The organism is Micromonospora sp. NPDC023869 (assembly GCF_055559695.1).
This window is the reverse complement of the sequence record NZ_JBVHKD010000004.1, coordinates 57,672-112,045: the sequence shown is the minus strand read 5'-3', so window position 1 is coordinate 112,045 and position 54,374 is coordinate 57,672. Positions and strand designations below refer to the sequence as shown.

The window sequence follows — 54,374 nt, the reverse complement described above, 5'->3', positions numbered from 1 at the left end:
GACAACCGGCGGATCTGCTTGTCGTCGTCGTAGAGGGCGACGTCGACCAGGACACCGAGGTGGGCGAGGCCGATGCTGGTCACCCGCTTCTTGTCCTGCAGCACCGCACACACCCCGCCCAGCAGGGTGCTGGCGTCGGAGGTGCGGTGCCCGGGCGGGCAACGCAGCGTCAGGTCCACCTCGATCGGGCCGGACAGCGGGGTCCAGCCGGTCTTCTGTGCCGCCTCGCAGGCGGCATGGAGCAGGGCGCGGACCCTCGTCGCCTGCCGGTGGCCGGCGGCGAAGATGGACAGCGCCTCGGTCTTGACCGGTGGCAGGCCGCTCACCTCGAACGTCAGGGCGAGAGCGCGGGTGTCCTGCACCACGACGGCACCTCCTCGTTGGGGACGATCCTGCCCAACCGGTGGACCGGTGACGGGGTGTTCCCGCGAGAACCCACCGATCGGCGGATCGGGGTGGGCCGGTGGCGTAACGGCGGCGACGGCGTACGCGCGGACGGCACGGCAGGTGTCACGCTAGTCGACCCGACGGCCGCCCGGTATCACTCACGTGGTGGGATGCGGCGCGAACGCACAGAATTCGTTGCCCTCCGGGTCGGCCAGCACCCACCAGCTGACCGTGTCGTCCGGCTCCCGCAGCAGGCTCGCTCCGGCGGCGATCAGCGCGGTCGGCTCGGGGTCGACGAGATCGACGTCCCAGTGCATGCGGTTCTTGACCGTCTTGCGTTCCGGCACGGTGTCGAAGATCCAGAAGTCCCACGGGAACCCGCTCGCGCCGACGATCTTGGCGTACCCCTCGTCGCTGGGGTGGACCTCGCCGCCGACGACGCCGGACCACCAGGCGGCCTGCGCGGCCGCGTCGGCGGAGTCGACCACCAGCTCGAACGGCCCGGGAGCGGCATCCTCGCCGGGCGGAACGGCACAGAACAGGTTGCCCTCCGGGTCGGCCAGCACCCACCAGTCGATTTCCGAGTCGGGCTCGCGGACGATCCGCGCCCCGGCCGCCAGCAGCGCCGTCGGCTGCGGCTCGGCCAGCCACAGATCAAGGTGTACGCGGGTCTTGACGCTTCGTGGCTTTGGCACCCGGTTGATCCAGATCGCCTCGGCCGAGGACCGCCCCGTCGGCGGGTCGACCCTGCCGTCACCGTCCCCGGTGTCGACCAGGCTTCCGCTGAGGATGCCGGCCCAGAACCCACCCAGGGCACGAGCGTCGGCGGCGTCGAGACAGAGGTCCTTGAAACGCGCGAGCATGCCACCGATCCTGCCCCCAACCCCGCCCCACCGCACCCCGCCCTGCCGCACCCGCCCCACCGTGTCCGCCGCGGCCTGCCCTGGCCCGCCGATCATGGAGCTGAGGTCGCCGTCGATGCGGAGTGTCCGGACATCTCGGGAGCCACAAGTCCATGATCGACGTGGCGGGGGCGACCAGGGCGGGGTGGGCGGGTTCCGCACAACGGCCGCGCCGCCCGGGGTGACCGAGCGGCGCGGGGCGGCGAGGTGGGTGTGCGGCGGGGGAGAGGTCAGCGGCGGCCGCGCTTGACCTCGTGGAAGGCCGACATGCGGAACAGGGGGAGCAGGCTGTCCCAGAGCAGCAGGGTGTCGTCGAGGTCGGGTACCTCGGTGAGGATCGGGCCGTGCAGACCCCGGTCGGCGCCGGGGACCATCAGCACCGGCGAGCCGATGTCCGGCCCGGCCGAGCCGAACGCCAGCGCGTGCGAGGCGTGCACCTCGGCGTCCCAGCGGTCGTCGTCCAGCGCGGAGGCCATGTCGTCGAGACCGGCCGCCGTCAACGCCTCCGCCACCAGCTTGTCGCTGGGCGGGCTGCCGGCGTCATGGGTACGGGTGCCCAACTCGGTGTAGAACCGGCCGGCGTCCTCGTGGCGGCCCTCCGCGCGTAGCGCCTCCACCAGCCGCAGCGCCCGGCTCGACGCCGCCATCGCCTCGGCGTACTCCGGTGGGGCCTGGCCCCCGCTGAGGATGCTCAGGCTGAACGCCCGCCACTCGATGCGCAGGTCACGGGCTTCGGCGGCGGCGACCAGCCAGCGCGACGTGCGCCAGGTCCACGGGCAGGCGGGATCGAAGAAGAAGGTGGCGTCCACCGCCCGAGACTAACGCCCACCGTCCGGGTCGGCCTCCGGTGTGACCTGGACCACGCAAAGTGACGTTTAAGTCGTGTCACGCGGTGGGTTTCGCGGCTTCCCGGCTCGGGCAGTGTTGCAGCCACGAGGCGCCAGGGCGGCGAACCGGCAGGTCAGAAGCCCTGGCCGCGTCGTCGTGCGCCGGGGCACGAGACCTCTTTCCCGGGTTGTTGGTCGAGACCGAGGGAGGGGTCATGGATCAGCCGTACAGCAGGCCCGGCGCCGTGGTGCCGGGCGGCGCCCCGGAGCGTGGCGGAGTACCGGTATGAGCAGACGCCGACCTCGGGCACGTGTCGCGGCGGCCGCCGCCGCGCTGACGTTGCTGGCACCGATGGCCGCCTGCGCCTCCGGCGGCGACGGCGGGGTGCCCACGATCAACCTCTACTACCCGCCGGAGGAGAACTTCCAGCAGGTGGTCGACCAGTGCAACACGCAGGCCGGTGGGCGCTACCGGATCGACTACCGGGTGCTGCCCCGGGAGGCCGACGAGCAGCGGGTGCAGATGGTGCGCCGGCTCGCGGCCGACGACGACGGCATGGACGTGCTCGGCCTCGACGTGACCTGGACGCAGGAGTTCGCCGGCGCGAAGTGGATCCTGGAATGGACCGGGCAGGACCGGGCCGAGGTCGAGGACGGCACCCTGGAGGGGCCGCTTGCGACCGCCCGGTACGAGGACAAGCTCTACGGCGCGCCGAAGAACACCAACGTCCAGCTCCTCTGGTACCGCAAGGACCTGGTGCCCGAGCCGCCGACCACCTGGAACGAGATGATCCAGATGGCGCAGCGGCTCAAGGACCAGGGCCAGCCGCACCAGGTGCTGACCATGGGCGCCCAGTACGAGGGCCTGGTGGTGCTCTACAACACGCTGGTGGCCAGCGCGGGCGGCAACATCCTCAACACCGAGGGCACCGAGGCCGCGATGGACGAGGGTGCGGTGCGGGCGCTGGAGCAGCTCCGCGACTTCGCCACGTCCGGCGTGACCTCGCCGTCGTTCAGCAACGCCATGGAGGATCCGGTACGGCTGGACTTCCAGGCCGGTAACGGCGCCTTCCAGATCAACTGGCCGTTCGTCTATCCGGCCATGCAGGAGGCCAACCCGCAGTTGGCCGAGCAGGTCGCCTGGGCGCGGGTGCCCGGCATCGACGAGGGCACGCCCGGCCGGGTCACCATCGGTGGGATCAACCTCGCGGTCAGCGCGCACTCGAAGCACCCGGCGGAGTCCTTCGAGGCGGCCAAGTGCCTGCGCAACGCGGAGAGCCAGAAGTTCTCGGCGATCAACGACGGCGTGCCGCCGACCATCGAGAGCGTGTACGACGACCCGGAGATGGACGAGGCGTACCCGATGAAGGAGACCATCCTCGAACAGCTGCGGGACCCGGCGGTCCGGCCGCTGACCCCGGCGTACCAGAGCATCTCGACGGTGATGTCGGCGATCCTGTCGCCGCCGTCGGCGATCGACCCGCCCGCGACCGCGGACGAGCTGCGCGACGCCGTCGCGGACGCGTTGGAGTCGAGGGGAGTGCTGCCGTGACCGAGCGAAGCACGACGAGCGGCACGGACACGGTCGACGAGACGACCGACGGTCCTCGGCACGCGACGGTGCCCGCGCAGCGGTCCAACCGTCGCCGCAAGGCCCCGTTGAGCGAGAACAAGCGGGCCGAACGGAAACTGGGCTGGCTGCTGTGCGCGCCGGCCGCGCTGGTCATGGTCGCGGTGACCGGCTATCCGATCCTCTATTCGGTGTGGCTGTCGTTGCAGCGCTTCGACCTGCGCTTCCCCGACGAGCGGGAGTTCGTCGGCCTGGACAACTACGTCACCGTGCTGACCAACGACTTCTGGTGGACCGCGTTCGGCGTGACGATGCTGATCACGGTGGTCACGGTCGCCGTGGAACTGGTGCTCGGCATGGGGCTCGCGCTGGTCATGCACCGGACGCTGGTCGGCCGGGGCATCGTGCGCACGGCGGCGCTGATCCCGTACGGCATCGTCACGGTCGTCGCCGCCTTCTCCTGGCGGTACGCGTGGACGCCCGGCACCGGCTATCTGGCGAACCTCTTCTCCGACGGTGCACCGCTGACCGAACGGGCCAGCTCGCTGGCGATCATCATGCTGGCGGAGATCTGGAAGACCACGCCGTTCATGGCGCTGCTGCTGATGGCGGGGCTGGCGCTGGTGCCGGAGGACCTGCTCAAGGCGGCCTCCACGGACGGGGCCACCGCGTGGCAGCGGTTCACCAAGGTGATGCTGCCGGTGATGAAGCCGGCGATCCTGGTCGCCCTGCTGTTCCGCACCCTCGACGCGTTCCGGGTCTTCGACAACATCTACGTGCTGACCAACGGGGCCAACCAGACCTCGTCGGTGTCGATGATCGCCTACAACAACCTGATCCGGGGCCTGAACCTCGGCATCGGGTCGACCATGTCGGTGCTGATCTTCATCGCCGTGGCGATCATCGCATTCATCTTCGTGAAGCTGTTCGGTACCGCTGCCCCCGGCAGTGACGACGGGGAGAGGCGCTGAGATGGCCGACACCACCAAGGTCAAGCTCCAGTGGGGCGTGATGAACACGATCGTGGTCGTCTTCGCCCTGATCCCGGTGCTGTGGATCATGTCGTTGTCGTTCAAGACGCCGGCCACGCTCACCGACGGCAACTTCATCCCGCGCGAGTGGACGCTGGAGAACTACCGCAACATCTTCGCCACCGACCAGTTCGTCCGAGCGCTGATCAACTCCATCGGCATCGCGCTGATCGCCACCACGATCGCCGTGGTGCTCGGCACCATGGCCGCGTACGCGATCGCCCGGCTGGACTTCCCCGGCAAGCGCCTGCTCGTCGGCGTCGCCCTGCTGATCGCGATGTTCCCGCAGGTGTCGCTGGTCTCGCCGCTGTTCGAGATCGAACGGCAGTTGGGGCTCTTCGACACCTGGCCGGGTCTGATCCTGCCGTACATCACCTTCGCGCTGCCGCTGGCGATCTATACGCTGTCCGCGTTCTTCAAGCAGGTCCCCTGGGATCTGGAGAAGGCCGCGAAGATGGACGGCGCCACCCAGGGCCAGGCGTTCCGGCGGGTCATCGCCCCGCTCGCCGCGCCGGGGGTCTTCACCACGGCGATCCTGGTCTTCATCTTCTGCTGGAACGACTTCCTGTTCGCCATCTCGCTGACCTCCACCGAACGCTCGCGCACGGTGCCGGTGGCGTTGTCGTTCTTCACCGGCGAGTCGCAGTTCGAGGACCCGACCGGGGCGATCTGCGCCGCCGCCGTGGTGATCACCGTACCGATCATCCTGTTCGTCCTCTTCTTCCAACGCCGCATCGTCTCCGGCCTGACCTCCGGCGCCGTCAAGGGATAGGTGATAACTCGTGGCTGACATCGTGCTCGACAAAGTGAGCAAGAAATTCCCGGACGGCACCACGGCGGTGCGGGACGTCGACCTGGAGATCGCCGACGGCGAGTTCGTGATCCTGGTCGGTCCCTCCGGCTGCGGCAAGTCCACCACCCTCAACATGATCGCCGGGCTGGAGGACATCAGCTCCGGTGACCTGCGCATCGGCGGCGAACGGGTCAACGACAAGGCACCCCGGGATCGGGACATCGCGATGGTCTTCCAGTCCTACGCGCTGTACCCGAACATGACCGTCCGGGAGAACATGGCGTTCCCGCTGCGGCTGGCCAAGCTGGACAAGGAGACGATCAACCGCAAGGTCGACGAGGCGGCCAAGGTCCTCGAACTGACGTCGCTGCTGGACCGGCGTCCGGCCAACCTCTCCGGCGGGCAGCGGCAGCGGGTCGCGATGGGCCGGGCGATCGTCCGTCAGCCCAAGGCGTTCCTGATGGACGAACCCCTGTCGAACCTGGACGCCAAGCTGCGGGTGCAGATGCGGACCGTGGTGTCCCGCCTGCAGAAGAAGCTCGGCACCACCACCGTCTACGTCACCCACGACCAGACCGAGGCGATGACCCTCGGCGACCGCGTGGTGATCATGCGAGGTGGGGCGGTCCAGCAGGTCGGCCCGCCGCAGGAGCTGTACGAGAACCCGAACAACCTCTTCGTGGCCGGGTTCATCGGCTCTCCGTCGATGAATTTCCTGCCCGCCACCCTCGAACAGGGCAGCCTGCGCACCGCCCTGGGTGACGTGCCGATCGGCGATCGGATCCGCCGTGAGCTGGAGGCCGCCGACGCCTCCCGCGACCTGATCCTCGGCATCCGGCCCGAGCACTTCGAGGACGCCGAACTGATCGACGAGGAGACCCGCCGCCGGGGCATGGAGTTCGAGGCGCCGGTGGACATCGTCGAGTCGATGGGCTCGGACAAGTACGTCTACCTGACCGTCGAGGGGGAGCGGGCCACCGCCGCCGAACTGGAGGAGTTGGCCGCCGACACCGGTGCCGCCGACTTCGCCGGTGGCGGATCGAACCTGGTCACCCGCCTGTCGGCCGAGTCGACGGTGAGCGAGGGCGAGAACCGGCGGGTCTGGTTCAACCTGGAGAAGATCCACCTGTTCGACCCGTCCAACGGCCGCAACCTCACCCTCCACGAGGGCCGCGCGGCCGGCACCCTGGACGCCTGACCGCGTACGCCTGACACACCTCGTGCCCCCGACGGACCCGTCGGGGGCACGATTCTGTCTGCCCTCGGCGCTACAGTGCCGGGCGGAGAAGGGGGGCCAGGGTGTTCGTCGAGATCATTTTTTCGGGCCTGCCGATCGACCGGGACGACCTGGAGGACGCGTTGACAGCGGAGTTCGCGCTGGACGGCGAGGTCACCGGCGCGGGCACCGGCGAGCACGGCGGCAATCTCGACCTGGAGATCGCGGAGAGCGCGGACCGCACTGCGGCCTTGGCGCGTCTCCAGAAGGTGTTCGTGGAACTCGGGATCGAGAACCGCGTACGCCCGATCGTCCGCGACTGACCAGACGACGGGATCGCTTTCGGTCGGCCCCGCGTCCGCTCGGACCGCGAACAGCTAGCGCAGAGACCGGCGGAGCAGGTCGATCAGGTATTCGGCGGCCTGTGCGGTGTCGAAGTCCGGGGCGGTCAGGTTCTTCGAGACGATCGCGTCCAGCGCGCCGTTCATGATCACCGCGGTGGCGTCCGGGTCGATGTCGGGCCGGTAGTCGCCGGCGTCGCGGGCGGCGGCGATCAACGCCGCCACGGACTGCTGTCGGCTGGGGGCGTTCGGTAGGTCGTCGACGGTCGGCGCGCTGCCGATGGCCTCGATGATCATGCGGGTGTGCGTCGGGTGCTCGGTCAGGTATCCGGTGATGGACCGGATGTACGCCTCTACGGCAGCCGCGCCGGAGGCCGCCTCGACTGCTGCTGCGACATGGGTGGTCAGATCCTCGAGCACCGAGTCGTAGGCGGCCCGCACGACCGCGTCTTTCGACGGGTAGTGATAGAGGACCGCGGCCTTGGAGATGCCAGCGCCCTCGGCTATCCGGATCAGTGACGTGCCGGTGTAGCCATGTCGAGCGATCAGGTCGATGGTCACGCCGATGAGCTGGGCACGGCGGGCTTGCTCGGTGATGGTCAGCGGCTTTCCCGGCACCCCTACACCGTAGAAGACAACCGTGCGGTTGAAAATTCTACCGGCAGGTCAGTAATCTGACCGTATGGTTAGGGTGGTGACACGGAAGATCGGAACCTGGCTGCGCCGGCGCCGCCGTCCGCTCCTCTGGGCGGGAACTGCGGTGGCGGTCCTCGTGGCCGGCGGTGCCTATGCACTGCGCGACCCCTCGCCGGTCGGCTACTTCACGTCAGCCGAGGCCCACGACCGGTTCATCGCCTCCTACCAGAAGGCGATGGCGCAACTGCCCGCTCCCGACCGCACGCTCGACGTCCGCACCGGGTATGGCGTCGTGCGCGTCTACCACTTCGAAGGCGGCGGCGTGCCCGATGCCGCACCTCTGGTGCTGCTGCCCGGGCGATCCTCGGCGTCCCCGGTATGGGCGGACAATCTGCCGTCACTGCTCACGCTGCGCGACGTGTACACGGTCGACCTGCTCGGTGAGCCAGGGCTCAGCGTGCAGCAGCGCCCGATCGTCACCGATGCGGATCATGCGCAGTGGCTGCACGAGGTACTGCAAGCCCTGCCGGAACCGCGTATCCACCTGTTCGGTCTGTCGTTCGGCGGGTGGACGGCGACGAACCTGGCTCTGCACCGGCCGGAGAAGGTGGCCGGGGTCATCCTGCTCGAGCCGGTGCTCACCTTCGCCAACCTGTCGACCGGTGTGGTGCTGCGGTCGATCCCGGTGAGTGTCCGCTGGGCGCCCAAATCGTGGCGGGACAGCTTCACCAGCTGGACCGCGAACGGTGCACCGGTCGAGGACGTACCGGTGGCCGACATGATCGAGCAAGGGCTGCAGTCGTACGCGATGAAGTTGTCCGCCCCTGCCCGGCCGGGCGAGGACCAGCTCGCCCAGCTCGGCGTGCCCGCCCTGGTCCTGTTGGCCGGTGAGTCGCGGATACACGACGCCGCCGAGGCCGCCGAGTATGCCCGGCGGGTGCTGCCCGACGCGACCGTCAAGACCTATCCCCACGCCTCCCACGCCATCAACGGCGAGCACCCGGACGAGATCGCTGCTGACGTCGCGACCTACCTCGGCGCGGGAGGCCGCTGACGCCGGCCGCTACTGGTGGACGCCCTCGAAGTTGCCGGCACTAGGTATGCCTAGGCGGCCCGCGTACTCCGCTAAACCCCGGTGAGCAGTGAAGATAGGTAAGCGTTGCCCGATGTGGCAGCACTCTTGTCAACCGACGATTGATCCATCAGCGGTTGACAAGGAGGCAAGCCATGTTGATGGACCCGGGCACGATGCTGGCTCTGGCGAACGATCGTCGCCGCGAGTTGATCGCCGAGGCCGACTGCGAGCGCCTACTCACCAACGCTCGGCGGGCTCGGCGGGCTCGCCGAGCCCGTAACACCCTGGCCGTCCGTGGACAGCCCGACGGTAACCTCACGTCGTGCGAACCATCCGCGGCGGTGCCAGCCCAGTGATGATCGGGCGGGAAAGCGAGCTGCGCCGGTTGGCGCAGCTCGCTTCGGCCCGTGAGCCGGCGGTGGCGCTCATCGCGGGCGAGCCGGGCATCGGGAAGACCCGGCTGGTGCACGAGCTGCTGACAACCGTGTCGGCGGAGACCGTGGTGCTGGTCGGCCAGGCCGAACCCGGCTCGCTGTCCCGGCCGTACGAGGTGCTCCTGGGCGCCATCGACGGCCGTCCAGGCAGCGACGAGGAGCAACTTGCGGCCCTCGCGGACCCGCGGCGCAGCCCGGTCGAGCGCCTGCACACCGGCCTCGCCATCCTGGCCGACCTGCTCGGCGACTCCCCTGCGGTCATCGTCTTCGAGGACCTGCACTGGGCCGACTCGGAGAGCGCGGCGCTGTTCGAGCGGATCGCCGACCAGCGCGGGCCGCGGCTGCTCATCGGAACGTACCGGCCGGACGAGGTGACCCGCCGCCAACCGGTGGCTGGCCTGCTGGCCCGGATGGAGCGCCGGCACACCGTCACCCACGTACGTCTGGATCGCCTCACTCCCGCACAGACCGCAGCGTTGCTGGCGGCGGCCACCGGCGCTCCGGCGCCGCTGCGCGCCGTGGCGGCACTGCACCACCGCACCGGGGGCAACCCGTTCTTCCTGGAGGAGTTGCTGCGTGCGCTGCCCGGGTACGACGTGGAGGCGCTGGTCGAGCAACCGCTGCCGTGGAGCCTCGCCGAGGTGTTACGCCGACAGGTCGACGACCTTGACCCGGTCAGCCACCGTGTCGTCGAGGCGGCTACCGTGCTCGGCCACCGCATCCCGTTCGACCTGCTCGCCGACGTGACCGGTCTGGGCGAGGACGAGCTCATCGCCGTGTTGCGAGACCTGGTCACCCAGGGCGTCCTGGTCGAGTCCGGCGACGACGAGTTCGCGTTCCGGCACGCGCTGGTGCGCGAGGCGATCGTCGACCAGATGCTCGGCCGGCAGCGCCGCCGGCTGCACGAGAGGGCACTCGACGTACTCCTGAACGGCGGTGCCTCCGACCCGGCCATGGTGGCGCACCACGCTCGCGGCGCCGGCCGGTACGACGACATGATCGCCGCGGCCCGCCGCGGCTCTGAGCTCTACCTCTCCATCGGGTCCGCCTACCAGGCCCTGCAACTGGCGGAGATGGGCCTCGACGAGATGCCCGACGACACCGACCTGCTCGCCTCCGCCGCCCGAGCGGCGTGGTTGGCCGGACTGCTGGATGACGCCCTGCGGTACGGCCGGCGCTGGCGCGACCTCGCCGACACCACGACCGACCGGGCTGAGTCGCTGTACCTCCTGGTCCGCATCGCGTGGGAGTCCCGCGAGACCGACGAGATGCGCGCGTTGACGCACGACATCGGGACCCTGATCGCGCAGCTTCCCCCCGGCGCCGACCAGGCGCGGGCGATGACCGCGATCGCGCAGTCGGCGTACCTGCAAGGCGACTGCGACGCCGTGCTGCTCTGGTCCGACCGCGCGCTGGCGCTGGCGGACGAATTCGACCTGCCAGCCGTACGCCTGGCCGCGCTGATCGAGAAGGGTGCGACGCTTGTCGAGCGCCCGCAGACCGCCGCCGACGGCCGCAGGATCCTGTCCGCTCTCGTCGACGAGGCCGAAGAGGCGGGCGAGTGGGTGCTGGCGGCCCGTGCCCTCGACTCCCTGGCGCACGGCGAGCCACCCACCTCGCCGGTCGAGCACGCCGAGACACTGGAGCGGATGCGGGTTGACGCTGAGCGGGCCGGCTTCGAGTCACTCGCGGTGGCCACCTACTTCCAGGGCCGAGCCCGGCTGGCGGTGCGGGCCGGCGACCTGCGCGCCGCGACCGGGGCGCTGGAGGAGGGGCGCGAGCAGGACCGCAGCTACCGACGCCGGGGCCGCTGGGCCGACTATCACGGCGTCTTCCTCGCCGGGCTCTATCTGGAGGCCGGCGAGCTGGACCACGTCGAGCGGCTCATCACGGACCTGGCGGCGCTGCCCGACAACTGGCCGGCGACGATTCCCAGCCTCGCGTTCCACCTCGCCTGCCGTCGCGGCGACCTCCCGCGCGCCGAAGCGAGCCTGGAGGAACTCATCGCGGCACTATCCGAGCAGCCGTGGCGCAGCAATGAGACGGCCCACGATCTGATCTCTGCCGCGCTTCATATCGGCTTGCCGCCGCACCGGCTCGACCAGATGGCCGCCGCGCTACTCGACGCCAGCGTATGGGACGCCTACCGGACCCTCGTCGATGCCCAGCTCGCGGAAGCACGCGGCCAGCACGCCGAGGCGCTGGCCGGCTACCTGTCCATCGCCGAGGCCCACATCCTGGGGCCGGCGACCCGCGGCACCGTACGCGTCGGCGCCGCCCGGTGTCTGCTCGCGAACGACCAGCGCGAGGAGGCTGCCGCGCAGGTGGAGGCAGCCGCACCCCTGCTGGCCGAATGGCGTGGCTGGCGGGTGGCCCAGCTCGCCCACGTCCGCGCCCAGCTGGGCATGACGCCGGTCGACGCGGCACCCGCGATCACCGGTCCGACCGCCCTGACCCCCCGCGAGCGGGAGGTGGCAGTACTGATCAGCGACGGGCTGACCAATGCCGAGCTGGCCCGGCGCCTCTACATCTCACCGAAAACCGCCGCCGTTCACGTCTCGAACATCCTGCGGAAGCTGGGCGTCTCGTCCCGGACCGAGGTGGGTGACCTCGTCGGGCGGCATTGACCGCCACCGTCGACCAGGGAGCCGTGCTACGACGGCTGGCAGCGACGCTGCGGGGTGCACCAAGCTGGCGGCTACTCGGCGGCCAACTGTCGCGTCAAGCGCTCTCGGTGTGAGGTGATGCGGGTGTGCCCGTGCGCGGAGTGGAAATCGCTCTGCGCACGACGCCCCGAACGGAGCCGCCGCTCATCCGGCGACACCCCGCAAGGCGTCGATCAGCGCGGCTTCCCGGGCGCTGCTCAGCCCGGCGCGGCGGTCCCGGTGCAGCCCTTCGGCACGTTCCCAGGCGAGGGTGTCGGCCAGCAGGTCGGTACGCGGGCGGTGGCGGAGACCGGCGGCCTCGGCCGCCGTGCCGCTGCGGGCCGCCCAGCCGCGTGCGGCCGGGTCGGCGATCCACATCGGCAACGACTCCGGGCCCATGTACTCGGCCACGCCCTGCGCCAGCAGCCAGGCGGGGTCGGCGTGCACGAGCGGACCGGTGTGGCCGGCCACGGCCCGGGACCGGGCGACCCATTCGGCGAAGGGTACGGCCGGGCCGACCGCGTTGAACGTGCCGACCGTGGCGGCCCGGGCGCTGTCGAGCAGCCAGGCGGCCAGGTCGCGGACGTCGACGACCTGGGTCGACAGGTCGGGGGCGAGAGGTGCCAGCAGCGGTGTGTCGGGGTCACGGGCGGCGCGGGCGACCCAGTAACCGGACCGGCCGCTGTGGTCACCCGGCCCGCCGATCAGACCGGCGCGCGCCACCAGGGCGCGGTCTCCCACCTCGGTCGTGGTGATCTGCTCACAGGCCGCCTTCGCCTCGCCGTACTCCTCGCGGTCGACCGTGTCGCGGCTGGTGGCGGGCAGCGTGGCCGCCGACTCGTCGGCGCCGGGAGTGTCGTGGTCGGCGTAGGCGCTGACCGAGGAGACGTAACTCCAGTGCCGGGCTCGGCTGCCCAGGGCACGCAGCGCCTCCCGCACGAAGCGCGGCTGCCACGACACCTCCACGACCGCGTCCCAGTCGCGGTCGCGCAGCCCGTCGTACGCACCGGGATCACCCCGGTCGGCGGCTACGAGGACCGCGCCGAGCGGTACCGTCCCGCTCTCGCCCCGGGCCAGGCAGGTGACCGCGTACCCCCGGTCGACCGCCTGCCGGGCCACCTCGTGCCCGAGCCACGCCGTCCCGCCCAACACCAGCATCTCCATGTCCGTCAGCGAAGCAGCGAGGTACGCGGTACGCCAAGGTTCTTCGCCGACGGCAGAAGCCTGCGGGCGTACGCCACCGGGCCTAGGCTGGACGTCATGTTCCGCGACGAGGATCTCGCCCTTCTCGCCCGGCCGCTGCACGCCTTCCTCACCGTGGCGCCCCGGGGCGACCGCTGGCCCGCGCCGCGCCCGGTCTGGTTCGAGGTCACCGACGACGGGGATCTGCAGATGTTCTCGCTGCCGGACGCGCCGAAGCTGGACCGGATCCGGGAGCGGCCCCGGGCCTCCGTGGTCGTGGCGGCGCCGACCGGTGAGCCCGAGCACTGGGTGTCGGTGGAGGGCCCGGTCACGCTGCACGACGACGGCGGCGTGGAGTTGGCGACCCGGCTCGCCGAGCGGTACTACGACATGAGCGATCCGATGCGTCAGAGCCTGGTCGACGAGTGGCACAGCGGGGGAGTGGTGCGCATCGTGCTGCGCCCCGAGCGGGTGAACCGCTTCTCGATGTGACGGTCCGCGCCGCCGAATTCGGTGGCTCGCACTCGGGTCGGTCGGCGACGATCGGCGGATGTCCGTACCCCTGCGTCAGATCCGCGCCCGATACTCGGCCGACACCATCACCGTCTACCAGGCGTACTCGCCGCAGATCGCGGAGCCGGCGGTGGCGGCGGGCCGCTTCGTGGCCCCGTTCAAACGAGAACGGATGACGTGGATCAAGCCGTCGTTCCTGTGGATGATGTACCGCTGTGGCTGGGCCACCAACGAGGGCCAGGAGCGGGTGCTCGCCGTGGACCTGCGCCGGGAGGGTTTCGAGTGGGCGCTGGAGCGGGCCTGTCTGAGTCACTACGTCCCGGAGCTGCACGCCGACCGGGAAACCTGGTCGCGGCAGCTCAAGTCCAGTCCGGTGCGGGTGCAGTGGGATCCGGAACGGTCCCTGCGCCTGGCGGAGCTGCCGTACCGGTCGTTGCAGGTGGGTCTCTCCGGTCCGGCCGTCGCCGGGTACGTCGACGAGTGGGTGGTGGCCATCCGCGATGTCACCGCCGACGTGCGGCAGATCCGGGACCTGGTGCGCAGCGGCGACGACCGGGCGGCCGCCGCCCGGTTGCCGGTCGAGCAGGTGTATCCGCTGCCCGCGCCGATCGCCGCCGTCGTCAACGCCACCGGCTAGCCGGATCCGCTGTTGACTCTCAGGCGGCTTGAGACGCCAGGGTGGTGGCCATGGACGAGTGGTTGTCGATCGGGGATGTGGCCCGGCGTACGGGTCTGAGTGTCAGCGCCATCCGGTTCTATGCCGACGAGGGCATCGTCGCGCCGGCCGGGTACACCGGTGCCGGGTACCGGTGCTACGACGCGCGGGGTGTGGCGGCCCTCGAACTGGTGCGTACGCTGCGGGACCTGGGCGCGGGGCTGGACGAGATCCGTCGGTTGCTGGCCGACGAGATCACGGTGCGGGATCTCGCGGCCGCCCATCTGGCGCTGGTCGAACGGCAGATGGGTCAGTTGCGTACCCGGCGGGCGGTGCTGCGGGCGGTCGTGCGGCAGGACAGCGAGGCCGGGCAGGTGAGTCTCGTGCACCGGTTGGCGTCGATGTCCGACGACGACCGTGAGCAACTCGTGGAGGAGTTCTGGACCGAGGTCACCGCCGGCCTCGACCTGCGGGAGTTCGTCGACTACCTGCGTCCGTGGCGGCCCCGGCTGCCGGAGGACCCCACCGGCGAGCAGCTCGACGCGTGGATCGAGCTGGCCGACATGGTGCGCGACGCCGGGTTCCGGCATGCGGTCCGGCAGCACTTCGGGGAGACCTTCGCCAGCGCGGTCGATCGCGAGCGGGAGGACCCGGCGACGGAGGCGGAGGTCGCGGAACAGGTCGAGATCCTCGCGCAGGCCAGGGCCGCGTCCGAGGCCGGCGTACTGGTCGACTCCCGCGAGGCCCGGCGGTTGGCGACGCGGTGGGTGGCGCTGGCCGCGAGTCGCGGCGGTGAGCAGGATCTGACCGAGGTACGGCGGCAGATCGCCGCCGCCGACCCCGGGCCGCAGGTGAGCCGACATGTCGCGCTGCTCGGCAGGTACCACTCGCTGACCGCCACCATCAACGGCACGCCGCAACCCGTCGGGAACGCCCCGGCGTCGACCTGGTTGCACGCCGCCGTCGCCGCCCTGAGCTGACCGGGCGCTCGGGCCCGGGCAGCGGTCGTCGTGCAGCCTGTCTCCGTGGTCGCCGCGACACCGCCGACACGACCAGCGGCGACGCTTCGCAATCAGCTCCAGGGCAGTCCGACGTAGTTCTCGGCGAGGCTGGTCGCCGCGGCGGGTGAGGAGACGACGTACTCCAACTGCGCGCGCTGCAACTGTTGCCCGAAGGCGTCGTGCTGTGGAAAGCGGTGCAGCATCGACGTCATCCACCAGGAGAAGTGCTGTACCCGCCAGACCCGGTTCAGGCAGGTGGTCGAGTACTCGTCGAGCCCGGTCTCGCTGCCGGTGGCGTACCAGTGCGACAGCGCGGCAGCCAGCACGTGCACGTCGTGGACCGCGAGGTTCAGGCCCTTGGCCCCGGTCGGCGGCACGATGTGCGCGGCGTCCCCCGCGAGGAACAGCCGCCCGTGTCGCATCGGTTCGCACACGAAGCTGCGCATCGGGACGATCGACTTCTCCAGGATCGGTCCCTCGTTGACAGTCCGGCCATCGTGCCCGATCCGGGTGCCGAGTTCGTCCCAGATGCGCTGGTCCGGCCACTCGGCGAGGTCCTCGGTCGGATCGACCTGGAGATAGAGCCGGCTGATCGTCGGTGACCGGAGGCTGGCCAGCGCGAAGCCCCGCTCGTGGTAGGCGTAGATGAGCTCGTCGTCGACGGGCGGAGCGGCGGCAAGGACACCGAGCCAACCGAAGGGGTACTCGCGCTCCAGGAATCGTGCCGACGCGGGCAGCAGACCACGCGTGACTCCGTGGAAGCCGTCGCAACCGGCGACGACGTCGCACTCCATTTCTGTCGACCGCCCTCCGACGGTGAACCGGACCCGCGGTGTCGCGCTCGTCACGTCCAGTACGGTCACGTCGTCGGCCTCGAAGTACATCTGGCCGCCGGTGGCGAGCCGCGCCTCGGTCAGGTCCCGGACGACGTGCTGCTGCCCGTACACGGTGATGGCCCGTCCACCGGTCAGGTCGCTCATCGGGATGCGATGCGAGACGCCGTCGAAGAGCATTGCGATGCCGTGATGCGGCAGGCCCTCGCGGTCGAGCCGGTCGGCCAGCCCGATCTCGCGCAGGAGGTCGACGGTGCTCTGCTCCAGCACGCCGGCGCGGACCCGCTGCTCGACGTACTCGCGGCTGCGGCGCTCCACCACCACCGAGTCGATGCCCTGACGATGCAGCAGGTGGGACAGCAAGAGTCCAGCGGGGCCTGCCCCCACGATCGCGACCTGGGTACGCACCTGTTCTCCCCTTTCCGAAACCGACGTCCTGACATGTCGTCACACCGGGCGTCGGGCCCGGCGCGACCTGGTCCTGCGACAGCGGCCCGGGCTAACCGGTGCCGGCCTCCTCACGCAGCACCCGCGCGGCGACGCCGAACGCCGCGTTCGCGGCCGGTACACCGCAGTAGACGGCGCACTGCAGCAACACCTCCTTGATCTCCTCGGGGGTGAGGCCGTTGCGCAGCGCCGCCCGGACGTGCATCGCCAATTCGCCGAGATGACCGTGGGCGACCAGCGCGGTCAGCGTGATGCAGCTACGGGTACGGCGGTCCAGGCCCGGACGGGTCCAGATCTCACCCCAGGCATACCGGGTGATCAGGTCCTGAAAGTCGGCGGTGAACCCGTCGGTGTCGGCGACGGCCCGGTCCACGTGCGCGTCGCCGAGCACCTCCCGCCGGACTGCCATCCCCTGCACATGGCGTTCCTCCATCACTCCTCCTCCAGAAAGTGTTCGGCCAGCAGGTCGCTCACCCGCACGGGCTGCTCCAGGTTGGCCAGGTGCGCCGCGCGGTCCAGCACCGCCAGCCGTGCTCGGGGCACGGCGTCGGCGATGACGCGGGCGTCGCGGGGCGGGGTGGCCGGGTCGTCCGCACCGGCGACCACCAGAGTGGGAGCGCTGATCGTCGGCAGCAGCGGACGCAGGTCCATCGCGGCGATGGCTTCGCAGCAGGCCGCGTACCCCTCGCTGTCACCAGCGGTCAGGTCCGCGACGAGTGGTGCCACCACCTCGGGATGACGGTCGGCGAAGCCGGCGGTGAACCACCGACCGAGCAGGACGTCGGTCAGGCTCGCGGTGCCGTGCGCCCGGACCTGGGCGGCCCGGGCCAGCCAGGTGTCGGCGGGCGGCAGATGGGCGGCCGTGCAGAGCAGGGCGAGCCGGTCGACCCGCGCCGGGCGGTGCGCGGCCAGCCACATGCCGACCATGCCGCCGAGCGAGAGACCCGCGTAGTGCACGCGGCTCAGGTCGAGGTGGTCGAGCAGGTCGACCACGTCGGCGCCCAGGTCGGCGAGGCCGGTCGGCCCGATGGCGGCGGGCGACCGTCCGTGCCCACGATGGTCGAAGGTCACCACCCGCATCCGCGGGGACAACGCGGCTACCTGGGGACGCCACATCGCTCGGGTGGTGCCGAGCGAGCCGCCCAGGACGAGCACGGGAGCGTCGGCAGGCCCGGTGACCTCATGGGCGAGCGGCACGGTACGCCCCCAACGCGTGGTCGATGAGCTGCCCGGCTGCTGCCGGTACGCCGGGCGGGTCGGTGGCCGCCGTACCGCCGGCCTGTTCGGCCACCGTGGCGCGCATCCGTGCGGCGTCGACCCGCAGCGAGTCGACGGCGGTCCGCGCGTGCCGAGCTGCCGCCGCGGTCAGCCGCAGCAGCGAGGTGACGGCCGGCCACTCGGCCTGCCAGCGTCCGGCGGAGCGTTGCAACTCGACCGGTTGGCTCGCCAGGATGGTGGCGACCATCCCCGGCGCCTGGTGCGCGCAGGCGATGACCAGCGTGCTGAGGGCGGGGTTGCGCTTGTGCGGCATCGCCGAGGAACCACCGGGCGAGCCCTCGGTCACCTCGGCCACCTCGTTCTGCGCGAGCAGGACGACGGCGGTGGCGATGGTGGCGAGCGCCCCGCAGACCGCGCCCAGCGCCGTACCGAGGTCGACCACGGGGCCGCGTCGGGTGTGCCACGGCAGGGCCGGTACCGGCAGCTCCAGGATCTCGCCGAGCGCGGTGGCCATCCGGGGGCCGTCCGCACCGAGCGCGTCGTGGGCACCGACCGCACCGCCGTATTGCAGGGGCAGCCGGTCGTGTGCCCGGGCGAGGCCGCTCGCGGCCTCCGTCACCCCGGCCAGCCAGCCCGCGCAGACCAGGCCGAAGCTGGTCGGCACGGCCTGTTGGAGCAGCGTTCGCCCGATCTGGACGGTGTCCCGGTGGTGGTCGGCGAGTGCGGCGAGCCGGTCACCCAGCGCCCACAGGTCGTCGAGGAGCGGACCGAGGCAGCGGCGGGAGACCAGCACCAAGGTGGTGTCCATGACGTCCTGGCTGGTCGCGCCGAGGTGCACCAGAGGGCGAGTGGGTTCCGGCACCCGGGCCCGTAACTGCGCCACCAGGGGTACGACCGGCGAGGCCGAGGCGACCGCCAGCCGGCTCAGGTCGGCGACGTCGTACCGTTCCGGTTGGCAGGCGGCGGTGATCTCGGCGGCGCGATCGGGTGGTATCAGCCCGACGGCCGCCCCGGCCAGCGCCAGGGCCGCCTCGACGCGGAGCATCTCCCGCAGCCACGCCTGGGAGTCGGTGGCCGAGACCGCGTCCGGCGTGGAGAACAGGGCGTCAAACATCGAAGAACACGGTCTCGGGCTCGCCCCGGAGCCGGATGTCGAAGACGTATCCGTCAGCGGCGGTGGCCGCGATCAGGGTGGCCCGGCGGGCCGGGTCGGGCAGTGCGGCGAGCACCGGATCGGTGGCGTTGGACGGCTCGTCGGGGAAGTACAAACGGGTGACGAGACGGTCGAGCAGACCCCGGCCGAAGATGGAGACGTTGATGTGTGGCGCCTCGGTGCCACCGTCCGGAGTCGGCAGCGGCCCCGGCTTGACCGTACGGATCCGGTAGACGCCGTTCTCGTCGGTGGGGCAGCGGCCGAACCCTCGGAAGCCGTACACCGGACCGCGCGGATCGTCCGGATGCGCGAACCTGCCGTCGGAGTCCGCCTGCCACGTCTCGACCAGGGCGTCCGGCACCGGCGCGCCGTCACCGTCGACGATCCGTCCGCTGATCACGATCGCTTCGGCCGCCGTTGCCGGCACCACGTCCGGCCCGTCGGGCCAGGGCAGACCGATGTGCAGGAACGGACCGACGGTCTGCGACGCGGTCAGCTCAGTCCTCATGCGGTTCCTCCATCGGGGTCGCCGAGCGGCCACGCAGCACGACGTCGAACTCGTACGCGAGAGCCCAGTGCGGCACGGTGGCGTCCAGGTCGAACCGGCATATCAACCGCTGCCGCGCCTGCTCGTCGGGGATCGAGTTGACGATCGGGTCGAGCGGGATGAGCGGGTCGTCCGGGAAGTACATCTGGGTGACGAGCCGCTGGGTGAACGCCCGGCCGAACAGCGAGAGATGGATGTGCGCCGGCCGCCACGCGTTGTGGTGGTTGCCCCAGGGGTAGGCACCTGGCCGGATAGTGACGAAACGGTAGTGGCCCGCCTCGTCGGTGAGTGTCCGCCCCACTCCGGTGAAGTGCGGATCCAGCGGCGCCGCCCAGTTGTCCCGGGCGTGGCGGTAGCGCCCGGCCGCGTTCGCCTGCCAGATCTCCACGAGCGTGTGCGGCACCGGACGGCCGTCGCCGTCGAGCACCCGGCCCTGCACGATGATCCGCTGACCCTGCGGCTCTCCTCCGGCGGCGAGGGTGAGATCGGCGTCGGCCTCGCTCACCCGTCCCTCGCCCAGCAACGGGCCGGTCACCTCGGTCAGGTGGTGCGGGAGCGGCACCAGTGGCTGGGTCGGTGCCCGCAACAGGGTGGAGCCGTAACCGGGACTGGCCAGCGGTGGGTGCAGACCGCGGGGACGCTCGTAGGAGGGCAGATCCAAAGAACTCATCAGCCGATTCCTTCCAGGACGACGGCAAGACCCTGACCGACACCGACACGGATGGCTGCTGGTGCTTTATCCGCACGATCGTTCTCAAAGGGAACGTACGAGCCTTCTCATGTTTGGTCAATGACTGACGCTCTTCGGCGTCGGTGCATCGCCCTGCTGGCGTGCTCACTACCCGGCATACAGGTTTGACGGTCGCTGTCGACGAGTCGTACGGTAGGCGCAGAGCGAACCAATGTTCATATAGCGCACAGGGGGCGTGAGTGGGGGAGATCGCGAGTCTGCGTGATGCTGTCGCGGCCTTGGTCCACGACGGCGACGTCGTGGCGTTGGAAGGGTTCACCCATCTCATCCCGGTGGCCGCCGGTCACGAGATCATCCGCCAGCGCCGCCGCGACCTCACCCTGGTGCGGATGACGCCGGACATCGTCTACGACCAGATGATCGGCGCCGGCTGTGCCCGCAAGCTGATCTTCTCCTGGGCGGGAAACCCCGGGGTGGGATCGCTGCACCGGTTCCGCGACGCGGTGCAGAGCGGCTGGCCTGCACCGTTGGAGATCGAGGAGCACAGCCACGCCGGCATGGCGAATCGCTACGTGGCCGGGGCGTCCGGGCTTCCGTTCGCGGTGCTGCGGGGCTACTCGGGCACCGATCTCGTCGGACTCACCGATACGATCAAGCCGATCACCTGCCCGTTCACCGGGGAGACCCTGACCGCGGTGCCGGCGCTGAACCCGGACATCGGCATCGTGCACGCGCAACGGGCGGACCGCTCCGGCAATGTCCAGTTCTGGGGCATCACCGGAGTGCACAAGGAGGTTGTCCTCGCCTCCACCCGCGCACTGGTCACCGTGGAGAAGATCGTCGACCGGCTCGAGGACCGCCCGGGCGCAGTCGTCCTCCCGCACTGGGCGGTCACCATGGTGGCCGAGGTGCCGGGTGGTGCACACCCCTCCTACGCCCACGGCCACAGCGACCGGGACAACGACTTCTACGTCGCCTGGGACGCCGTCAGCCGCAACCGCGAGACCTTCCAAAGTTGGCTCGACGACACCATGTACGGGACGACCAGCATGGACGGAGGTCTGCCGAGATGACCCTGGAAGCTGCCGCACAGCCCTCGTCGACGCCCCTCGCCTGGACCGGCGAGGAGATGATGATCGTCGCCGCGGCCCGGGCGCTTCACGACGGCGCCCGCTGCTTCGTCGGCATCGGCCGCCCCAGCGTCGCGGCCAACCTGGCACGCCGCGTGCACGCCCCCCACCTGGTGTTGGTCTACGAGTCCGGCGCCATCGGTGCGAAGCCCACCCACCTGCCGCTGTCGATCGGCGACGGCGTGCTGGCCGAGACCGCGGACACGGTGGTCTCGGTGCCGGAGATGTTCAACTACTGGCTCCAGCCCGGCCGCATCGACGTCGGTTTCCTCGGTGCGGCCCAGATCGACCGGTACGGCAACATCAACACGACGGTGATCGGCACCGACTACCACCGCCCGAAGGTGCGACTGCCGGGCGCCGGCGGCGCGCCCGAGATCGCTGCCTCGTGCCGCGAGGTGTTCGTCGTCGCGCGCCACCACCGGCGTGCCTTCGTCGAACGCGTCGACTTCGTCACCTCGGTCGGGCACGGTCGGGGGCCCGGTGACCGGGAGCGGCTCAACCTGCGCGGGCGCGGACCCGTACGCGTGATCACCGACCTCGGTGTGCTGGAACCCGATCCGGTCACCCGCGAGCTGACCCTCACTCAACTGCACCAGGGGGTCGCCGTCGAGCAGGTACGCGCCGAGACGGGGTGGGAGCTGCGCGTGGCCGACTCCCTGGAGACCGTGCCGACGCCGACGCCGGTCGAACTCGCGACGCTGCGCGCACTGCAGACGACGGCCGGACCGGGTGCCGACCGGGGCTGACCGTGGGGCGGCGTACGCGACCATCGGGTGCGGCGGTTGACCGGCACACCCCCGGCTACGCTGATCCGGATCAGCAGGACTGCATGGAAGGCCATCGATGACCGACTCCGCCCGCGAGCCGCACTTCGTGCAGTCCCTGGAACGTGGGCTGGCAGTCATCCGCGCCTTCGACGCCGCACATCCCGAGTTGACGCTGAGCGAGGTGGCCCGGGCCTGCGACCTCACCCGGGCCGCCGCCCGACGCTTCCTGCTCACCCTCACCGATCTCGGCTACGTCCAGAGCGACGGCCGGATGTTCCGGCTCAGTCCCCAGATCCTGGAACTGGGTTACGCGTACCTGTCCAGCATCGGCCTGCCGGAGATCGCGCAACCACACCTGCAACGGCTGGTCCAGGAGGTACACGAGTCCTCCTCCGTCTGCGTGCTCGACGGCGACGCCGTCGTCTACGTCGCCCGGGTGCCGACCAGCCGGATCATGACGGTGTCGATCACCGTCGGCACCCGCTTCCCGGCCTACCTGACCTCGGTCGGCCGAGTCCTGCTGGCCCACCTGCCAGAACAGGAACTCGAACTGCACCTCAAGCGTGTCCCCTTCGAGCGGCCCACCTCCCGCACCATCGCCTCCGCCACCATGCTCCGCAACGAGCTGACCCGGATTCGCGACCAGGGATACGCCATCGTCGACCAGGAGCTGGAAGAGGGATTGCGCTCGGTGGCCGCACCGATCCGGGACCGCAACGGGAGCGTGGTCGCAGCGGTCAACATCCCGGCACACGCCAGCCGCAACTCCATCGAGTCGATCCGACGCGACCTGATACCGCCGCTGGTGGCCGCCGCGTCCCGCATCGAGGCCGACCTCCGCCTGCTACCACCGCAGGCCGGCACCGCTCGCGGCTGAGTCGGCGGCGGTAGGCGTCAGGTCAGGATCTCGACGTAGCCGTCGGTGCCGTGCACCCGGATCCGCTGCCCGTCCCGGATCAGCCGGGTGGCCCCCTCGACGCTGACCACGGCCGGCAGGCCGTACTCGCGGGCGATCACCGCGCCGTGGGTCATCAGACCGCCCACCTCCGTCACCAGGCCCGCGACGCCGAGGAACAGCGGCGACCAACTGGGATCGGTGTAGGCGGTGACCAGGATGTCGCCCGGTGCGAGGTCGGCCTGCCCGAGGTCCAGGACGACCCGGGCGCGCCCCTCGACGGTCCCGGTGGAGACCGGCAGGCCGACCAGGGCGCCGGCCGGCACGTCATCGCGCCGGTACGCCCCGCTCAGGGCCTCACCGTCGGAGGTGAGCACCCGGGGCGGAGTGAGCGCGTGGTACGACCGGAACGCCTCCCTGCGCTGCCGGATCAGCCCGGCGTCCACCCGGCGCGTCCGTGCCACCTCGTGGAACTCCCCGAACGTGAGGAAGAAGACGTCCTCCGCCTCGGCGAGCACCCCGGCCCGCACCAGGCCTTCGGCCTCGCCCAGCAGGGCCTGCTTGTAGACGAGGTAGCGGCTGACGATGTCGTACTTCGGGTACTCCCGGTACCCCACGAAGGTGCGGACCCGGTCGATCATCCGCTTGGTCTCGGCGGCCTTGGCCTCCCCGTCGGGCAGGGCCAGCAACCGGGACAGGATCTCCTGCTCCTTCTGCCGCGCCTGCTGCCGCCCGTTCGCCACGCGTCGCCCGGCCTCGCCCGCAGCGAAGTTGCGGACGTTGTCCAACAGCACCGGCAGCAGGGTGCTCGGACGCTCACGCCACCGTGGCCGGGTGATGTCGATCTCGCCGACGCCCCGCATCCCGTACCGCTCCAGGTACGCCTCGATCGCGGAGCGGGCCTCGCCGCCGCCCTCGACCTCGGGCAGCCCGTCCAGGAAGCCGTCGCCGTCGACACCCTCCAGGAAGGCCACCACCTGCGGGTACGGGCGGATCACGTCCGCGACGTCGAGCAGCGCCAGGCCCATCTCCGAGGTGACGTTGTCGGGTACGGACAGCGTGAGCGTGTCGGCGGCGTTCTTCTCACCCAGCCACTCCCACAACCGGTCGTTGAGCCACCAGGTGGCCTCCATCCCCGCCATGATCGCCTGCCCGCTCAACGGGTCGGCGAGGACACGCTTGTGCTCCTCGAAGGCCGCCAGCAGGAAGTCGAACAGCTCGGGCCCGGTCTTCGTCGCGATGTCCCGCCGCAGCGCCGCGATCGACGCCTGGCTGCGCCCGACCAGCTCGGCGACGACGGCCGGGTCGGTCGGGATCGGGGCGGGCGCTGCGCCGGACGGTGGCGCGGCGACAGCGGCGTCCGGCGGCGTCGGGACGAAGTCGCCCCGGTCCAGGACGGTCTGCAACGCGTCCCGGGTCAACGGGTCGGACCTGCCGATCATGTCCAGGAACGCGGCGCGGCCCGGGCCGGCCAACAACCGGATCGCGTCGACGAACAGCCGGCCACCGGCCTCGATCATCGGGGCCATGGCCGTGCGCTGCCACACCGAGATGCCCAACGGCTTCATCGGGTCGGTCATCATCTGCTGGTGCCCCACCGAGACGTAGACGTGGTTACCGCTGTCGTCGCGGTCGGGAACGGGGAACAACGTGGTGATCGGTCGGCTCTGCACGACGTGCAACCGGTCGTCGGTCAGGCACCACTCGATGTCCTGCGGCCGACCGAAGTGCGCCTCGATCCGTCGCCCGAGCCGCACCAGCGCCACGACCTGGGGGTCCGTCAGCGCCGGCTGCGCGCGCCGTGCCGCGTCGACCGTCACCTGCGCGGTCCCGCCGGTCGGTAGGGCCTGCACGGCGAACTGCTTCGCGGCGACCGACCTGCCGACGACCTCGCCGGCGCGTACCCGGTAGACGTCCGGGGTCACCAGCCCGGCGACCAGGGCCTCACCGAGACCGAAGCCGGCGTCCACCGTGGCGACGGTCCGGTCGCCGCTGACCGGGTCGGCGGTGAACAGGACGCCGGACGCCTGCGGGAAGACCATCTGCTGCACCACCACCGCCATCCGCACCGACCGGTGGTCGATGCCGTTGCGTCGGCGGTAGGCCACGGCCCGCTCGGTGAACAGCGACGCCCAACAGCGCCGGACGTGCGCCAGGACCGCCGACGGACCCACCACGTTCAGGTACGTGTCCTGCTGTCCGGCGAACGACGCCGACGGCAGGTCCTCGGCCGTCGCGCTGGACCGCACCGCGTAGGCGGTCTGCTCCCCGTACCACGCCAGGGCGCCGGTGATCGCGGCCGTGACCTCGCCCGGGACGCTGACCCCCTCGATGATCCGGCGGATCCGCGCGCTGTGTGTGCCGATCACCTCCCGGTCGTCCGCCGCCGGGCCCGCCAGATCGTCGAGCAGCGTGCCGAGCGGTGCGTCCGCCATGATCCGCTGGAAGGCGTCCGTGGTCACGCAGAACCCGGCCGGCACCCAGACGCCGTCGATGCGGGACAGCTCACCCAGGTGCGCGCCCTTCCCACCGACCATCGCGATCTGCGTCGCGTCCACCTCCTGAAGATCCACCACGTACTGCTCGGTCATCGCGACACCTCCGACACCGTCGGGCACCCCGGCCCGACCTCCCCGTGACTGCCGTCAGTCGACATCAACACCCGCATGTCTGCCCCCGTTTCCGCAGCTTGCGGGCTCGGCCGGCCGATTCTGCGGCATACCCGGGGCCTTGCCGCAAGCCCCCCGGTGCGCTATATCTTTAAGAAGGGCAGGGAGAGATCTCCTTGCCCTTCGTCGTCGGCGGGGCCGGGTGAGGGGCACCGGACTCACCGCAGCCGGGTACGCAACCCGCGCACCGCGAGGCGCGCCTCCAGGGACCGGTCCGGATCAGGTCGAGCCCGGTGAGAAGTACCCGCAGTGTGTCGGCGCTTATCGCAGGTTCCTCTCGCGGACGGCGGTGAGCAGACGGTCCACGGAAGCCCGGTCGGGCTGCTCCGGCAGCGCGGTGGCGACGGCCGCGTCGGCGAGGGCCGCCTGCAGATCGGCGGCCCAGGCGGTGACCGACTCCCAGGCGAGATCCCCGCGCCGCACCGCGAGGAGGTCCTCGCGCAGATGCCGCACATCGACCAGGACCTCACCGGTACGCAGGACGTGCGCCCCGGCGACCAGTAGCCGGATCATGTGCATCGCCTGCTTGTGGTTCGTCTGGCCGGTCCGCTCCCGCCGTGCCGTTACCCGGTCGAGCTGGTCCCGGGCATAGTTGCCGTAGGTCTGGGCCACCCGCCGCGACAGGAACGCCCGCCGCGTCGCCAGCAACGCCTCCCCGTCGACCGTGATCGCCTCGATCAGCGGGGACCAGAGCACCTCCAACACCGTCGGATTGCCCTGCAGGGCCAGGACGCAGAACCGCTCGATCTCCCAGGAGAACTGCTCCTCGGCCGGTCCGTCCAGGTGGGTGGGCGGCTTGTCCAGCTGCCAGAACGCACGGGTGGGTGCCACGAACACCCCACGCCGGTCATGGTCGGAGTCCGGGCCGTGCAGCCCGTACGCCCGCGACCCGACCACGACCGCGAGGGCGGTGTGCCGTGCGACAAGATCGATCACGACGGCAGGCTACCCATGAACTATGCTCCGGTGAGCGTCGCGTGCCGGTGGCAGACCGTGTCAGGCATGGAGGCGCCCTACCGAGGGAGGCCGACGGTGTTCACGTCGCATCCTTCGTCTTCGCGTGACTGAGCGCGAGACGACCAGGCTCGTCGCCTGGAGCTACGAGCTTCGCCAGGTCCACAACCGCCTCCGTGAGGCGCTCGACCTCGTCCGCACCGCGGTCGCCGACGGGACATCCGGCGAGGCGGCCACCCGTGACCTGCTGCTGTACTGCCACGGGTTCTGCGCTGCCCTCGACGGACACCATCGGGGCGAGGACGCCACCCTGTTTCCGGCGATCGAGGCGGCCCACCCGGAGCTGGCGCCCGTGCTGCGCTATCTCCGCCAGGATCATTCGATGATCGCGCACCTGCTCGGCGGCCTGCAGGCCGCCATCGACCGGGCCGCGCCGGTCGCCGAGCTTGATCGTCACCTGGAGGGTGTCTCCGCGATCATGGAGAGCCATTTCCGGTACGAGGAGCGACAGTTGCTCCAGGTGCTCGAAACACTCTCCCTGGACGCCTCACCCGACGAGGTCCTGGGTCCCCTCTGAGCCCACGTCGCCGCGGCACCGGGCATCCGGGTGGAAATCCCGTCGCCGTTCGGTGGCCGCTGCGACGACAATGCTCGACGCGAGGAGCGGACGGTGAGCGACGGGGAGGCTGTGGGGCGTGGGCCGACGGTTGGACGGACACCCCTGGCGGGTGCTGGTCAGTACGGTCCGGCTCGGGCACCAGCAGTACCGCGTCGTGCGCCCGGTGAGGCTGCCGGGATCCGCCGGCCTCTACGAAGGTTGTCTCGGCGCCCAGTTCTGCCTCGACGCGCCCACCGCGACGATGTTCGCCCTGGCCTGGGGACTGGCCGCCCGGTCGCCGCACACGATCGTCTATCTTCCGCTGCGTCGCGCCGGCGCGCGTCACGACTGCGGGTGGGGACGTCCGCTCGACCTCGTGCTGGTGCACCACCGGCTCGCGTTCCCGCCGTCACGCTGGAAACAGGTCCGGTCCCGGCTGGGTCCGGGACGACCGCACACCGTGGAACTGCCCGGCGGTGCGTGGCCCGTGCTGTCGGACACCGAGCACGAGCGGAGCTCGCATCGGGAGTTCCGTGACCATCTGCGGTGGGACGTGGCCGCCGAGACGTTGGTGCTCACCGGCAGCCGGCCGGCGTACGAGCGGGCAGCCGAGCAGGTACGCGCCCTGGCCGAGGAGTGCCCGGCACATCGCGCCCGCGTACCCGGGACGCACTGCTGTGCCGAGATCGTCGTGGGCAGACCCTGGCGGTTCCGGGACCGACGTCGGCCCTACGCCGACCTGCACGCCGAGTATTGCGGGTAGCCTGGCTCAGCGCCGGGGCGCGTCCTCCTGAAGCAGCCCACGGGCGGCCATGAAGGCTCGCAACGTCTCGGCGTCCCCGGCGGACATCAGCCGGCGGGGGATCACCGTCGCCGGCATCCGGTCGACGTACACGACCCAGAACTCGGAGGTGTCCTTCACCCGGGAGACACCCTCCCAGGCGATGCCACCGGACTCCGAGCCGCTGCGCATCATGATGTTCTCGTCGGTGATGTCGTAACTGCCGTCCACTGCATAGCCGCCGGAGCGGCGTCGGGCCCGCCACTGCACCCACGGCCAGTACAGCATCGCCAGCAGGCCACCGATGGCCATCGCCATCCAGAGCGGCGTGATCTGCTCGCCCCACGACGACCCCCGCGTGACCACCAGACCGATCACGCCGACCGTCAGCAGCACCGCGCCGACCGAGGCGTACCTGCGCAGTTGGTCACGGCTCATCGCGGCGGCCACGCGGCCGGGGTAGGCGGGATCGGCGGGGATCTCGAAACGGATGTGCACGCCGCAACGATAGTGCGCCCGGCCGTCAGCCACCGCCAGCAGGCGCTCAGGCGGACGCCGACTGCGGCGGCTTGGCCTTCTGCGGATAGAACGTCTCGTGCCGGGCCAACATCGCGACGAACTCGACGATCTTCCGCTCCCGGGTCCGGGCCTGCTTCACGGAGTTGAGGCGGTGCACGAACGCGTACTGGTTGGTTTTGGTGAGCACGTCGAACATGGCCTGGGCGGCGGGCTCGGCGGCGATCGCGGCGAGAAGGTCCTCGGGCACCTCGGCCTCCGAGGACGGGGCGTACGCGGCGGCCCACCGCCCGTCCGCCTTCGCGGCCTCCACGGCGGCCCGCCCGGCGGGCAGCATCCGCCCCTGCTCCTCCAACCGCGCCACGTGCGCCACGTTGCGCTGGGACCAGATGCTGCGCGGCCGGCGCGGAGTGAACCGGATGCAGGAGCTCTCCTCGTCCCGCTTCTTGGCCTGCCCGTCGATCCAGCCGAAGCACAGGGCCTCGTCGACCGCCTGCTGCCAGGTGAGGGTGGTGACCGTGCCACCCTTCTTGGTCAGGGCGAGCCAGACACCGGGCGACGTTGCATGGTTGGCGGACAACCACGCACGTAACTCCTCGGCGTCCGCCACGATCAACTCGTCCAGCTCAGCGCTCGCCATGTCCGTAGGCTAGCCCCTTTCGCCGGAGTGGCACCGTCACCCACCGTCGCGTCGGGCCGGCCGGCACCGCCGCGAGCAATCGCGGCAACGGCTCACCGCGCATCACCGGTCAGCGTCTTGCGCATCTGCTGCGTGACCACCCGGTAGCCGGAACTCTGGTAGAGCCCCCGAGCACGGTCGTTGTCACCGAACACGTTCAGTTCGAGGGCCGAGACGCCGTGCCGGCGGACGACGTCCTCGCCGGCCGCCAGCAGCTTGCGCCCGTATCCGGCACCACGATGCGTCGGCTCGACCTCGATGTCGTAGAGGAACGCACAGTCAGAGATGCCCCGAGGATGGGTGAGCCCGATCCACAGCACCCCGACCGCGGTCCCGTCGTCGAGTTCGCCCTTGAGGAACAGCATGCCGGCGGTGGCGAAGCCGTTCGGCAACAGAGTCTCGTTGTTGTGGCGGGCCATCTCCAGGGCATTCTCGGCGGACCAGTTCCCAGCCGCCACCTGCTCGTCGGCGTAGGCGCGGACGAGGCCGGAGTACCACTGACCGAACTCGATCTCGGTCATGCTCCGGACGGTCAGCTCAGACATGGAAGTGATGCTGGCACACTGCCCAGGCACAGGAGGGCCCCGAGCGTCTAGGTGCGGAGTCGCCCGCCCAGGACGTCCCGCAGGTCGTCGGGTAGGCCGTCGATCGCCAGTAGCGTGGGCACCAGTTCCGGCTCGGTCATGTAGGCGCGGAAGGCGTCCGCGATCGTCACGCCGTGGGCTGGCCGGTCCGTCACGGTGACCGCATCACCGGCACGGACCTCACCGGGCTCCAGGACGCGCAGGTAGGCGCCAGGACGGTTCTCGCGGGTGAACGTCTTGAGCCAGTGGGGCTCTGCCATCTTGGCCTGGAACGTGACGCAAGGGATGCGACCGAAGGTCGGTTGCAGCACGAGGTCGTCGCCGATGGTCCATCTCTCGCCGATCACCGCGCCGTTCACGTCGACGTCGACCGTCGTGAGATTCTCGCCGAAGATTCCGCCGGGCAGCACCCGGCCGAGTCGGGCTTCCCACCAGTCGTAGTCCTCGCGGGCGTACGCGTACACCGCCTGGTCGTCACCGCCGTGGTGCTCGATGTCGAAGATCTGGTCACCGACTAGTCCACTGTGCAGCCCGGTGGTCTTCGGGCCGGGTGCGCGGACCGCCACGGGGCCGTCGAACGGCTGTTTGTTGATGCCGGTGATGCCGACCCGTTTGGCGGTGCTGCACTCCGGCACGGCCAGGTTGACAGAGAGGATTCTGCCCATGGGCTGCAACCTATCGGCTGTCCGGGTCGGGCCGCGCCGGGTATTTCTCGCGTACGCCCGGGTGCGGGGCGGGAAGGGCGGTGGCTTCGACGGCTTCCACGGGTACGAGCTGATCCCGGCGGCCGGCGACGAATGCGTTCTCCGGCATTCACTGGTGGCGCGGATGCGCTGGCCCGCCGCCCTGACGTACCCGCTGATCTACCGGCCGCGGCACGCGGCGCTGATGACCGACAGCCTGGACAGGGCGGCACTGTTCGCCGGTACGCCGGTCGACGCTGCGCACCGGTGGTCGATGTGGGTCCGACTGTTGCGGTGGGTAGTCTCGCGGGTTCGCCGACGGGCCCGAGGCGATGAGCCCCGTCGGTGTCACGGTGTGACCGAACATCACCGTCGGCCGCCGGTCGAGTGGGAAGCTGGCACCCGTGGACAGGAAACAGGTGACCGGCTGGCTCGCGGCCTACGAACAGGCGTGGCGGACGCCGGGGACAGACGTACTCGCGACGATCTTCACGCCGCAGGCGAGCTACCAGCAGGGTCCGTACCGGAAGCCGGTCGTCGGCCTGGAGGCCATCGCCGCGATGTGGGAGGGCGAGCGGACCGGCCCCGACGAGGTGTTCCGCATGACCAGCGAGATCGTCGCCGTGGAGGGCGACACCGCGGTGGCGCGGCTGGAGGTCCGCTACGGCGACCGGGTCCCCCAGGAGTACCGCGATTTGTGGATCATGCGTTTCGCCGAGGACGGTCGCTGCGTCTCGTTCGAGGAGTGGCCCTTCTGGCCGACGCAGTCGACCGCCGACCCGGCCGCCGAGAGCTGACCGGGGCTGCTCAGCGTCCGGTGACGCCGTCGACGAGTTCCCGCAGGATGTCGGCGTGCCCGGCGTGTCGGGCGGTCTCGCTCGTCATGTGGGCCAGCACCCAGCGCAGGGTGCGCGGGCCGTCGTCCACCGGCTGGGCGGTGCGGCTGTCGATGCCGTCCGCCGCGCGGATGTGTGCGTCGCTCTCGGCGATCGCGCGGCGGTAGTCGTCGACGATCTGCGCCCCGGTGAGGTCCGGCTCGACCACCATGTCGAAGTCGACGTCGGCGTGGCGGACGTCGCCGGCCAGGGTGTATCCGAACCAGTATCGTTCGGCGTCGGTCAGGTGTCGGACCAGTCCCAGCAGCGTCGTGTCGGAAGCGACCAGACGGCGTCGTAGCTGTTCGTCGTCCAGACCGTCGACCTTCTTGAGGACGCAGGACCGGGCGAAGGCGAGGAACGCCAGCGCTGTGTCCAGCTCGCCGCCGTCGTTGAGGGGGACACCTTCGCGTTGCGACTCCAGCATGGATCCGACCCTACGTCGGGGCGGCGACCGGCGGGAGTCGGCGCAGCGCGCGCAGCGCCAGCACGGCGAGGGGTACGCCCACTGCCAGGACGGCGACGACCTCCACGGACGCGATCGTGGTGAGTGCGGTGCGCTGGACCTGGTGGTGGTAGTCGGGCAGGGTCGCGGCCCGTAGGGCGACGGTGGCCGCGGCGAGCAGGGTGAGCGCCAGTGACCATGGCAGCGCGCGGGCGGGACGGTGCGGTCCGCGTGCGGTCAGGTGGACGGCGATGGCGAGGGTGACCGCGGCGCAGGACAGGCCCGGCCAGTCCAGCAGTCGTAGCGCGGGTTCGACCGCCTGGAGGGTGAACAGCGGTACGGGAACCAGGAGGATGCCGATCGGCAGGGCGAGTAGCCACGGTCGACGCGACACCGGTGGGGCGCCCGGGTGGAAGGCCGTCATGCCCAGGAGCAGCAGCACGTCGACGAGCCGCATCGCCCAGGGGGACACGGACAGTGGGGTGTCTCCGGCGGCCTGGGTCACGACGGTGGTGATCGCGGGAGGCACCACGGCGATCAGGGCGATGGCCTGGGCCACGCGCCGCTGCCCGAGGACCAGCGCGAGGTAGGCGGGCAGCCAGGCGTAGCCGGCGAGATTCCAGGTGGTGAGCCAGACGCTCGACGACGTGGCGGGTGTCCAGTCGGAGGCCGGTACGGGCAGCCAGGCGATCTTCCCGGTGAGCCAGAGCGTGACGCCGATGCCGGCGGTGACCATGACGGCGTGGGTCAGCATCGTCATCAGGGTCGCCAGGCGCACGGCCTGACCCCAGGCGTACGAGCGGGGTGACGCGTCCGCGCCGCCGAGGCGTAGCCGGACGGCCAGGGACACGATGCTGGCGACCTCCGACAGGCTCGGCCGTCCGTAGTCGGCCAGGTACTCGGTGGTCTCGGGGTCGCCGGTGTCCATGCTGTCCAGGAAGGCGGCGACCATGTCGTCCTCCCACTTCTGCCGGTACGCGGTGGGCAGCAGCCGCAGGACGAGCCGGTAGCGCTCCTCCAGCCGGTTCACGAGGACGTTCCTGTGATCGGGTTACGTCGGTCGCGCAGCCGGGTCGAGGCGAGGCGCGCGTTGGCGGCGAGTCGCTGGGCCTCCGCATCGAGGGCATCATGGCCGGGCTCGGTCAGCCGGTAGTACCGGCGCAGTCGTCCCTGCCATGCCTCTTCGCGGTCCAACTCGACCAGGCCGTCGCCGACCAGCCGGTCCAGTGCCCCGTACAGCGAGCCGATCTTCAGCTGCACCCGTCCCTGGGACAGTTCGGCGACCTCCGCGACGATCCCGTAGCCGTGACGGGGGGCGTCCAGCAGCGCGGTGAGGATGAAGAAGGCCGGTTCGGTCATCGCCCGAGAACTCATCCACCTAATATACTGGTAGTCAAGATATGATGGGAGCAGGAATCGACGACGTGCGGGAGTGGTCATGGGCGACGGTGACGCGGCAGACGCCGGAGACCTCGGCGGACCGGACTTCGCTCCGGTGGTCCCAGCGGTGCAGAGCAGCGCCTTCGGCGCCCCGCCCGTCCATCGGGCGACCATCGTCGTGCTCGGCCCCGGATACCACGGGTACGCCGTCCTGACCCGGACCCCGCCGCAGCCCGACCCCGACCCGTCTGCCTGACACCTCCCGGTGCATGCTGAGCGGTGGAGCCGCCGGCCGCACCGCGTCACGAGCCGGCGGCCATCACCCGAACTGCGACTCGAGGTCGTCCAACAGCAGCGTCCACGGGGTCTGTCCGTATCCGGCCGTGGGGTCGCGGGCGAGCAGGGACGCCCGGATGCCGGCCATGCCCTCGGCGAGGATCTCGGCATCGAGTAGTCCCTGCTCGTCGAGGTCGTCCAGGCGGGACATCGTCGTTCGCAGCACGCCGAGGAAGTAGAGCAGCGCGGCGATGTCGGAGTTGATCACACGGGTGTGGTGCGCTGCCGCAGCGGCGAACTCGTACGCCTGCTCGGACGACAACTCGACGGCGAGGCAGACGTGCGAGTGGTCGGCGGTGACGACGAGGAACTGGAGCTGCCCTTGGCGTACCGGGTCAGGGAGGTGGCCACCCTCGGGGAAGTAGACGTTGAGCACCTCGACCGTGGGTAGGCCGACCTCGGTGAGGAATCTGCGGGTACCCGGTGGTATCGCAGCCGGGACCAGCGCGGGGACGACCGGTGCGAGCCGGCCCTCCCATGCCTGGCGGACCTCTGCGTCGGTGATGCCGCTGCGTGCGTGGCCGCTCATGTCGCTGCCCCGCTCATTCGCCGACCGCCTGCCGGTCAGGGGGCCTGTGCGGGCTGGTCCGGCTGGCTGCTGGCGTTGTACGCGTTCTTGGCGGCGACCACGGCCGCTTGACGGTGCTCCGGGTCGACGCCGTGAACGTTGAGCGGCGGGTGCAGACGCCGGACGAGTTCCGCCTCGATGGTCGTGGGCTCCGGGTCCTCGGCCCAGGTCAACCGCAGGTGCGCGGTCATCCACGCGGTCAGCCGTGCCTCGTCCTCCGGCACCAGGACGACCCGGTCGGTCCACGTCGTCCGATATTCCTCCGCCACCAGCAGCCCGGCCAGCGTCCGGCGCAGCGTCGAGCTGCCCGACCGCCGCAGATGGTTGCGCAGGATCCGGCCCCGCAGGCTGGTCGCCCGTCCGAGATACAGCATCCGCAGCGACGGGACGTGCTCGTTCGGCGGCCCGGGGAGATCGGGCAGGACCAGCGGGTCGGCCCACCAGGCGTAGACGCCGCTGCCCCGACTGAGCCGTTTGGCGGCGACATCGAGCTCGACCGGTGCGCCGGAGAGCAGCCGCAGGGCTGCCTCGACTCGTTCGTCGTCGGAGGGGAGGTCGTCGGGTCGTACCTGGGGAACGGTCATCGAGACCATCCTAGGTCCAGGGGCGATCGAGGTCGGGCGCGCCGGGGTCAGCCGGCCGCCGTCTGCCGCAGCCACTGCTCGGGGTCCTGGCCCGCGACGAGACCCAGATAGTCGCTGGCGGGGGCCACGCCGGCCAGGCGGCGTAGCGCCGGGGTCAGCAGCCGGAGCTGCTCGACGCCGGTGGCCAGGATGTGGTTGTCGGCGGGCCGGAGCCAGGGCAGGACGTGTTCACAGATGAGGGCTCGGCGGGTGGTCTCGGCCGCGTTGTGTCCGGCGGCGTGCCAGAGGCGACCGCTGTAGACGAGCGCGCTGCCGGCGGGCATGACCGCCGGGACGAGCTCGTGCGGTTGCGGACGGCGGCCGTCGGCCCAGCGGTGACTGCCCGGGGCGATCAGGGTGGCACCGTTGCTGTCGGTGAAGTCGTCGAGCGCCCAGATGACGTTGGTCTCCGCCTCCACCTGCCGGGGGAGGGGATAGACGCCCGCGTCGACGTGCAGCGCCTGGGCACCCTGGCCCGGGTCCACGGCGGACAGGAACAGCATGCCGAACTGGTACACCTCGCCCAGACACGCGGTGACGAGGCGGTGCACCTCGGGATGCAGCAGCAACGGTTCGAGAGCGCCGGGGCGACTCAGCAGGGAATAGACGCGGCGGGTGCGCCGGCCGTCGAAGTCGTTGTCGCTCCAGCCGACCCCGCGCAGCAGGTCGTCCGCGTGATCGCTGGCTGCGGCCAGCTCCGCACCGGACAACACCCCCGGCAGCACCACGAAGCCGTCGCCCTGCAGCGCGTCCAAGGTGACGTCGGGATCGTCGTCGATCACTGTTACGACCTCGCGTGCCGTCATGGTTCGCAGCGTAGCCGTGCAGGACTGATGCGGTGGGCCGGCGGGGTTTCACCGGTCGGCGGCAACGGGTAGCGGCTATCCATGGATCGCAATCTGGTCAAGGCCCTCCATGCCGCGTGGGAGCTGCCGGAGTTCCGGGACGGGCTGCGTCACCTGGTCGATCTCGACGAGGTGACGCACCTGCTGGCGAGGTTGTCCGTGGCGGACCAGGACCACGAGGTGGAACGCAGCCTGTTGCAGCTGCTGCGTACCGGCCTGGACGCGCCCGAGATCCGGGAAGCGGTGTTGCTGCTGCTGGAGAACGACGAGGTGCGTCGCCCTCTCGTCGCCGCGGTGCAACCGCTGGTCAAGCAACCGGGTCAGGCGGCGGCCATCGCGTCGGCGGCCGAGGACCCCACGGTACGACGCGAGGTGCGGGCGGCCCTGGAAAGCGCCCGGGTGCGTGAGCTGATCTGGCAGGCGATCGACGACCAGCAGAGCAACAATCGGTTCGGACTGATCCGTCGGGCGGCGGTGCTGTTCGTCCGGCACGCCAGCGTCCGGCGTCTCACCTGGGCCCTGCGTCGGCACGGCGTACTCCGGGAACTACGCCGCGACTCGTGACCGACGGTGCCTGTCCTGGGCGAGGTCTCGGCCACGGCGGCAAGGATGGATTCTCAGGAGTGTGAACCGCTCACCTGCTCGAAGCGGAACTCGCGGATGAAACAGTCACGCGGTTGCGCCACGGCGAACAGGACGCAGTCGACGACCGACTGGGCGGTGAGGTCGCTGTCGGCCCGACGCGGTCCGTCCTGGACGAAGTCCGGCGGGAACAGGGAGATCACTCGGATCCCTTCCGGCCGAAGTCGGTGCGAGAGGATCTCGGCGAACCCGGCGTGGGCGTGCTTGGCCGCGTAGAACGCGGGATGCGCGCCCGACCGGTGCTGGCCCACCTCGCCACACGCGGAGATCATGTTGACGACGTCGGGTCGGGTCGACGCGCGCAACAGCGGCAACAGGTGTTTGGTCAGCAGGACGGTGCCGGTCCCGCCGGCAGCCAGCACGCTCTCGATCGTGTCGTCCGCGACGTCGCCCAGGTCGTCACCGTGGATGTAGGGGGCGCCGTTGTTGACCAGCACGTCGAGATGACTGGTCCGGTCGGCCACGGCCGAGGCGAATCCCCGTACCGAGTCCGGCGCGGCGAGGTCACAGGAGAAGGCCTCGGCGCGGCCCACTCCGCGCCGGTTGATCTCATCCGCGACGTGCTGCGCCGCCACCACGTCGCGGGCCGAGAGGAAGACCTGTGCACCCCGTTCGGCGAACGCCTCGGCGAGAAGTCGGCCGGTGTCCCGTGCCGCGCCGGTGATGGCGACGCGCGTACCGTCAAGATCCATGGCCGCCAGTGAAGCACCTCAACTCAGGTTGAGGTCAAGGAGCGGTGTCGTGTCTGCCTACGGCGCCGGTTCCAGGACGATGACCGGGATCTGGCGGGTGGTCTTGCGCTCGTAGTCGGCGAAGCCCGGGTAGGCGGCCTTCTGCGCGCTCCAGATCCGCTCCCGTTCGTTCCCCTCGGCGACCCGGGCGACCAACCCGACCGTGTCGGTGCCGATCTCCGCCCGGACCTGCGGATGCGCGACCAGGTTGTGGTACCAGTCGGGATTGGTGGGAGCCCCGCCCTTGGACGCGAACACGGCGTAGCCGCCGTCCAGCTTCTGGTACATCATCGGGCTCACGCGCGTCTGGCCGCTCTTGGCGCCGACCGTGTGCAACAGCAGCAGTGGCGCACCCGCGAACTGGCCACCCACCTGCCCACCGTTGGCGCGAAACTCGGCGATGATCTTCTCGTTCCAGTCGCTCATGGATTCCCCTCGCCCCCGTACGTCGGCTCCGTGACCACGATTCTGTCAGTCCTGACGGTCGATGACACGGCGACGCGGGTGAGCGGCGACGGCCAATCGTCCGGAGGCGGCATCGGGTCAAACTGGGCCTCGGCCGCGCGGGACGGTGGCGGACTGCAGCTCGACCAGCAGGTCACCGCCGGGCGTGCGGAAATACAACACCGACCGGCCCGACCGCCGTCGCCCGACCAACTGCGCCTGGAGCAGGACATCGAGATGCCCCCCGACGGACCCGAAGCCGTATCCGGTCAGAGCGACCAACTGGGTCGGGCTCTTCGGAGCGTCCAGCAGAGTGAGGATCTTTGCGCGGACCGGCCCGAGCAGGCGGCTCAGCGCCTCCGGTGGTGGGTTGCGGGACGGGTCGGCCAGCATCGCGGAGCACGGATACACCACTGCGTACCGATGGGGCCTGGTCGAGCTGAGCCACCCCCGGCGGGTGCTGCTCGCGATGAACAGCAGCGGTGCGTCCGCCAGGTCCTCTGTGGGCAGGTCGTAGGTGTTGACCTGGAGCCGACCGTCGCCGAGCCAGCGCATCCCCGGCCGCATCCGGTCGAGCGCGCAGGCCCATCCGCCGGAGCTGAGTTGGTCGGTCCGAGCGACGATGTCGGCCTCCAGAACGCGCCGACGGCGCGGCCAGTCGGATGCCACCGTGTGGGTCCAGATCCAGTCGAGCAGGTCGGCTGACCGTGACGGCAGGTCCGGGCTCAGCAGCTCCGGGGGCAGCGGCGTACCCGTACCGATGCTGAGGTCGTGCCGGGCGACCTCCAGCGAGGTTGCGCGGACCCGGCGGAGCTCGTCGGTGAAGGTGGCGTCGGGGTGGTCCGGCGGCGGTGTCAGGAAGCCGGCCAACCACCTCGGCCGGAAGGCGGCCCGCACGAGCGCCGCAGCGAACGGGTCATTCGCTATCCGGGTCCGGTAGGCGCCGACGTGGGCCTCCAGCCATGCGCGCTGACCGGGCAACGACACCCCGGCGTGCAGGGACTTCAAGGCCGCGACCGTCTCGGTCAGAGCAGAGACGGTGAAGCGGCTGCGGGCGAGGGCTTCCGCGCCGATGCGCCAGATCCCCACCTGCCCCCCCATTTCCCGTAGACCTGGGACCGCCGGGTTTTCGTGCGGAGACGAAAACCTACCGCGCCCGGATCGATGCTCACCACACTCCGGATCATGCACAGCTATCGGGAGTTGTTCCAGACCCGCGAATTCACACCGTTCTTCGCCACGGTATTCCTGCAGACCGCAGCCCGGACCGTGACCGGCCTCGCTCTCGGCATTCTCGTCTACTCCACCACCGGATCGCCGCTGCTCTCCGCGCTGAGCCTGTTCGGCTCCCACTTCGCCCAGGTCATCGGCGCGGTCACCCTGCTCAGCGTCGCGGACCGGGTGCCGCCTCGGGCCGCGATGACCGTCACGGGCCTGTTCTTCGGGCTGGGCAGCGTGGCCATGGCGTCTCCCGGCGTGCCGCTCTGGGTGATCTTCGGCGTCATCGCCGCGCAGGGCCTGGTGGGCTCCGTCGCCGGTGGCGTCCGCTGGGGGCTGCTCGGCGACATCGTGCCCGGACCCGGCTACGTCCTCGGCCGGTCGGTGATGAGCATGTCGCTCGGGGCCACCCAGATCGGCGGGTACGCCCTCGGCGGCGCTCTGATCGCGGTCACCTCACCCCGCCGGGTGCTGCTGCTCGGCGCCGCCCTGTACCTCGTCGCCACGATCACCGCACGACTCGGTCTCGCTGCACGGCCGCCGCGGGCCCTCGGTCGACCGTCGGTGGGACAGACCTGGCGGGTCAACGTCGAGCTCTGGTCGGTGCCCGCCCGCCGGTACGCCTACCTCGCGATGTGGGTGCCCAACGGCCTCGTGGTCGGCTGTCAGGCGATCTTCATCCCGTACGCGCCGGACACCGCCGGGGTGCTGTTCGTCTTCGGCGCCGTCGGGATGCTGGCCGGAGACGTGATCGTCGGCAGGTTCCTGTCACCCCGGTGGCGGGCTCGGGTGATCATTCCGATGAAGGTCCTGCTGGCCGTGCCGTACCTGCTCTTCGCGGCCCACCTTCCGCTCCCCGTCGCGGCCGTCGCCGTCGCCGCCGCGTCGTTCGGGTTCAGCGCCGACCTGCTCCTGCAGGAACGTCTGATCGCGTTGACCCCGGACGACCTGCGGGGCCAGGCGCTCGGTCTGCACTCCGCCGGCATGATGACCATGCAGGCGGTCGCGGCGTCGGTCGCGGGTGCGCTGGCGCAGTGGATACCGGTGTCCACCGCGATGGTGCTGATGGCCCTGTCGTCCCTGCTGGTGACCGCACTTCTCACGCCCAGGCTGCGCCACACGGCGAGGGTGCTGTCACAGGCGGTCCCTAGGGTGGTGCCGTGAGCATGAACGGCAACTGGCTGCGGGTTTCTCCGGACGACCTGGAGCGGGCCCGGGCCGACCTCGCCTGGGCCTACGACATCGCCAGGACAGCACGGAACGACGACTCCGACCGTTGGGCCACCACCGACAAGGCCTGGCACGGCCTCGACTTCCTCCTCGACCGGCTGGGCTTCGAGATTCCGCTGGTGCTGGGCGCAGAGGAGTTCGTGGAGTCGCCGGACGTCGAACCCGACAGCGAGGAGATGTTCGACCTCCTGGACAACCTCGAAGACGACTGGGGCTACGGGCCGCCCTCGTATCTGACCCCGGACCAGGTGGCGGCTGCGGCCTCGGCCCTGGACACGCTCACCGAGGACGACCTCGTCCGAGGCGTCGACCCGCAGGAGCTGAACCGGGCAGAGGTCTACCCCGGCATCTGGGAGCGTCGCGGCACGCTGGAGTGGGCGGCCCACTTCCTGCCGGACGCCCGCAGCTTGCGATCAGGCTTCTCGGAGTACGAACGAGGTGCCGGTGGTGCACTCGGTGGGCGTGACCGCGGACGCTCTGCACCACCGTCTGCTGCCGCGGTGGCGGGCGCGACCGGAGCCGTCGCGCCGAGTGGCGCAGGCGTTGGGATTCCGCCAGCTCGGCGCTCAGCTCAGCATCCGGATCGCCGCCTGAGCCTCGCCGCGGCACCGCCGACGTTCCTGCACCCCATTAACCTGACGGTGTGGATATCGAGACACGTCTACGGCGGATTCGTGGCTGGCTGTGGGTCGTGGTGGTGGGATTGTTCCTCAGCGGGGTGACCGCGTTCCCGCTCGAAATCGAGGTGCGTTGGCTGCTGCGGGCGGCCGACCCCTTCGCCGACCAGCTTCCGGCACTGGTCGGCTGGATCGAGCGGGTCCACGTGGGGCTGGTCGAGACCGGCGAGCGCCATCCGTTCATGCGGTACGGGACCGACTGGCTCGCGTTCGCCCACCTGGTGCTCGCGGTGGCGTTCTGGGGACCGCTGCGCGATCCGGTGCGAAACGTCTGGGTGGTGCAACTCGGCATGATCGCCTGCGTCGGGATCGTGCCGCTGGCGTTGATCTGTGGCCCGCTGCGGGAGATCCCGTGGTTCTGGACGGTGGTGGACCTGTCCTTCGCGGTCGGGGCGTTCCCGCCGCTGTGGATCGCGTACCGGCACATCCGGGCGATCGAGGCGCAGCAGGGTGGCCCGCCCGGCACGGCCCGCTGGTGGGCGCCCGACGCCTCGGGCTCGGCCCGGAACTGAGGCCGTCGGGCGCTGCGGGGCCGGTCTGTCAGCCGATGGAGACTGGCCCGGTCGACATCGTCCACATGGTAGGGTCGGCGCTTCTGTTGATCTTGCGATCGGTCGGTCTGCGAGATCCACTCCCACCAACGGTGTACGGGGTGGGCCGCTAACCACCACGGTGATCATCGGCCTGATCGCGCGTGACGGCATGGGGTGGCCGGAGAAGTGTCGATGCGTCTTGCCTTCGGGGTGCTGGGTCCGTTCGTGGCGAGCGTGGACGACCACCCCGCCGACCTCGGCGGACCCCGTCAGCGAAAGGTCCTCGCCTGCCTGGTCGCCGCCCGTGGACGGATCGTGTCGGTGGAACGCCTGATGGAGCAGGTGTGGGACGACAGGATGCCACCGACGCAGGCCACCCTCTTCGGGTACGTCGCTGGCCTGCGCCGCGCGCTGGAACCCGGGCGGGCAGCCCGTACGCCGGCCCGCATCCTGGTACGAGAGGGGCCGGGCTACGCCCTGCGGGCCCCGGCTGCCTCGGTGGACGCGGAGCGGTTCACCGCGCTGGTGGTGCAAGGCGACCGGGCCGCGTCGGCGGCCGACTTCGGCACCGCGGCGACGACGCTGGACGAAGCGCTGGGCCTGTGGCGAGGCCCCGCGTACGCCGACTTCGTCGACGCGGACTTCGCCGTAGCCGAGATCGCCCGGCTGGACGCCCTGCACGCCGCCGCCCGCGAACAGCGCCTGGCGGTCGCCCTGGCCAACGGCGACCACCAGCGGGTACTCGGCGACCTGGAAGCCCTCGTGGTGGATCAGCCACTCCGTGAACGGGGCTGGGAGTTGCTCGCCCTCGCCCTCTACCGGGCCGGGCGGCAGGGCGACGCCCTCGCCGTGCTGCGCCGGGCCCGCGAACAGCTCATCGCCGAGATCGGCGTGGACCCCGGTCCGCAACTGCGCAGGATGGAGGCGGCGGTGCTCCGTCAGGACGCCTGCCTCGAACTACCCCGGACCTCGCCCGGTCGGCCGCCGGTGCTCGCTCCACCTCGGCGCAACATCCCGACGCCGCTGTCGTCCTTCGTGGGCCGGCAGGTCGACCTTGAGACGGTGGGACGGGCCCTCGCCGAGCATCGCCTGGTGACTGTCATCGGCGCGGGCGGGGTCGGCAAGACCCGGCTGGTGCTGGAGCACTGTCGGGGCCGCGCCGACCCGGACGGGCCCTGGCTGGTGGAACTGGCCAGTCTGCGTGACCCGGCGGAGGTCGCCCGCGCGGTGTCCGACGTGCTCTCCCTACCCGGCATCGCCACGTCGGGGCAACTCGCCCAGCGGCTCGCCGACCGGGCGGCGGTACTGGTCGTGGACAACGCCGAGCATCTGATCCCGGGGGTCGCGGAGCTGGCCCGGACGGTCCTCGGAGGGTGTCCGGGACTGCGCCTGCTGGTCACCAGCCGGCAGCCACTGGGCGTGCCCGGTGAGGCGGTCCTGGAGCTTGCGCCGTTGCCGTTGGCCGAGGCGGTCGAGCTGTTGGTGAACCGGATCAACACGGCCAACCTGGCGCAGTGGGCCGGCGAGCCGGATCCGGCCCTGACCACGCAGGTCTGCCGGGATCTGGATGGGCTGCCGCTGGCGATCGAACTGGCCGCCGCCCAGTGCCGGACCCTCTCTCTGCGGGAGATCGCGTTCCAGCTTGACGACCGGCTCGGCCTGCTCACCACCGGCATAGCCGGGGACCAGGATCGGCACGCCACGGTCCGCAACGCGATCGAGTGGAGCTACCAGCTGCTCACCCACACCGAACAGGCGCTGTTCCGGCAGCTCTGCGTCTTCGACGGAGGATTCGACCTGGACGCCGTCCGGCAGGTCGGCGGCGGCCCCGAGCTGCCGGAGCCGGTGCCGGCCCTGTTGGGGTTGGTGCGCAAGTCACTGGTGATCGCCGACACCGCCGCCGTCCCGCGCCGCTACCGGATGCTGGAGCTGGTGCGCGAGTACGCGACGGCGCTGCTGGTCGGTGCCGAACAGGCGCAAGCCCTGACCCGGCACCGTCGCTGGCTGGTGGGCCTGGTGGAAACCGGGGAGCAGCGGCTACCGACCGCCGACGGCGCGGCGTGGCTGCGGCGACTCGGCGCCGAACGCGACAACATCCGGGCCGCGTTGACCTCCGCCCTCGCCGCCGGTGAGGACCTCACCGCAGCGCGGATCTGCGGGGCCCTCGCCTGGTTCTGGTACCGCACCGGCCAGATCGCCGAGGGGCAGCGTTGGGGTGGACGGACCCTGGCCGCCCTCGACGCCCGCCGTACCGGGGCAACGGAGACGTCCACCGGTGCGGGGGAGTCGGCCGAGTGGGTTCTGGCCCGGGCTCGGTTGTTGATGGCCATCGGCGGCTGCGCATACCTCAGCGGCGACCACGCCGGCAGCGTCGCCGCATTCGGTGAGGCGACGCGGCTCTGCGCTCGGGTCGGGGCCCGACACCCACACACCACCGCCGCGATCTACCTGGCCTCGGTGACCGCCATCGGAGGCGACGTGGCCGGCGCACTGTCGCTGGCCGACGAGGCGGTACGGCTGGCGGACCTGGTCGGGGAGCCGTGGGCGCAGGCCGAGGCGTTGACCGTACGCAGCCAGCTCAGCCGGGCCTGCGGGGACCTGGCCCGGGCCCGTGACGAGCTGACCCGGGCCAACGCCCTGGCCCGGTCCTGCGGCCATCAGTGGGCGGTGCTCTCGTCCGGGTGGATGGACGGCAAGGTCAGCACCGACCTCGGTGAGCCGGACCGGGCGCTGCGCACCCTGGCGGAGTTGGCCCGGGACGTCGACCCCGAGCAGGACCCCCCGAGTTGGCTCGCGCTGGCGCACTCGCTGGCCGGGGCGCTCGGCCGGACCGGCCGGGCCGACACCGGCGCCGTACTGCTCGGAGCGGTGGAGGCCCTGGGCAAGAGCATCGGATACCACCCGGAGCAGATGGACCCGCACGACGGCCCGGCCAACACGTCAGCGGTCGCCGCCGCCCTCGATCCCGAGGCGTACCAAGCCGGGCTGGCGCGTGGTCGGGAGCTGACCTGGTCTGGCCTGGCCGATCTGGTCGCCGACGTGCGGTAGGCGCCCCGGGGACCCACGCCAGGGCTTCCCATTCGGTTCCCAGTGGATTCCCAATGCCACGCCCCAGGGTGGACGACGGTCGTCAGCGACCAGGCAGATTGGGGATGCAGGAGATGGCAGGACAAGTAACCGTGGGGGCTTCGAGCCGGGTGGTGACGAGGTGCGGTTGACGTTGATCGGTCGACCTCGCCGAACCGGCGGACGTGGGGGAAGGATCTTCACCGCGCTGGTCGCGACGGTGGCGATGACCGTCGCCGGGTTCGCCGTGGCCCCGTCGGCGGCCGCGAACAAGGTGACCCGGGTCATGATCAAGACCGAGGAGCTGCATGCCGGCCTGTTCAGCCTGCACATGCGGGCCCGGTTGGCCGGCGTGGACGGCTTCAAGGATCTGATGACCAGCGCCTCGCTGGTCGGTTTCCGGCAGGCCCACCCTGATGCGACCGCGCAGCAGCTCACCGGGCACGTGGTGGCCCTGCGCAGCCACTACGACAGCCAGCTGACCCCCGGGGACCTCCAGCGGCCGGCATACCAGTTCGCGCTGCGGATGTTGGAGTTGACCGCGCTTGCTCCGGGCGCGGTGAAGAACTCGCCCGTGATGCAGCAGATGCTGGAGGCCACCGTCGGCAGCCAGCTGGCCAACTACGGCGACATGCTCGACCAGATCAAAGCGTCGCAGTTCCAGCACTCGTGGTACCTCCAGCAGTACGGCGTGCAGGAAAAGGTCTGGCAGTCCGTGCAGGCCCTCGCGCTGTCCGACGCCGCGTTCCGCAATGCCTGGAACGCCCAGGTCGGCATCCGGTACGACGTGGACGCCGCCGCCGACATCGCCACCCTCAGCGCGGACCCGGAACTGGCGAACTGGGTGGACCTTCCTGCGATCATGGAGAACCAGATCAATAAGGACTGGTGGACCCAGGAGGGCGAGAGACAGGCCGCGCAGCTGCTGAACCGCGCCAACGCCCAGATCCGCGGCTACAACGAGGACCTGCACGCGCTGTCGGAGCAGTACCCGCTGCGCAACGGCGCCGCCAAGCCAAGCGAGCAGGTCTACCAGGCCACGATGGCGAAGAGCGCTGGTGCCCAGCAGTGGATCAACCACGCGGCGAGCGCGTTCGAGATCCTGGCGCTGCTTGTCGGGTTCGCGAATCCGGCGGCCGGCAAGGTCATTTCCGGAGTGGGCAAGGGAGTCATCCAGATCGCCTCCGCGATCAACGGGTACCAGAGCACGGCGGCGTCCAAGGACCTCGGCAAGGTGTTGGCGTCGGTGACCACCCAGGCGCTTGCCGGCAACATCGCGGGCGCGATCTCCGCCCTGCTGCCGCTCTTCGGCGGCGGCACGAACCCGGACCCGGCGATCCGGGCGGAACTGGTCGCCCTGCGTCAACAGGTGGCGCAGTTGCACCAGAACATGAACACCCGCTTCGACCGGATCGACCAGGCGCTGGCCGGTATCTACATCGACATGCTGGCGCAGTTCCAGACCGTGGTCACCCTGCAGAACGCGACGAACGCGCAGCTGCGGCAGATCAACACCCAGCTCGCCCGGATCACCGAGCGGATCGACCTCTGGGGCAGCCTGCTGCTCAACGTCGAGCGGGACAAGAAGATCAAGGAGACCAAGGAGCTAGTCGACGAGTTCGTCGGCTACCGGACCCAGTTCGGCCTTGAGATGGACTACGTCAATCACTACGCGCCCGTCTCCAGCGCCCTGCGGTTCGACATGACCGACGAGGCGAAGTCGCTGCTCTTCGCCGCCCCGATTGGTCCGCGGAGTCCGAACCGGCCGGATGCCCCGGAGGACCCGGATGCCGCCCTTGACCTGTACGGCCCGTACGGCTCGATCGGTTACCTGCACGACGAGGCGGTGCGGCGGGGCAAGCTGAGCGGGTCGGTGGGTCTCCCGGCGAACCCGGAGAAGTGGCTGCTGCCGGCGACCGGCTATCAGATGCTGCTCGCGCAGAACCCGCAGCACGCAGTCCGGGTCACTGGTCAGGTGGCGGATGTGGTCGCCTCCGGCGAGGCGATTCAGGAGGCGGTGAAGGCATTCAGCGCGCCCAGGAAACCGACCAGCGACAACCCGCGCTGGATGAACGACTTCCTGTACGACGCGATTATGGCGTACCGCCAGACGGCGCACCAGATGGCGCAGCGGATGTCGACCATCCGGACCGAGATCGCCCAGGGCGGCCAGCACGACATGTTCGGCAGCGCCACCCAGCCCGTACCGGCGAAGGAGAAGCCGATCGCCGAGCCGACCACGGTCCCGTCCTGCGCGGGCACGTTGCCGGCCCTCAGCCGGCCGGCCCAGGTCCGCTACACGGATCTGCCGCAGGAGCTGTGGGTGGCCCAGTGGGGTAAGCCGGACTCGAAGGTGACCCTCTGCCACGACTCCGACTGGGTCAACGTGCTGACCCGGAACATGGGGGGCTGGGAGGTCACCACCGCAGACCTGGAAATCAAGTTCCAGGTCCGGCAGCGCTGGAACGGCGGCAACCAGACCGTGCGGGAATGGAGCAAGGTCTTTCCGCAGGGCGTGATCTGCCGGACGCACGAGACGCTGCCCGGCGGGGAGTGCCGCTTCATCGACCAGGAACTCGCCAAGTGGAACAGCACCTACCGAGGCGAGTTCGAACGGTCCGCCACCTACGTCGACAAGACCGAGGAGGCGCGGAAGCGGTCGCGGGACTGGTTCTACGGCCAGGGCGCCCGGTACTACAGCACCATCACCTCGGAACTGGCCAATCCCAACCCGGCCAACCCACAGGTGGAGACCCTGCACGGGCTCAACACGCAACTGACCTCGCAGGCGCGGCTGATGCAGGCGTACCTGAAGCTGGGTTTCGCCACCGCCCTGACCCAGGACGAGGTGCTGGCGCTCAATCTGCTCGGGGTCGACCGGTTCCCGGCAGACCTGAACGGGCTGAACATGATCACCGACTCGTTCCAACAGGCCCGGGCGAACTACTGCCTGGACGACAAGACGCCCTGCACCCTGCGGGGCACGATCGAGGGACCGAGGGCCAACCAGGTGAGGTTCAGCTGCGCCAACCCCGCCAGGACGGACCCGATCTCGTACTGCGCGGAGTGGCTCACCTACGACCGTACCGACACCATGATGGGTCGGTTGGAAGTGTGGTCGGAGAAGCGCGACAAGGGTGAGTACGTCGAGGGCCTGCCGGCGGTGGACTTGGCGCTGCGCAGCATCGAGACTGCGGACCGGATCGCCCGGGGCTGACCCCGGCAGCGCGGGAGGGCACACCCGGTCGACCGGATGTGCCCTCCCGTCGTGACCGCTCTTACACAGGGCGTTGGGCAGTCGGCGACGTTCGGCCGCTCAGGGGTATCGCGGGGCGTCCCGTCGGCGCTCATATTCGGCGACTGTCGGGACGACGGGGAGAACGAGTATCAGGACCAGGTACGCCACCGCGAGTAGTCCGCCGGTGAACAGGGTCAGCAGCAGCACGACGGTGCGTACCCAGTCGACGCGGAACTCGCCGTACGCCGCGACGCCGAGACGCGCACCTGGCCGCAGGCGGCGAATGTGCATGGCGGCACGCGAGGGTACGCGGCATGATCGTTACGTGGAGTACCGTCGAACGATCGTCCTGGTCGATGACCTCCGTTCGTTCGTCGACGGGCGCGATGCCGAGGTGGCCCGGACGAGTGCTGCCGGAGTGGAACTGCTCGGTCGGTACCGGGACGGGCGCGTGGACGAGTTGTGGCTGGACCACGACCTGGGTGGGGACGACACGATCTGGCCGGTGGTGGAGATCCTGGAACGGGCCGCGTTCGAGAAGCGCCCCTTCGACATCGGAGCTGTCTATGTGCACTCCGCTAATCCGGCCGGCGTCGCGAAGATGGCGCAGGTTCTCCGGCACTGGGGCTACCGCGTTCAGGTCGCGTCAGGCTCCACGGACGTCGGCTATGTCGGCGACCCGACGGCGAGCTGATCGGGACGAATGCCCCGCCCCGCGGTCAGACGTCGGCTTCGAGCGCGAAGGTGTTGCCGTCCGGGTCCTGGAACCACGCGATACGTCCACCGCCGGCCCGAGCGGTGATGCCCTTGGCGTCATGGTCGAGCCCGTCATACCGGATGAGATCGACGCCGGACGAGACGAGCTCGTCGACGATTCGGTCGATGTCATCGACGTACCATGTCGCCAGCGTCGCCGCGCTCGTGCCGGCAGTGACCGACTGGTACACATTCAGGGCCGCCACGCCGCCGGCACCATAGACGCGGCTGCCGTCGGCGATATTCGCGCTGGGGCCCGACTGCAACGCCTGTAGGCCGAGTTTGCCCTCATAGAACGCGACCGCCCGTTGGATGTCGGACACGGCAATCGACGTCCTGAGGTGGTGCTCGCTCAACGGCATGAATCACTGTCGCACACGCAGGCGGGTCAGCGGGGCGGAGTGATCGCGTGACGAGACTACTCAGGCGGCGTGCTTTCTGTCGGCGGGCGGAAGGTGGAACGGGATGTCGGTGGGCCGGGCCAGGACCGGCTGGTGACACAATCCGCGAGGTGACGTCCTCTCCACCAGAACCTCTGGACTCCTGCGGAGTGCGGCGCGCCTACGACACCGTGGCGGAGGACTATGCCGCCCACCTGCCGGACACCCGCTGGGAGCCGGCGCTCGACCTGGCGATGGTCGACGCCTTCGCTGCGGCGGTGGGCAACGAGGAACGGGTCCTGGACGCGGGATGTGGCACCGGCCGGATGACTCGGTACCTCGTTGAACGTGGTTGTTCGGTGATGGGGGTCGACCTGTCGCCGGGCATGGTCGCCGTGGCCCGACGTCACCATCCCGGCCTGGTGTTCACGGTGGGCTCGGTGACCGACTTGCCGTACCCAGACGACCAGTTCGCCGGCGTGATGTTGTGGTACTCGATCATCCATACGCGGCCCGCTGGGCAGGCGCGCATTTTCGCGGAGGCAGCCAGGGTTCTCCGTCCAGCCGGCCACCTGCTCGTCGGATTTCAGTCCGGGCAGGGCACGCGCGATGCTTCCGGGGCCTACCGTCAGTTCGGCCATGAGATCGAGCTGCAGCGCCATCTGTACACGGCGGACGAACTGAGTTCGTACATCGAGGCCGTCGGTCTCCGCGAGGTGTGCCGCCTGGTGCGACGGGCGCAGGGCAAGGAACGCGACGACCAGGCGATCATGCTGGCCCGAGCACTCTGAGTCCTTCCCGTCCTTCTGCCGCGAGCGAACCCGCTTGTCCTGTTGCGGCGCGCTGCGGAGGATCGGTGGATGGATCTCCTCACTGCGGAACGGCGACTCCAAGCCGCCCAGCGCGCCGCCGACGTCGAGTCCCTCGACGCGCTACTGCACCCGCAGGTCGTGGGTGCCGGACCGGACGGCGCGGTCTTTACGAAGGAAGACGACTTGGAGAGCTACCGCTCTGGTGCACTGCGCATCACCAGCCTGGTGGAGGAGTCGCTCGACGTCCAGGAAGACGGTCAGACCGGGGTGACTCGCATGGTCGCCGCGGTGGATGCCGTTCAGGGCGGTGCCGTGATGTCCGCGCGGCTGCGCTACACCCGACTGTGGGTGCGTGAGGATGGCGACTGGCGGGTGTTGGCCGCCACCTTCGTACCGGTCTAGGTGCCTGGCTCCGGTGGCACCTGGATCGGGTTGTTGCACATGCCGTAGCGGCATGTGGTGAGGTCGGGGCACCACAGCACGAAAGGCTCTGTCTGCGATGTACCCCTCTCTCACGCCTCCCCGGCAGGTCAAGATCGGTGATGCCGCTGCGTTCGCCGGGACCACCCCACGCGCCATCCGCCACTACCACGAGATCGGTCTGCTGCCGGAGCCCGAGCGCGGCGGGGACGGCCGCCGCCGCTACGGCTATGACGACATGACCCGCCTGCTGTGGATCCGCAGAATGGCTGATGCCGGTATCAGCCTTGACGACATGCGGGCCGCCTTCGGCGAAGCCCGGGACGAAGCTGGAGACGAAGCCCCGGACCACGTCCCGGATATCGAGTCGGTCCTGAGCAGGCTGGAGGAAAACTTGGCGGCGCAGGAGGCCGTCATCACACGTCGGCGCGTGGCTGTCCAGCGCCTACAGGCGCTGGGCAGCCCGCTGGGGCTGCTCTCCGAGCTGGTCACGGACCGGCTCAGCCACCTGCCCCCGGGCGCGTTGCGCCCCTCCGATCTGGACGCCCTGCTGGTCACAGAACGGATCTTCGGGCCGCTGGGCGCCGCCATCCAGGCCGGCACGTTCATCGTGCTGGCGACCCACCCTGACCTGCGGGCCGAGGAGGACCGTCTGGAGGCGGCCGAGGCCGCCCTCGACGACGGCGTCGAACCCGACGACCCGCGCGTCGAAGAGCTCGCCGTACAGCGATGCGCTCACCTGATGGCCCTGAATCAGGCCATCGAGGCGGCTGGTCTCGACGCGGCCGGTGAGAAGATCTTCGAGATCTACGACGCCGACCTGACAGGGGAGGAGGGCACAGAGATGAGTGCCGCGACGGCGATCACCAAGATGCCTTATGACTTCTCTCCTGCCCGGATGCGCTGCGTGGAACTCGCCGGACGGCTCTTCGGCGAGGCCCTTGCCGACACCCACTCCGCGGACAGCTGATCGCCTGTGCCTGGCACTGACGTGGCCCGACAACCGGTCGCGTTCCATCGCCAGAATCACGGCGATTACGAGATCCCGTCACTGCGACTGAAAGAGGGGCCTGGAGGTGCCGGGCAGTCAGGGGTTCCACCTGACGTACGGGGCTGACCCCGCCGGGAACGGAGAGGCGTTCGCGGCGGAGCCGGTGCGCACACCACCTGGGGTGGCGAACCGGACGGCAGACCGGGGTCGTTCGGCGATTCTCGTTGTGGAACGTACTCGACAGTGAAGACAATGGATGGGAGTCATTGCTGTTGAGTGTGTCGCCGCCGGCGAGCCGACCTGCGTCTCCCGACGGCGAAGACGTCGAACCTGGCGCGGCCGATGTCCTCCCGGTACGAGGAGTGGTTCCCCGAGATGCTGACGTACTCGTTGCACATTCTGATCATCGCCGTTCCGGTGTTCATCAACGGGATCGTGGTGCACGAGTCGCGCTGGTGGGCCGTCTTCATTGTGACCGTGCTCGGGCCCCCGGCGCTCTTCGCCACCAGTATCAGGCCCTGGGCGAGGCTCAGCGACGCACTTCCGCCCTACCTCCAGATGGCCATGGCGCTCTCGTCGACCGGGCTTCTCGGGTACGTGGCCTACCGGTCCGGAGTGTCGACCATCCTGATCTGCGCGGCGGCGTTCTACCTCGGCCTGTTTCTCGCCGTGTATCCGGTGTACCTGGTCCTCCGTGCGTGGCGAAACCGTACGGGCGAATTCGACCACCTGTGAGAACTGCATCAGCCACACCGGCCACCCGACGCGTCCGGAAAGTCGGCCAGCTCTCTCACTGCTGTCTCCACCGCCAGGTCCACGCCGCGCGCGGGACCGTCGTACTGCTCTCTGGCATTGTCCTGGGTACGCGGACGGATGTGCCGCGCCGGGCACCGGCGTATCTCTGGGCTATGTCCCGAGACACCGATGTCGATCGGCGCACCCCCGCTTCGAGCCGAATCGCGGCCACGGTCGTTTGCGGTCTTCTGGCCTGCCTCGCTGTGCTGTCGTCGGCTGGTTGTGCCTCTGCTCAGGGCCGCGTCCGTGAGCAGGTGCTGCAGCGCGGAGCAGGTGGCTCACGAGACTGAGCAGTGGGCCGTCGACTCGCACAACCCGGAGGGCTGGAAGAGCAACGCGTCGGTGCCCCGGCGGCTGGTCCTCGAAACCGCCGCTGCCGAATTCGGATGTCTGGAGCCGTTCTCTCACTGAGCCATCGGTGGCACCGCGTCCGGGCACGGCGGTGCCGTGGAGTACGAGGACACCTTGCCGCGTTGCCTGCGCTGGCTTATATAAGTGAAGACCGGTATGGTTTGTGGTCGTGCACGCCTTCGACATCCTCGGCGACCCGGTACGTCGGCGCATCCTGGAGCTGCTCGCCGACGGTGAGCAGACCTCCGGCGCGGTCACGGAGGTGATCCGGGCCGAGTTCGGGCTGTCCCAGCCGGGTGTCTCACAGCATCTGCGCGTGTTGCGGGAGAGCGGGTTCGCGTCGGTGCGAGCTGTGGGCGCTCGACGGTTCTACGCCGTCGAGCCGGCGCCTCTGAGCGAAGTCGACGCGTGGTTGGACCGGTTTCGCCGGTTGTGGGAGCAGCGGCTCGACGCGCTGGAGACCGAGCTGGCCCGGGGCCGGCGGGCAGCTCGGAACTCGGTTGGCGGGCAGACCTCCCGGCGGGCCGAGCCCGGCACCGGTGCGGACAGGGCAAAGTCAGCAGCGAGAGGAACGGAACATGAAAGACGTACTGGATGAGCTGGCCGCCGCGCGGCGGGCCATGGGCAAGGGCAGCCTGCCCGCAGGTGAGGCGTACACCATCGAGCTCCGCCGGCGGTACGCGGCGCAGGTCGACGACGTCTGGGACGCCATCACCAACCCCGAGCGGCTGAACCGCTGGTTGAAGCCGGTCACCGGGGATCTGCGGCTCGGTGGGAAGTACGAGTTCGACGGTGGTGAGCACGGCGAGATCCTGCGGTGCGAGCCGCCGCGTCTGCTCACGGTGTCCTGGCTCTACGGGCCGGACGCGGACGCCTGGCCCGGCACGAGTGAGGTGGAGGTACGCCTGGCCCCGGGCCCGGCCGGCGACACCGAGTTCGCGCTGATCCACGCAGCGGTCGTCGAGGAGCCCCTCTTCCCGACCTACGGCCCCGGTGCCGGCGGCGTTGGTTGGGACCTGGCCCTGCTCGCCCTCGCCCGGCTGTTGTCCGGTGGCGAAGCCGCCGACCACGAGGCGGTCCAGAAGTCGCCCGAAGGGCGTGAGTTCATCCGTCGCAGCGCCGCGGCCTGGGGCGAGGCTCACCTGGCCGCCGGTGGCGACCCGGAGCACGTCGCGGCCGCAGTGCAGGCCACCACGCAGTTCTACGCACCCGACCCGACATGACGGGGCTGACTGGTCCCACCTCTAGGAAGACTGTGCGATGAAATACACCAACACGATCGAGATCGCCCTGCCGCGCGAGCGCGTGGCCCAACTGCTCGCCGACCCGGCGCACCTGCCGAAGTGGCTGCGGGGCATGGTGCTGCACGAGCCGGTGGAGGGGGTACACGGGCAGCTCGGCACCACGTCGCGGGTCGTGATGCAGTCGGGGAAGCGGAAGATGGAGTGCACCGAGACGATCACCCGCCGGGATCCGGCGGACCTGCACGGGATCCCGAAAGAGAGCGTCGTCCACTTCGACCGCGAGATCGTCGGCCCGGGCATGTGGAGCGCCGTGCGCGATCGGCTGACCGAGGTCGATCCGGAGACGACGCTCTGGGAGAGTGAGAGTGAGTACCGGTTCAGTGGCCTGCTGATGCGGCTGGTGGGGCGCCTGATGCCCGGCGCCTTTCACAAACAGTCGCAGCAGCACATGCAGGACTTCAAGGCGTTCGCCGAACAGGGGAAGGATGTGCGCGAAGGCGGGAGCTGACCTGTCGCGGCGACCGGACTGTCGCGCAGATCAGGCCGGTGCCGGGGTGGGATCCGCTGGATGACGTCGATGCGGCGACCTACCCTGTGCGGATGACGGCGGATCGGGACGCTGACGACGTGCCCGGGCGGCGAGATCGGATCACGATCGTTGCCTACGACCCACGCTGGCCGGCCAGTTTCGACCATCAGCGGAACCGGATCGAGGCGGCGCTCGGGAACGGTCTGGTCGGTCGCGTCGAGCATGTGGGTAGTACCGCGGTCCCCGGACTCGCCGCCAAGCCGATCATCGACATGCTCGCTCTGGTCTCCGACTACGACCAGACCGCCGGCCTCGTGACAGCACTCGGTGACATCGGCTGGGTCCACGCCCCCGAGCCGGGCGATCACGAGCGCCGCAAGTGGTCGTTCTGCTTTCCCGACGTGGCGTGGCGTACCCACCACCTCCACATCTGGGAGGTCGGGTCACCGGACTGGCGCCGCCTCCTACCGTTCCGCGATCACCTCCGACGCCATCCGGACCTCGCCGCCGAGTACGCCCGTCTCAAAGCGGAACTCGCCGCCGTGGACGACAGCGACCGCCCCCGGTACAGGTCCGGTAAGGCGCCATTCATCCAGGACATCCTTCGACGCGCTGTTCCCGGACGAGCGGGCGCTGGCAGCTGATTCCGAATTGCCCATGTCAGGATGGTGGGCGTGGCACATGAGGCTGTCGACATCGCTGACAAGTTGTCCCGTTTCTCGGAGCACTGGTCACCGAAGGTGGTGGCGAGGCTGAACGACTACGAGGTCAAGGTCGTCAAGGTGCGCGGGGAGTTCGTCTGGCACACCCACGAGGACACCGACGAGCTGTTTCTCGTGGTGAGCGGGGAACTGACCATCCAGCTACGCGACGGTGACGTGCTCCTGCG

General features: G+C 70.3%; 62 protein-coding genes and 1 pseudogene (2 of these 63 cut by a window edge). 35 read left to right on the top strand and 28 right to left on the bottom strand.

Features of this window, described 5'->3' with window-relative positions; translation table 11 throughout:
• From ACZ31C_RS13905 to ACZ31C_RS13895, 3 genes are all read right to left on the bottom strand, one after another.
• A protein-coding gene (locus ACZ31C_RS13905; RefSeq protein ID WP_465795941.1) for a RusA family crossover junction endodeoxyribonuclease crosses the window boundary here: on the bottom strand, nt 1-362 show its 5' portion. 70 nt of this gene lie to the left of the window's left edge; 362 of the gene's 432 nt are visible here — the first part of the coding sequence; its start codon is at nt 360-362; the stop codon falls past the left edge of the window.
• 183 nt (nt 363-545) lie between these two features.
• Nucleotides 546-1,250: a VOC family protein gene (locus ACZ31C_RS13900; protein ID WP_465795584.1), complete on the bottom strand. Its 705-nt coding sequence runs from the start codon at nt 1,248-1,250 to the stop codon at nt 546-548.
• 269 nt (nt 1,251-1,519) lie between these two features.
• Nucleotides 1,520-2,098 (bottom strand): mycothiol-dependent nitroreductase Rv2466c family protein, encoded by a 579-nt coding sequence (locus ACZ31C_RS13895; RefSeq protein ID WP_465795583.1) that lies wholly within the window; start codon nt 2,096-2,098, stop codon nt 1,520-1,522.
• A gap of 304 nt (nt 2,099-2,402) precedes the next feature.
• Between ACZ31C_RS13895 and ACZ31C_RS13890 the strand changes: the two genes are divergently transcribed.
• The 5 genes from ACZ31C_RS13890 to ACZ31C_RS13870 all read left to right on the top strand — a co-directional run bounded on the left by ACZ31C_RS13890 (nt 2,403) and on the right by ACZ31C_RS13870 (nt 7,049).
• Entirely contained in the window at nt 2,403-3,668 is a 1,266-nt protein-coding gene (locus ACZ31C_RS13890) for an ABC transporter substrate-binding protein (RefSeq protein ID WP_465795582.1), read from the top strand.
• Complete coding sequence (locus tag ACZ31C_RS13885; RefSeq protein WP_350699492.1) at nt 3,665-4,657, top strand: carbohydrate ABC transporter permease; 993 nt, start codon at nt 3,665-3,667, stop codon at nt 4,655-4,657. The genes ACZ31C_RS13890 and ACZ31C_RS13885 overlap by 4 nt, the downstream gene beginning before the upstream one ends.
• Nucleotide 4,658: 1 nt before the next feature.
• Nucleotides 4,659-5,489, top strand: coding sequence for a carbohydrate ABC transporter permease (locus tag ACZ31C_RS13880; RefSeq protein ID WP_350699490.1), 831 nt, complete (start codon nt 4,659-4,661; stop codon nt 5,487-5,489).
• Nucleotides 5,490-5,499: 10 nt separating this feature from the next.
• Complete coding sequence (locus ACZ31C_RS13875) at nt 5,500-6,708, top strand: ABC transporter ATP-binding protein (protein ID WP_465795581.1); 1,209 nt, start codon at nt 5,500-5,502, stop codon at nt 6,706-6,708.
• A gap of 101 nt (nt 6,709-6,809) precedes the next feature.
• Complete coding sequence (locus ACZ31C_RS13870; RefSeq protein WP_465795580.1) at nt 6,810-7,049, top strand: hypothetical protein; 240 nt, start codon at nt 6,810-6,812, stop codon at nt 7,047-7,049.
• A gap of 54 nt (nt 7,050-7,103) precedes the next feature.
• On the opposite strand, the gene ACZ31C_RS13865 is transcribed toward ACZ31C_RS13870, so the two are convergent.
• On the bottom strand, nt 7,104-7,685 hold the full coding sequence (locus tag ACZ31C_RS13865) for a TetR/AcrR family transcriptional regulator (protein ID WP_465795579.1): 582 nt from the start codon (nt 7,683-7,685) through the stop codon (nt 7,104-7,106).
• 76 nt (nt 7,686-7,761) lie between these two features.
• Here ACZ31C_RS13865 and ACZ31C_RS13860 point away from each other — a divergent pair, with 76 nt between their 5' ends.
• Both ACZ31C_RS13860 and ACZ31C_RS13855 read left to right on the top strand, forming a co-directional pair.
• A complete protein-coding gene (locus ACZ31C_RS13860; protein WP_465795578.1) occupies nt 7,762-8,757 on the top strand; it encodes an alpha/beta fold hydrolase in 996 nt (331 codons plus the stop codon).
• Nucleotides 8,758-9,100: 343 nt separating this feature from the next.
• The gene (locus ACZ31C_RS13855; RefSeq protein WP_465795577.1) at nt 9,101-11,839 is read left to right on the top strand and encodes a helix-turn-helix transcriptional regulator; all 2,739 of its coding nucleotides are present in this window, start codon (nt 9,101-9,103) and stop codon (nt 11,837-11,839) included.
• Nucleotides 11,840-12,022: 183 nt separating this feature from the next.
• Here the strand turns inward: ACZ31C_RS13855 and ACZ31C_RS13850 are convergent, their stop codons facing one another.
• Entirely contained in the window at nt 12,023-13,021 is a 999-nt protein-coding gene (locus tag ACZ31C_RS13850) for a Rossmann-fold NAD(P)-binding domain-containing protein (RefSeq protein ID WP_465795576.1), read from the bottom strand.
• A gap of 96 nt (nt 13,022-13,117) precedes the next feature.
• Between ACZ31C_RS13850 and ACZ31C_RS13845 the strand changes: the two genes are divergently transcribed.
• Genes ACZ31C_RS13845 through ACZ31C_RS13835 form a run of 3 tightly spaced genes read left to right on the top strand, consistent with a single transcriptional unit; the run spans nt 13,118 to nt 15,187 of the window.
• Nucleotides 13,118-13,531, top strand: a complete 414-nt coding sequence (locus ACZ31C_RS13845) for a pyridoxamine 5'-phosphate oxidase family protein (protein ID WP_465795575.1) — start codon at nt 13,118-13,120, stop codon at nt 13,529-13,531.
• Between the two features lie 58 nt (nt 13,532-13,589).
• Nucleotides 13,590-14,189: a DUF4291 domain-containing protein gene (locus tag ACZ31C_RS13840; protein ID WP_465795574.1), complete on the top strand. Its 600-nt coding sequence runs from the start codon at nt 13,590-13,592 to the stop codon at nt 14,187-14,189.
• A gap of 50 nt (nt 14,190-14,239) precedes the next feature.
• A complete protein-coding gene (locus ACZ31C_RS13835; RefSeq protein WP_465795573.1) occupies nt 14,240-15,187 on the top strand; it encodes a helix-turn-helix domain-containing protein in 948 nt (315 codons plus the stop codon).
• A 92-nt stretch (nt 15,188-15,279) separates the two neighbouring features.
• On the opposite strand, the gene pobA is transcribed toward ACZ31C_RS13835, so the two are convergent.
• From pobA to pcaH, 6 genes are all read right to left on the bottom strand, one after another.
• The gene (gene pobA, locus ACZ31C_RS13830; RefSeq protein ID WP_465795572.1) at nt 15,280-16,449 is read right to left on the bottom strand and encodes a 4-hydroxybenzoate 3-monooxygenase; all 1,170 of its coding nucleotides are present in this window, start codon (nt 16,447-16,449) and stop codon (nt 15,280-15,282) included.
• Nucleotides 16,450-16,540: 91 nt separating this feature from the next.
• A complete protein-coding gene (gene pcaC, locus ACZ31C_RS13825; protein ID WP_396749620.1) occupies nt 16,541-16,921 on the bottom strand; it encodes a 4-carboxymuconolactone decarboxylase in 381 nt (126 codons plus the stop codon).
• On the bottom strand, nt 16,921-17,685 hold the full coding sequence (pcaD, locus tag ACZ31C_RS13820; protein ID WP_465795571.1) for a 3-oxoadipate enol-lactonase: 765 nt from the start codon (nt 17,683-17,685) through the stop codon (nt 16,921-16,923). Before pcaD ends, pcaC begins: the two co-directional genes overlap by 1 nt.
• The gene (locus ACZ31C_RS13815; protein WP_465795570.1) at nt 17,669-18,820 is read right to left on the bottom strand and encodes a lyase family protein; all 1,152 of its coding nucleotides are present in this window, start codon (nt 18,818-18,820) and stop codon (nt 17,669-17,671) included. The genes pcaD and ACZ31C_RS13815 overlap by 17 nt, the downstream gene beginning before the upstream one ends.
• Nucleotides 18,813-19,367, bottom strand: a complete 555-nt coding sequence (gene pcaG, locus ACZ31C_RS13810) for a protocatechuate 3,4-dioxygenase subunit alpha (RefSeq protein ID WP_465795569.1) — start codon at nt 19,365-19,367, stop codon at nt 18,813-18,815. The genes ACZ31C_RS13815 and pcaG overlap by 8 nt, the downstream gene beginning before the upstream one ends.
• Complete coding sequence (pcaH, locus tag ACZ31C_RS13805; RefSeq protein ID WP_465795568.1) at nt 19,357-20,076, bottom strand: protocatechuate 3,4-dioxygenase subunit beta; 720 nt, start codon at nt 20,074-20,076, stop codon at nt 19,357-19,359. Before pcaH ends, pcaG begins: the two co-directional genes overlap by 11 nt.
• 260 nt (nt 20,077-20,336) lie before the next feature.
• Between pcaH and ACZ31C_RS13800 the strand changes: the two genes are divergently transcribed.
• The 3 genes from ACZ31C_RS13800 to ACZ31C_RS13790 all read left to right on the top strand — a co-directional run bounded on the left by ACZ31C_RS13800 (nt 20,337) and on the right by ACZ31C_RS13790 (nt 22,874).
• Nucleotides 20,337-21,170: a CoA transferase subunit A gene (locus ACZ31C_RS13800; RefSeq protein ID WP_465795567.1), complete on the top strand. Its 834-nt coding sequence runs from the start codon at nt 20,337-20,339 to the stop codon at nt 21,168-21,170.
• Nucleotides 21,167-21,976 carry a CoA-transferase subunit beta gene (locus tag ACZ31C_RS13795; protein ID WP_465795566.1) on the top strand — a complete coding sequence of 270 codons (810 nt, stop codon included), beginning with the start codon at nt 21,167-21,169 and terminating at the stop codon, nt 21,974-21,976. The genes ACZ31C_RS13800 and ACZ31C_RS13795 overlap by 4 nt, the downstream gene beginning before the upstream one ends.
• A gap of 97 nt (nt 21,977-22,073) precedes the next feature.
• Complete coding sequence (locus ACZ31C_RS13790; protein ID WP_449948811.1) at nt 22,074-22,874, top strand: IclR family transcriptional regulator domain-containing protein; 801 nt, start codon at nt 22,074-22,076, stop codon at nt 22,872-22,874.
• 17 nt (nt 22,875-22,891) lie between these two features.
• On the opposite strand, the gene rph is transcribed toward ACZ31C_RS13790, so the two are convergent.
• Together rph and ACZ31C_RS13780 are read right to left on the bottom strand one after the other, a co-directional pair.
• Nucleotides 22,892-25,483, bottom strand: coding sequence for a rifamycin-inactivating phosphotransferase (rph, locus tag ACZ31C_RS13785; RefSeq protein ID WP_465795565.1), 2,592 nt, complete (start codon nt 25,481-25,483; stop codon nt 22,892-22,894).
• A gap of 339 nt (nt 25,484-25,822) precedes the next feature.
• Nucleotides 25,823-26,497, bottom strand: a complete 675-nt coding sequence (locus ACZ31C_RS13780) for a nucleotidyltransferase domain-containing protein (protein WP_465795564.1) — start codon at nt 26,495-26,497, stop codon at nt 25,823-25,825.
• Between the two features lie 124 nt (nt 26,498-26,621).
• On the opposite strand from ACZ31C_RS13780, the gene ACZ31C_RS13775 reads away from it, so the two are divergent.
• Together ACZ31C_RS13775 and ACZ31C_RS13770 are read left to right on the top strand one after the other, a co-directional pair.
• Complete coding sequence (locus ACZ31C_RS13775) at nt 26,622-27,092, top strand: hemerythrin domain-containing protein (RefSeq protein WP_465795563.1); 471 nt, start codon at nt 26,622-26,624, stop codon at nt 27,090-27,092.
• Between the two features lie 118 nt (nt 27,093-27,210).
• Nucleotides 27,211-27,876: a hypothetical protein gene (locus ACZ31C_RS13770; RefSeq protein ID WP_465795562.1), complete on the top strand. Its 666-nt coding sequence runs from the start codon at nt 27,211-27,213 to the stop codon at nt 27,874-27,876.
• 6 nt (nt 27,877-27,882) lie between these two features.
• Here ACZ31C_RS13770 and ACZ31C_RS13765 read toward each other — a convergent pair whose 3' ends face one another.
• From ACZ31C_RS13765 to ACZ31C_RS13750, 4 genes are all read right to left on the bottom strand, one after another.
• Nucleotides 27,883-28,392 carry a YcxB family protein gene (locus ACZ31C_RS13765; RefSeq protein ID WP_465795561.1) on the bottom strand — a complete coding sequence of 170 codons (510 nt, stop codon included), beginning with the start codon at nt 28,390-28,392 and terminating at the stop codon, nt 27,883-27,885.
• Nucleotides 28,393-28,438: 46 nt separating this feature from the next.
• Nucleotides 28,439-29,050, bottom strand: a complete 612-nt coding sequence (locus ACZ31C_RS13760) for a YdeI/OmpD-associated family protein (RefSeq protein ID WP_465795560.1) — start codon at nt 29,048-29,050, stop codon at nt 28,439-28,441.
• A gap of 92 nt (nt 29,051-29,142) precedes the next feature.
• Entirely contained in the window at nt 29,143-29,634 is a 492-nt protein-coding gene (locus ACZ31C_RS13755) for a GNAT family N-acetyltransferase (RefSeq protein WP_465795559.1), read from the bottom strand.
• Between the two features lie 47 nt (nt 29,635-29,681).
• Nucleotides 29,682-30,338, bottom strand: coding sequence for an MOSC domain-containing protein (locus ACZ31C_RS13750; RefSeq protein ID WP_465795558.1), 657 nt, complete (start codon nt 30,336-30,338; stop codon nt 29,682-29,684).
• Between the two features lie 422 nt (nt 30,339-30,760).
• On the opposite strand from ACZ31C_RS13750, the gene ACZ31C_RS13745 reads away from it, so the two are divergent.
• Nucleotides 30,761-31,153, top strand: coding sequence for a YybH family protein (locus ACZ31C_RS13745; protein WP_465795557.1), 393 nt, complete (start codon nt 30,761-30,763; stop codon nt 31,151-31,153).
• Between the two features lie 10 nt (nt 31,154-31,163).
• On the opposite strand, the gene ACZ31C_RS13740 is transcribed toward ACZ31C_RS13745, so the two are convergent.
• The 3 genes from ACZ31C_RS13740 to ACZ31C_RS13730 are packed head-to-tail and all read right to left on the bottom strand — an operon-like array spanning nt 31,164 to nt 33,050.
• Nucleotides 31,164-31,658, bottom strand: a complete 495-nt coding sequence (locus ACZ31C_RS13740) for a DinB family protein (protein ID WP_465795556.1) — start codon at nt 31,656-31,658, stop codon at nt 31,164-31,166.
• Between the two features lie 10 nt (nt 31,659-31,668).
• Nucleotides 31,669-32,706, bottom strand: a complete 1,038-nt coding sequence (locus ACZ31C_RS13735; RefSeq protein WP_465795555.1) for a hypothetical protein — start codon at nt 32,704-32,706, stop codon at nt 31,669-31,671.
• On the bottom strand, nt 32,703-33,050 hold the full coding sequence (locus ACZ31C_RS13730) for a PadR family transcriptional regulator (RefSeq protein WP_465795554.1): 348 nt from the start codon (nt 33,048-33,050) through the stop codon (nt 32,703-32,705). The genes ACZ31C_RS13735 and ACZ31C_RS13730 overlap by 4 nt, the downstream gene beginning before the upstream one ends.
• Nucleotides 33,051-33,114: 64 nt before the next feature.
• Here ACZ31C_RS13730 and ACZ31C_RS13725 point away from each other — a divergent pair, with 64 nt between their 5' ends.
• Nucleotides 33,115-33,312, top strand: coding sequence for a hypothetical protein (locus tag ACZ31C_RS13725; RefSeq protein WP_465795553.1), 198 nt, complete (start codon nt 33,115-33,117; stop codon nt 33,310-33,312).
• Nucleotides 33,313-33,375: 63 nt separating this feature from the next.
• Here the strand turns inward: ACZ31C_RS13725 and ACZ31C_RS13720 are convergent, their stop codons facing one another.
• The 3 genes from ACZ31C_RS13720 to ACZ31C_RS13710 are packed head-to-tail and all read right to left on the bottom strand — an operon-like array spanning nt 33,376 to nt 35,389.
• A complete protein-coding gene (locus ACZ31C_RS13720; protein WP_465795552.1) occupies nt 33,376-33,921 on the bottom strand; it encodes an SUKH-4 family immunity protein in 546 nt (181 codons plus the stop codon).
• A 35-nt stretch (nt 33,922-33,956) separates the two neighbouring features.
• Nucleotides 33,957-34,544: a GIY-YIG nuclease family protein gene (locus tag ACZ31C_RS13715; RefSeq protein WP_465795551.1), complete on the bottom strand. Its 588-nt coding sequence runs from the start codon at nt 34,542-34,544 to the stop codon at nt 33,957-33,959.
• A 47-nt stretch (nt 34,545-34,591) separates the two neighbouring features.
• Nucleotides 34,592-35,389: a phytanoyl-CoA dioxygenase family protein gene (locus ACZ31C_RS13710; protein ID WP_465795550.1), complete on the bottom strand. Its 798-nt coding sequence runs from the start codon at nt 35,387-35,389 to the stop codon at nt 34,592-34,594.
• An 81-nt stretch (nt 35,390-35,470) separates the two neighbouring features.
• Here ACZ31C_RS13710 and ACZ31C_RS13705 point away from each other — a divergent pair, with 81 nt between their 5' ends.
• Nucleotides 35,471-35,992 carry a hypothetical protein gene (locus tag ACZ31C_RS13705; protein ID WP_465795549.1) on the top strand — a complete coding sequence of 174 codons (522 nt, stop codon included), beginning with the start codon at nt 35,471-35,473 and terminating at the stop codon, nt 35,990-35,992.
• Between the two features lie 53 nt (nt 35,993-36,045).
• Here the strand turns inward: ACZ31C_RS13705 and ACZ31C_RS13700 are convergent, their stop codons facing one another.
• The 3 genes from ACZ31C_RS13700 to ACZ31C_RS13690 form a co-directional block, all read right to left on the bottom strand.
• On the bottom strand, nt 36,046-36,762 hold the full coding sequence (locus ACZ31C_RS13700; RefSeq protein ID WP_465795548.1) for an SDR family NAD(P)-dependent oxidoreductase: 717 nt from the start codon (nt 36,760-36,762) through the stop codon (nt 36,046-36,048).
• A gap of 57 nt (nt 36,763-36,819) precedes the next feature.
• Nucleotides 36,820-37,227 (bottom strand): nitroreductase family deazaflavin-dependent oxidoreductase, encoded by a 408-nt coding sequence (locus ACZ31C_RS13695; RefSeq protein ID WP_465795547.1) that lies wholly within the window; start codon nt 37,225-37,227, stop codon nt 36,820-36,822.
• A 117-nt stretch (nt 37,228-37,344) separates the two neighbouring features.
• The gene (locus tag ACZ31C_RS13690; protein ID WP_465795546.1) at nt 37,345-38,334 is read right to left on the bottom strand and encodes a winged helix-turn-helix domain-containing protein; all 990 of its coding nucleotides are present in this window, start codon (nt 38,332-38,334) and stop codon (nt 37,345-37,347) included.
• Between the two features lie 96 nt (nt 38,335-38,430).
• On the opposite strand from ACZ31C_RS13690, the gene ACZ31C_RS13685 reads away from it, so the two are divergent.
• From ACZ31C_RS13685 to ACZ31C_RS13665, 5 genes are all read left to right on the top strand, one after another.
• Nucleotides 38,431-39,627, top strand: coding sequence for an MFS transporter (locus tag ACZ31C_RS13685; RefSeq protein ID WP_465795545.1), 1,197 nt, complete (start codon nt 38,431-38,433; stop codon nt 39,625-39,627).
• A gap of 2 nt (nt 39,628-39,629) precedes the next feature.
• The gene (locus ACZ31C_RS13680; RefSeq protein ID WP_465795940.1) at nt 39,630-40,415 is read left to right on the top strand and encodes a YfbM family protein; all 786 of its coding nucleotides are present in this window, start codon (nt 39,630-39,632) and stop codon (nt 40,413-40,415) included.
• Entirely contained in the window at nt 40,337-40,882 is a 546-nt protein-coding gene (locus tag ACZ31C_RS13675; protein WP_350699425.1) for a hypothetical protein, read from the top strand. The genes ACZ31C_RS13680 and ACZ31C_RS13675 overlap by 79 nt, the downstream gene beginning before the upstream one ends.
• A gap of 213 nt (nt 40,883-41,095) precedes the next feature.
• Nucleotides 41,096-43,951 carry an AfsR/SARP family transcriptional regulator gene (locus ACZ31C_RS13670; protein WP_465795544.1) on the top strand — a complete coding sequence of 952 codons (2,856 nt, stop codon included), beginning with the start codon at nt 41,096-41,098 and terminating at the stop codon, nt 43,949-43,951.
• Nucleotides 43,952-44,111: 160 nt separating this feature from the next.
• The gene (locus ACZ31C_RS13665; RefSeq protein ID WP_465795543.1) at nt 44,112-47,186 is read left to right on the top strand and encodes a hypothetical protein; all 3,075 of its coding nucleotides are present in this window, start codon (nt 44,112-44,114) and stop codon (nt 47,184-47,186) included.
• Nucleotides 47,187-47,285: 99 nt separating this feature from the next.
• On the opposite strand, the gene ACZ31C_RS13660 is transcribed toward ACZ31C_RS13665, so the two are convergent.
• The gene (locus tag ACZ31C_RS13660) at nt 47,286-47,498 is read right to left on the bottom strand and encodes a hypothetical protein (protein WP_465795542.1); all 213 of its coding nucleotides are present in this window, start codon (nt 47,496-47,498) and stop codon (nt 47,286-47,288) included.
• A 34-nt stretch (nt 47,499-47,532) separates the two neighbouring features.
• Between ACZ31C_RS13660 and ACZ31C_RS13655 the strand changes: the two genes are divergently transcribed.
• Complete coding sequence (locus ACZ31C_RS13655) at nt 47,533-47,901, top strand: cyclic-phosphate processing receiver domain-containing protein (protein ID WP_465795541.1); 369 nt, start codon at nt 47,533-47,535, stop codon at nt 47,899-47,901.
• Nucleotides 47,902-47,926: 25 nt separating this feature from the next.
• On the opposite strand, the gene ACZ31C_RS13650 is transcribed toward ACZ31C_RS13655, so the two are convergent.
• A complete protein-coding gene (locus ACZ31C_RS13650) occupies nt 47,927-48,325 on the bottom strand; it encodes a VOC family protein (protein ID WP_449948859.1) in 399 nt (132 codons plus the stop codon).
• Between the two features lie 149 nt (nt 48,326-48,474).
• Between ACZ31C_RS13650 and ACZ31C_RS13645 the strand changes: the two genes are divergently transcribed.
• The 11 genes and pseudogenes from ACZ31C_RS13645 to ACZ31C_RS13595 form a co-directional block, all read left to right on the top strand.
• Nucleotides 48,475-49,134, top strand: coding sequence for a class I SAM-dependent DNA methyltransferase (locus ACZ31C_RS13645; protein WP_465795540.1), 660 nt, complete (start codon nt 48,475-48,477; stop codon nt 49,132-49,134).
• 69 nt (nt 49,135-49,203) lie between these two features.
• Nucleotides 49,204-49,557, top strand: coding sequence for a nuclear transport factor 2 family protein (locus ACZ31C_RS13640; protein WP_396749520.1), 354 nt, complete (start codon nt 49,204-49,206; stop codon nt 49,555-49,557).
• Nucleotides 49,558-49,654: 97 nt separating this feature from the next.
• Nucleotides 49,655-50,545, top strand: coding sequence for a MerR family transcriptional regulator (locus tag ACZ31C_RS13635; protein WP_465795539.1), 891 nt, complete (start codon nt 49,655-49,657; stop codon nt 50,543-50,545).
• A 30-nt stretch (nt 50,546-50,575) separates the two neighbouring features.
• Nucleotides 50,576-50,692, top strand: a pseudogene (locus tag ACZ31C_RS13630) (NAD(P)H-dependent oxidoreductase); the annotation flags it as partial.
• A 216-nt stretch (nt 50,693-50,908) separates the two neighbouring features.
• On the top strand, nt 50,909-51,301 hold the full coding sequence (locus ACZ31C_RS13625; protein WP_465795538.1) for a hypothetical protein: 393 nt from the start codon (nt 50,909-50,911) through the stop codon (nt 51,299-51,301).
• A 333-nt stretch (nt 51,302-51,634) separates the two neighbouring features.
• Nucleotides 51,635-51,772: a hypothetical protein gene (locus tag ACZ31C_RS13620; protein WP_465795537.1), complete on the top strand. Its 138-nt coding sequence runs from the start codon at nt 51,635-51,637 to the stop codon at nt 51,770-51,772.
• Nucleotides 51,773-51,881: 109 nt separating this feature from the next.
• A complete protein-coding gene (locus ACZ31C_RS13615) occupies nt 51,882-52,310 on the top strand; it encodes an ArsR/SmtB family transcription factor (protein WP_465795536.1) in 429 nt (142 codons plus the stop codon).
• A complete protein-coding gene (locus ACZ31C_RS13610) occupies nt 52,291-52,935 on the top strand; it encodes an SRPBCC domain-containing protein (protein ID WP_465795535.1) in 645 nt (214 codons plus the stop codon). Before ACZ31C_RS13615 ends, ACZ31C_RS13610 begins: the two co-directional genes overlap by 20 nt.
• A 37-nt stretch (nt 52,936-52,972) precedes the next feature.
• Nucleotides 52,973-53,464: an SRPBCC family protein gene (locus ACZ31C_RS13605; RefSeq protein WP_465795534.1), complete on the top strand. Its 492-nt coding sequence runs from the start codon at nt 52,973-52,975 to the stop codon at nt 53,462-53,464.
• Between the two features lie 92 nt (nt 53,465-53,556).
• On the top strand, nt 53,557-54,129 hold the full coding sequence (locus tag ACZ31C_RS13600) for a GrpB family protein (protein WP_465795533.1): 573 nt from the start codon (nt 53,557-53,559) through the stop codon (nt 54,127-54,129).
• A 30-nt stretch (nt 54,130-54,159) separates the two neighbouring features.
• Nucleotides 54,160-54,374 carry the 5' portion of a cupin domain-containing protein gene (locus ACZ31C_RS13595; RefSeq protein WP_449948889.1) on the top strand. Its footprint extends 154 nt past the window's final position, so the window shows 215 of its 369 coding nt (coding positions 1-215); its start codon is at nt 54,160-54,162; the stop codon falls past the right edge of the window.

What these genes read in the sequence shown, in the direction of transcription:
- ACZ31C_RS13900 (WP_465795584.1), bottom strand. Translation starts at nt 1,250, where the DNA reads ATGCTCGCGCGTTTCAAGGACCTCTGTCTCGACGCCGCCGACGCTCGT.
- ACZ31C_RS13890 (WP_465795582.1), top strand. Translation starts at nt 2,403, where the DNA reads ATGAGCAGACGCCGACCTCGGGCACGTGTCGCGGCGGCCGCCGCCGCG.
- ACZ31C_RS13880 (WP_350699490.1), top strand. Translation starts at nt 4,659, where the DNA reads ATGGCCGACACCACCAAGGTCAAGCTCCAGTGGGGCGTGATGAACACG.
- ACZ31C_RS13850 (WP_465795576.1), bottom strand. Translation starts at nt 13,021, where the DNA reads ATGGAGATGCTGGTGTTGGGCGGGACGGCGTGGCTCGGGCACGAGGTG.
- ACZ31C_RS13845 (WP_465795575.1), top strand. Translation starts at nt 13,118, where the DNA reads ATGTTCCGCGACGAGGATCTCGCCCTTCTCGCCCGGCCGCTGCACGCC.
- ACZ31C_RS13840 (WP_465795574.1), top strand. Translation starts at nt 13,590, where the DNA reads ATGTCCGTACCCCTGCGTCAGATCCGCGCCCGATACTCGGCCGACACC.
- ACZ31C_RS13835 (WP_465795573.1), top strand. Translation starts at nt 14,240, where the DNA reads ATGGACGAGTGGTTGTCGATCGGGGATGTGGCCCGGCGTACGGGTCTG.
- pcaC (WP_396749620.1), bottom strand. Translation starts at nt 16,921, where the DNA reads ATGGAGGAACGCCATGTGCAGGGGATGGCAGTCCGGCGGGAGGTGCTC.
- ACZ31C_RS13815 (WP_465795570.1), bottom strand. Translation starts at nt 18,820, where the DNA reads ATGTTTGACGCCCTGTTCTCCACGCCGGACGCGGTCTCGGCCACCGAC.
- pcaG (WP_465795569.1), bottom strand. Translation starts at nt 19,367, where the DNA reads ATGAGGACTGAGCTGACCGCGTCGCAGACCGTCGGTCCGTTCCTGCAC.
- pcaH (WP_465795568.1), bottom strand. Translation starts at nt 20,076, where the DNA reads ATGAGTTCTTTGGATCTGCCCTCCTACGAGCGTCCCCGCGGTCTGCAC.
- ACZ31C_RS13795 (WP_465795566.1), top strand. Translation starts at nt 21,167, where the DNA reads ATGACCCTGGAAGCTGCCGCACAGCCCTCGTCGACGCCCCTCGCCTGG.
- ACZ31C_RS13790 (WP_449948811.1), top strand. Translation starts at nt 22,074, where the DNA reads ATGACCGACTCCGCCCGCGAGCCGCACTTCGTGCAGTCCCTGGAACGT.
- rph (WP_465795565.1), bottom strand. Translation starts at nt 25,483, where the DNA reads ATGACCGAGCAGTACGTGGTGGATCTTCAGGAGGTGGACGCGACGCAG.
- ACZ31C_RS13760 (WP_465795560.1), bottom strand. Translation starts at nt 29,050, where the DNA reads ATGGCGAGCGCTGAGCTGGACGAGTTGATCGTGGCGGACGCCGAGGAG.
- ACZ31C_RS13755 (WP_465795559.1), bottom strand. Translation starts at nt 29,634, where the DNA reads ATGTCTGAGCTGACCGTCCGGAGCATGACCGAGATCGAGTTCGGTCAG.
- ACZ31C_RS13750 (WP_465795558.1), bottom strand. Translation starts at nt 30,338, where the DNA reads ATGGGCAGAATCCTCTCTGTCAACCTGGCCGTGCCGGAGTGCAGCACC.
- ACZ31C_RS13740 (WP_465795556.1), bottom strand. Translation starts at nt 31,658, where the DNA reads ATGCTGGAGTCGCAACGCGAAGGTGTCCCCCTCAACGACGGCGGCGAG.
- ACZ31C_RS13730 (WP_465795554.1), bottom strand. Translation starts at nt 33,050, where the DNA reads ATGAGTTCTCGGGCGATGACCGAACCGGCCTTCTTCATCCTCACCGCG.
- ACZ31C_RS13725 (WP_465795553.1), top strand. Translation starts at nt 33,115, where the DNA reads ATGGGCGACGGTGACGCGGCAGACGCCGGAGACCTCGGCGGACCGGAC.
- ACZ31C_RS13720 (WP_465795552.1), bottom strand. Translation starts at nt 33,921, where the DNA reads ATGAGCGGCCACGCACGCAGCGGCATCACCGACGCAGAGGTCCGCCAG.
- ACZ31C_RS13715 (WP_465795551.1), bottom strand. Translation starts at nt 34,544, where the DNA reads ATGACCGTTCCCCAGGTACGACCCGACGACCTCCCCTCCGACGACGAA.
- ACZ31C_RS13710 (WP_465795550.1), bottom strand. Translation starts at nt 35,389, where the DNA reads ATGACGGCACGCGAGGTCGTAACAGTGATCGACGACGATCCCGACGTC.
- ACZ31C_RS13705 (WP_465795549.1), top strand. Translation starts at nt 35,471, where the DNA reads ATGGATCGCAATCTGGTCAAGGCCCTCCATGCCGCGTGGGAGCTGCCG.
- ACZ31C_RS13700 (WP_465795548.1), bottom strand. Translation starts at nt 36,762, where the DNA reads ATGGATCTTGACGGTACGCGCGTCGCCATCACCGGCGCGGCACGGGAC.
- ACZ31C_RS13695 (WP_465795547.1), bottom strand. Translation starts at nt 37,227, where the DNA reads ATGAGCGACTGGAACGAGAAGATCATCGCCGAGTTTCGCGCCAACGGT.
- ACZ31C_RS13685 (WP_465795545.1), top strand. Translation starts at nt 38,431, where the DNA reads ATGCACAGCTATCGGGAGTTGTTCCAGACCCGCGAATTCACACCGTTC.
- ACZ31C_RS13680 (WP_465795940.1), top strand. Translation starts at nt 39,630, where the DNA reads ATGAACGGCAACTGGCTGCGGGTTTCTCCGGACGACCTGGAGCGGGCC.
- ACZ31C_RS13670 (WP_465795544.1), top strand. Translation starts at nt 41,096, where the DNA reads ATGCGTCTTGCCTTCGGGGTGCTGGGTCCGTTCGTGGCGAGCGTGGAC.
- ACZ31C_RS13660 (WP_465795542.1), bottom strand. Translation starts at nt 47,498, where the DNA reads ATGCACATTCGCCGCCTGCGGCCAGGTGCGCGTCTCGGCGTCGCGGCG.
- ACZ31C_RS13650 (WP_449948859.1), bottom strand. Translation starts at nt 48,325, where the DNA reads ATGCCGTTGAGCGAGCACCACCTCAGGACGTCGATTGCCGTGTCCGAC.
- ACZ31C_RS13640 (WP_396749520.1), top strand. Translation starts at nt 49,204, where the DNA reads ATGGATCTCCTCACTGCGGAACGGCGACTCCAAGCCGCCCAGCGCGCC.
- ACZ31C_RS13635 (WP_465795539.1), top strand. Translation starts at nt 49,655, where the DNA reads ATGTACCCCTCTCTCACGCCTCCCCGGCAGGTCAAGATCGGTGATGCC.
- ACZ31C_RS13625 (WP_465795538.1), top strand. Translation starts at nt 50,909, where the DNA reads ATGTCCTCCCGGTACGAGGAGTGGTTCCCCGAGATGCTGACGTACTCG.
- ACZ31C_RS13610 (WP_465795535.1), top strand. Translation starts at nt 52,291, where the DNA reads ATGAAAGACGTACTGGATGAGCTGGCCGCCGCGCGGCGGGCCATGGGC.
- ACZ31C_RS13605 (WP_465795534.1), top strand. Translation starts at nt 52,973, where the DNA reads ATGAAATACACCAACACGATCGAGATCGCCCTGCCGCGCGAGCGCGTG.
- ACZ31C_RS13600 (WP_465795533.1), top strand. Translation starts at nt 53,557, where the DNA reads ATGACGGCGGATCGGGACGCTGACGACGTGCCCGGGCGGCGAGATCGG.